This is a genomic window from Halopseudomonas pachastrellae, assembly GCF_900114765.1.
GTDB lineage: Bacteria > Pseudomonadota > Gammaproteobacteria > Pseudomonadales > Pseudomonadaceae > Halopseudomonas > Halopseudomonas pachastrellae.
This window is the reverse complement of record NZ_FOUD01000002.1, coordinates 1-54,277: the sequence shown is the minus strand read 5'-3', so window position 1 is coordinate 54,277 and position 54,277 is coordinate 1. Positions and strand designations below refer to the sequence as shown.

Here is a 54,277-nt window from a genome sequence, read left to right as displayed (position 1 = left end):
CAATACTGGATCAGCGAGAAGCTCGATGGCGTGCGTGGCCGCTGGGACGGCCAACAGTTGCTGACCCGCAGTGGCTACCCGATTCACTCACCCGCCTGGTTTACTCAGGGTTGGCCAACGCAGCCGATGGACGGTGAGCTTTGGCTGGGGCGCGGCCGATTTGAGCAGATCAGCGCGCTGGTACGTACTAGCGATGACCCCGAACAGGATTGGCTGCAGGTGCGGTTTATGGTGTTTGACCTGCCAGCCCATACGGGCGCCTTCAGCGAGCGGGTGGCAGCTATGGCGCGGCTGGGCGAGTACGGCAGTGACTATCTGGCCCCGGTGCCACAGTTCAGGCTTGCCAGCACCGCAGCGCTAGAGCGTGAACTGGAGCAGGTGGTCGCCGCTGGTGGCGAGGGCCTGATGTTGCACCACCAGACCGCGCGTTATCAGGACGGGCGCAACGCCGCGCTGATCAAGTTCAAACCCTATGACGATGCCGAGGCGGTAGTGGTGGGTTACACCGCAGGGCGTGGCAAGTATCAGGGCCTAGTCGGCGCGCTCGTGGTGGAAAACGAGCAGGGGCGACGCTTTCGTCTGGGCAGTGGCCTGAGCGATGCCGAGCGCGAGCAGCCCCCAGCGCTGGGTGCACGGGTCACCTATCGCTATAACGGCCTTACTTCCAGTGGTTTGCCGCGCTTTGCCCGTTACCTGCGACTGCGGCCTGAGTAAGTGTGATCTCTGCTGTTGCAAGGCAAAACCGGTACCCGGCGACTATTCTCAGGTGTCCTGGATCAGTCTGAGCGAGGACGCGGGATGCGCCTGATCGCAGCAGCGGCATTTCTGGTGTGTGGTAGTGCCTGGGTGGAGCTGAGTACGGACTATATTTTTGACCCTGACGATGGACGTTACGAGTCCGAGGGGGCCTGGCCCGTCTGCCGGACGGCTTTATTCCGGTGCTGACCATCATTACTGAGCCGGCGGTGGGCGCCGGGTTGGCAGTGACTGGCCTGTTTTTCCATGAGTCGCCGTAGCAGCGCGGCCAGCTATATCTCGCTGCTCAGCCTGGGCGCAACCAGCAACGGCAGTAAGGGCGCAGGTATCGACCATTTGGGTTTCTGGCTGGATGACCGGCTGCGTTACAAGGGGGCGCTGCTGTTCAGCGATCTGAATCTGGATTTCTACTCGCTTGGACAGGTCAGCCTGAATCGCCGGTAGAGTTCAACCTGTCCGGCCCTGTGCTGTTCCAGCAACTGATGAAGCGCCACGGTGATTCCAACTGGTGTTACGGTGCTCGTCAGTTCTACCGTGAGGTCCATTTGCGTTACGCAGGGTCGCGGCAAATCCGATCTGGGCGCAGTCAGCTCGGTGAGTAACCTGGGAGGCGGCTTTCGCTATCTGGTAGCCGAGCGTTACGGGTTCTGCATGGGGCTGATGTGGCGCGAGGTCCGGAAGAATCTGTGTTTTACATTCAGGCGGGTTCCCGCTAGTAGTGGGCCGTGGGGGCGGTCGACAGGGCGAACCACTGGCGCTGGGCGCGGTCTATCTGGCCATTGCCAGATTGCATGGCGTGACTTGTCCCGAGGTGTACGTGAAGCGAGCCGGTTTGATTTTCCTGATGCTGTGGTTGGTTGGATGCAGCGCGATACCTCAAGGCGCGGGGCAGGCTGGTTACCATGAAACCGGGCAAGCATCTTATTACGCCGATCACCACCAAAACCTGCGCACCGCTAACGGTGAGCGCTACTCCCACGACACGCTCACCGCGGCCCATAAAACGCTGCCGTTTAACACCCTTGTCAAAGTCACAAATCTGGATAACGGCAAGAGCGTGGTCGTGCGTATCAATGACCGTGGCCCCTTTGTACGTGGGCGGGTGATTGATCTGTCCAAGTCGGCTTTCACGCGTATTGGTGAGCTGCGCACAGGATTGCTTCGCGTGGCGTTGGAGGTAGAGCGCCCGGCGCCCGGGCGTTGATCCTGAGACGTCTTAGAGGCTGGGTCGGAAGTTTAGGCCGATGCTGACGTAAGGGCTGTTGCTGACGACAAACTCCGGTTCTTCCCAGTTGCTGCCACGCAAGCTCATGCCGGTCAGTCCGGTGACGCCCACTTCGCCCTCCAGCCAGACGTTGCCATTCAGTCTGCGACCTGCCGAATAGCCGAAGTCCCAGGTGTCCAGCTCATACTGAATGTCGCGGGTGCCGGTGTCGGCAGACCAGCTGGCGCCGGAGGGCGACACGCCCAGCCGATAGAGCGTTTGCTTGTCCGGCGCGTACAGCACAGCGGGTCAGGGCATGACGGCGCTCAGGGGCCAGCGCTCGTCGAGTGCGTACGACGCGCCCAGGTAAGGCAGGTACAGGGCGTTGCGCGGTGACATCAGAAACGGCAGTACCGCACCCTGCGACAGGGTTGTCTGTCTGGCGCTGACCGAGCTGCCATCGCTGCGTTCCAGCGTGCTTTCTCCATAATGCGTGGCATCTACAAAGGCGCGCGGCTGGAAGGGCACGTTGATGCTGCCTCGCTGGAGCACGATCTCACTGTTGGCAAAGTCGGCTACCCTGCGCTGCATGAAGGCAGGATCGGGCTCTGTCGGCAGGCTGTAAAGCAGAGGGGGGAGGGCGACAGCAAGCGCTGTGCGATGATGCAGTGAAGGCGTGCTGTGCATGGGACCGATTCCTCGGCGTCTCTGGCTGAACCCAGCATAGCGTTGGATCGGCCCCGGTGCTGGACCAGAGCCGATTTGTTGCGTGGGTTAGCCGAGCAGCACTGCGTGTCCGTCCTTGGGATCAATCCGTCCGGCTACCAGATCCTCGACCAGGGCTTTCGCCTGTTCCAGCCCGTGGTGTTCATTGACCAGCATCCAGGGTTGCTGCGGGTTCTTGATGCGTTGGGTAAAGGCCAGCTGAGCCTCGTTGAACTTGCGCGTAACCTCGGCGGCGCCCCAGTCGGCGTTGCGCTTTTTGATCTGGTAAGGAGCAAAGTAGGGTTGCGGGGCCGGGCCGTGGGCAGGGGCGTCGGCGGCGCTGAGGTGCTCGTGGTTCTGGGAGGAGCCAGCGAAGCAGCTGTGTACCAGGTTATCCCGGAAGTGCCCATGCACGCGGTTGCGCAGGTCGTTGTTGCCGGAGAAGTCGACGTAGATGGTCGGCACACTGGCATCCAGCTTTTCGACCTCATCGTAGGCCAGCGCCTGGGCGTAGCAGCCCAGTTTTTCGACGAACTCGGTGTTGCCGCTGGAGGTCAGGCCAACCAGCTCGACGCTGGGGTTGTCTTCCAGGCAGAACGCGGTGCCGTAGGCGGTTTTGCTGGAGGCGCTGGAGAAGACGATACGGCGAGCGCCAAAGAAGTCGTTGTCCTCAAGAAAGTCGGCCAGCATGAATGAGGTGATGAACAGCGGACGCAGCAGCATCTGATAGTTCTCGTCTTCGGCGCGGTAGGCTGCGTCGGTGCTGATGCGCTGGTACTGGTTGTAGGCCGAGGTCAGCTCCAGGCGGTGCGGGATACCGTCGTAGAAGCCGCGCTCGGAAATGCGCACCGGGTTCATGATGATGTGCGATGCAATCGGCCAGTAGCCATAGAAGCGTTCACCGATGGCCAGCCCCTCGACGGTGGTTTCGACGACTTCGGCAAAGCCCCAGGCCGGCATGTGGAACCACTCTGCCGCGCCGGTGGGGAAGAAATCCCAGTAGCGCAGGTGCGGTGTTTCGCCAAAGGCTGCATAGGTGATGTTGTTGGTAGTCAGAGCCAGGCGGTCGATGCGCAGCAACGCCTCGCCCGGCTGCAGTGCGGGCAGTGGCTGGGTTGCGATGCGGGTCTGGTTGAGGTCTTTCTTGTTGTTCTGCAACTGACTGATGACGGTCATGGGTGGCTCCGATTGAGGGTGAATCCGTTGTGCAATGACTGTAGCCTGTCTGTCTTGCCATCGGGTTCGGAATTCCATGAGTAGCAAAGCCACACCGCCGCAGCCACGTAACAAGCCGCTCAAGCGCCCAACCCAGGCGCGCGCCAAGGTTACCGTTCAGGCTATTTTTGATACCTATGTTCGGATTTGGCAGCGCGACGGCTGGGAGCGGGTCACCACGCGGGCGGTGGCGCTGGAGGCCGGTGTGGCGGTTGGCACCCTGTATGACTACTTCCCCAGCAAGCAGGCACTGCACTCGGGCTATGTGCGTCATTGCATCGAGCGCTTGCTGGCCGCAGTGCAGGTACAGGCGGTAGAGCCGGCCGGTTTGAGCTGGCAGGCGCGGGTGACACGGCTGGTCCACCTGCTTGGCGGTGTGGCGGAGGAGGCGGCCTGGTTTCACCCGCAAATGCTGGAGCTGGAGCCGGTGATTGCCGAGGCCAAGCATCAGCAACGCGCCTACAACGAGCTGTTGCAGGCCTGGCGCCGGGTGCTGGAGGCGGCTAGTGATTTGCCGGCCATGCCCAGCGACGCGCAGCTAGAAGCACTGCATCTGATGGTCTGGGGCGCGCGCCGCTATGCCCTGCTGGTCGAGCTGCCCCCGCAGCGGCTGCAGGCGGTGGTGGCGGCTCAGCTGGACAGCTGCCTGCGTTTGCTCGCGGGGCCAGGCGAAATCAGCGACGGCTGACGCGCACGTCGAGATAGTCGCGCTGAATGGCGGTTTTCAGCGCGTTTGCGGCGCTGACCAGTTCGTCGTAGGTCTCCCCGCAGGCTCGCAAGCGGGCAATCTGTTCTTCAGCGGGGCGGCTTGCCATCGCTGTGCTCGGCAATATCCAGCAGGCAGCACAGGTAGTCCTTGCGGCATTGCGCGATCATGCTGAGCATGGGCTGGAGTGCGTCGATACTGAGCGCGGGAATGGCCGGGTTGATAACGTTGCGGTTGATTTCTTTCGCAGCTTCTCGAGCTCCAGCAGCAGACGGTTGCTGTCGATGGTCATGGGTGTCTCCTGGCCGGTCATGCGGTTGTTATGCTGTCAGTTTAGCCCGGACTGTAATACGTGCTGGCAGGATAATTGTGGGGGGAGCTGCGAATGTACAAGCTGTGTTTTTACGTGCCGGAGAGTCATCTCGAACAGGTCAAACAGGCAGTGTTTGCTGCCGGGGCAGGGCGCCTTGGCGACTATGACCAGTGTTGCTGGCAGGTGGCGGGGCAGGGCCAGTTCCGCCCGCTGGCCGGCAGCACACCGCACCTGGGTGTACTGGATCAGCTGGAGCAGGTACAGGAGTACCGGGTAGAAATGCTCTGCGCCGAGGACTGTATGGCGCAGGTAATCTGCGCGCTGCGGGCGGCTCACCCCTACGAGGAGCCAGCCTTTGATTACATGCGCACTCACATTGTCTAGGGACTTGACCGGTGCTTACTTCAGCTGGTTGGCAAACCGGCCGACCACGTCTACTACCTGCTGCGCGCCTTTCTTGATCTCACGCATGACCCGGCCCGACTCGTTGGACAGCTCCAGGCCTTGCTGCGCCTTTTCCTGACTCTGGCGTATGGCCGTGACGGTCGACTGGGTCAGGCTCTGGTTCTTCTGCACCACCTCAACGATTTCTACTGTGGCCTTGCTGGTGCGCTGAGCCAACTGGCGCACTTCATCGGCCACCACGGCAAAACCACGGCCTTGCTCGCCTGCGCGTGCCGCCTCGATGGCGGCGTTGAGGGCCAGCAGGTTGGTCTGATCGGCGATGCTGCTGATGCTCTGGACGATACTGGCGATCAGCTGCGACTGCTTGTCCAGAGCCGAAATTTCCTCGCCGGCGCGCTCCATCTGCACGGACAGTTCGCTGATGACTTGCAGGGTGTTCTCGACCACCTGAGCGCCTTCATCGGCGATGCCATCGGTTTGTGTGGAGGTCTCAAAGGCGACGCTGGCAGCGTTGGCGACCGCCTGCTCGCGTTCGATCTCCTTGGTGATCACAGTGGCAAATTTGACGACCTTGTACAGCTCGTTGTCCTGACTGAAGATCGGGTTGTAGGAGGCTTCAAGCCATACGACGTTGCCATAGCGGTCCAGCCGCCGGAAGCGGTCTGACACGCATTCACCGCGGGCTAGGCTGGCCCAGAACTCGGCATAGGCGCTGGAGCTGGCTTCTTCCGGGTCGCAGAAAATACGATGGTGCTTGCCGACGATCTCGTCCTTGCTGTAACCCATGGCCGTCAGAAAACGGTCATTGGCGTGCAGTACGTGGCCCTTGAGATCAAATTCGATCAGTGCCATGGAGCGGTTCAGTGCCTGGATCAGGTCCTCATATTCGCGTGAGGTCTCGATGGTGCGCGTAAGCACGGTGCTGTGCAGGGTAAACTCCTGCAGGCGCTGGTTCTCATCCATTACCGGTTGCAATATGGAGCGCAGCCAGGCCTGTTTGCCATCGGCGCGCTTAAACTGCACCGCACCCACCCAGTGCTCTCTTTTCTCGATGGCTGACTTCAAACTTGAGAAGTGCTTGCTGCCGCGCGCCTTCTCAGGCACGAAGTCGAGCAGCTTCTTGCCCTGGACCTGATCTCGGGAATAGCCAAGCTCGTTGGCGGAGTTGCTGTTTTGCCCGGTGATGACGCCAGCCTCGTTCAGCGTCATCACCAGCATTTCGTTGTTCAGGCTATTTGCGATCTGCTCCATGCGAAGCAGTTTCTTTTCCAGTTGGGCAATCTTTTCGTTGTCTTTTTTGCTGAAAAACATGGTGACTCCTTGAGGCGATATGTTCGCTCATCCGCCCCGGATGCGGCGCACTCGCAAGTGTAGTCAAGCAATATGTAAGCCAGTTTACGTCCGCCACAATCGGCCCAGGCGGCGTCAGGGCACTATTTCTACCAGGGTGCCATCGGGAACCAGCTCCCACAGCTCACGCATTTCAGTGTTGCCCAGCGCGATGCAGCCGTTGGTCCAGTCCAGCCCCTTGAAGTACCACTCCGGGTATTCCTCATCGATTGGGGTGCCGTGGATCATGATCATGCCGCCCGGGTCGTCGATACCGGCCTCGAACGCGGCCTGGCGGTCTTTGAGGTTGGGGTAGTCCAGGTGCAGGCTGAGGTTGTACTGGGCGCTCTCGTGGCGCCAGTCGATGCTGTAGATGCCCTCGGGGGTGCGCTGATCACCTTGCTGGCGCTTGGGGCCAACCGGCTGGCGGCCGAGCGAGATGCGGTATTGGTGCAATACCTCGCCATTGCTGATGATCTGCAGGCGGCGCTCCGACTTGTCGATCAGCAAGCGGTCGATCGGCGGTTGCGCCGCCAGCGCGGACACACTGAGCAGGCAGCAGAACAACAGACTTAACAGCCTCATCGGCGTGTCTGCCCCGGTCGATAGGTAATGTCGCGCATGTGCACCGGATAGTGCTCCTGCTGGCGGTCGATAAAGTACTGTTTCAGCGTTTTGCCGATGGTCGGGAAGGCCAGTTCATCCCAGGGGATATCGGCTTCATGGAACAGGCGCACTTCAAGGCTTTCTTCGCCGGCGCTAAAGTCCAGATCGGCCAGCTCGCCACGGAAGAACATGTACACCTGGTTGATGTGCGGCAGATTGAACAGCATGTACAACTGCTGCGATTGCAGCCGGGCGCGGGCTTCTTCCCAGGTCTCGCGCAGCGCTGCTTCTTCTGTTGTTTCGCCGTTTTCCATGAAACCGGCCGGCAGCGTCCAGTAGCCCATACGCGGCTCAATGGCGCGCTTACACAACAATACCTGCCGTTCATGCACCGCCAGGCAGCCGGCGACGATGCGCGGGTTCTGGTAGTGGATGGTCTCGCAGTGGTCGCAAATGAACCGCGAACGGGTATCTCCATCAGGGACGCGTGCGGTAACCGACTGACCGCACTCGCTACAAAACTTCATGGTGGTATTCCGGCAGGCTGCAATGGTCTGGCCCTATCTTGCTGATGCTGCGCGCAGACGGCAAGCGCCAGCCGCCTATCGGCCGGTATTCACGCCGTGGTGCGGCTGGTTCTGCCCTGGTGATCATGCCATCATTGAGGAAATAAACGAGGATTTTTGCATGCTTGAAGAGATGCGCATGCGGGTGCAGAACCACACCCCTCGACAGGTGGAGGCTCCGGGGCTGCCGGAGGCGGGAGTGCTAATCCCGGTCACCCGCGTAAATGACCGCCCGGAAATCATTCTGACCCTGCGCTCACAGCGCATGTCGACCCATTCCGGTGAGGTGGCCTTTCCCGGTGGTCGCCGTGACCCCGGCGATGTGGATCTGTGTTTTACCGCCCTGCGTGAAGCGCATGAGGAAATTGGCCTGCAGCCGCAGATGGTCGATGTGGTCGGGCCGATGGACTCGCTGGTCTCGCGTTTCGGCATCAAGGTAACCCCCTATGTCGGGCTGGTGCCCGAGCAGTTCGAGATCATTCCCAACGACAGCGAGATTGCCGAGGTTTTCCGCGTGCCGGTGGACTTTTTCATGGAAGACCGCCGCGAGATGACCCACCGGATCGATTACGAAGGGCGCAGCTGGTATGTGCCAAGCTATCGCTTTGAGGGTTTCAAGATCTGGGGCCTGACCGCCCTGATGCTGGTTGAATTCATGAATACCGGCTTTTCGGCCGGCATTCAGTTGCATACCCCCTTTGACGGGCATAACAAAAACTAGGAGCAGCACATGAAGTACAGCCTGGGTGAGGATCGCGTGCAGATGGCGGATGACGCCTGGATTGCAGACACCGCAGCGGTGATCGGCAAGGTGACGCTGGAGGCCGGTGCCAATGTCTGGTTTGGCGCGGTGATCCGTGGTGACGTCGAGCGCATTACCGTGGGTGAGCACAGCAACGTGCAGGACGGCGCCGTGATGCACGCCGACAGCGGAGTGCCGCTGACCCTCGGCAAGGGCATTACCGTAGGCCACAACGCGATGCTGCACGGCTGCACGGTGGGTGATTACAGCCTGATCGGTATCAATGCGGTGGTGCTCAACGGCGCGAAGATTGGCAAACATTGCATCATTGGCGCCAACAGCCTGATCCCCGAAGGCAAGGAAATCCCTGATGGTTCTCTGGTCATGGGCTCGCCGGGCAAGGTGGTGAAAACCCTGAACGATCAGCAGAAGAAAATGCTGGAGCTGAGTGCGGCGCATTATGTACAGAACGCCAAGCGCTTCCGTGACCAGCTCAAGGTACAGGAAGACTGATGAACACCCCGGTTCGCTCCCCGTGCGTGAGTATCTGCGCGCTGGATGACAACGATATCTGCACCGGCTGCCAGCGCAGCGGCATGGAGATCGCTACCTGGGGCCGCATGAACGATGACCAGCGGCGTGAGGTGCTGGCGCGCTGCCAGACCCGCGCGCGCGCTCAAGGGCTGTGGATTGACACGGCCACCCATTCAACTTTGCAAGGTAAACAGGCATGACGGTAATTGGCACTCCCTACGCAGACGACGCAACCCGGGTACTGCTGTTGGGCTCGGGTGAGCTGGGCAAGGAGGTGGCCATCGAGCTGCAGCGGCTCGGTTGTGAGGTTATCGCGGTTGATCGTTATGACAACGCCCCGGCCATGCAGGTGGCGCACCGCAGCCATGTGATCAGCATGCTTGATGGCCAGGCCCTGCGCGAAGTTATCGAGGCCGAGCAGCCTGACTATATCGTGCCGGAAATCGAAGCTATCGCTACGCCGACACTGGTCGAGCTGGAGTCCGAGGGCTACACCGTGGTGCCCACCGCCGAGGCCGCTCGCCTGACCATGGACCGTGAGGGCATTCGCCGCCTGGCCGCCGAAACACTGGAGCTGCCAACCTCGCCATATCGCTTTGCCGACACCCTGGAGGATTACCGCGCTGCAGTCGCTGCCATCGGCACGCCCTGTGTGGTCAAGCCGGTGATGAGTTCGTCCGGCAAGGGCCAGAGTCTGGTACGCGAGAGCGCTGACATTGACGCTGCCTGGGAGTACGCCCAGTCCGGCGGCCGGGCTGGTCAGGGACGCGTCATCGTCGAGGGTTTTGTCGACTTTGATTATGAAATCACGCTGCTGACGGTACGGCACATCGACGGTACGTCGTTCTGTGAGCCCATTGGTCACCGGCAGGAGGCGGGTGACTATCGCGAGTCCTGGCAGCCGCAGGCGATGAGCGAGGCGGCGCTGGCCGAGGCCAAGCGCGTTGCCTCTACCATTACCGAAGCCCTGGGCGGGCATGGGGTATTTGGCGTTGAGCTGTTCGTCAAAGGGGATCAGGTCTGGTTTAGCGAAGTGTCACCGCGCCCCCATGACACCGGTCTGGTGACGCTGATCTCGCAGGACCTGTCGGAGTTCGCCCTGCACGCCCGCGCGATTCTGGGCTTGCCGATCCCGGTGATTCGCCAGCACGGACCCTCGGCCTCGGCGGTGATTCTGGTACAGGGGCAGTCGGCCAATGTCAGCTTCGGCAATCTGGGCGCGGCGCTGGTTGAGCCGGATACCCAGCTGCGCCTGTTCGGCAAGCCGGAGGTGGACGGTCAGCGGCGCATGGGCGTGGCTCTGGCGCTTGACGAGTCAATTGATACGGCGGTGGCCAAGGCGGTGCGTGCCGCAGGCGCTGTTGAGGTCAAGCTCTGAGTAACTGGTGGTACCTGGCAGCACCGGCTCTGCCGCTGCTGCTGCCGCAAGCCATCTGGGTCAAACGCACGGCGCTGCGCCTGCCGGACGCGGCAACGCCCTGGCAGGGGCTGGTGCCGGCGCCCGATGGCTCGGTACAAGCGCCGCTGCGCTTGCTGCTGATCGGTGAGTCCACTGTCGCGGGTGTTGGCGTCGACTGTCAGCAGCAGGCGCTCAGCGGGCAACTGGCCTTGCAACTGGCCCGGCACTTGGGGCGCGCGGTGCGGTGGCAGGCAGCTGGGCGCAATGGCGCCGTGGCGGCCGACTGTATCCGAGACCTGTTGCCGCAGGTGGTTGATCGGCAATGGGATCTGGCGCTGATTGTGCTGGGCGTCAACGACACTACCCACCTGACTTCACGGCCGCGTTGGCGGCGTCATCTGCAGTATCTTGTTGAGCAACTGAAGGACTGTACGGGACAGGTCATGCTGACCGAGGTGCCGCCGCTGGGGCATTTTCGTGCCTTGCCGCAGCCGCTGCGCGGCTGGTTTGGCTTGCGCGCCGGGCTGATGAATCGGGACGTGCAGCAGGTGGCTGCGGGGCAGGGGGCGGGCTACCTGTCACTGGATATGCCGTTTGAGGCGGCGTATCTGGCACGTGACGGTTACCACCCCTCGGCCGAGGGGTATCGCCTGTGGGCGGCGGGTATCGTGCGTCAGCTGGCGCTGTCTGAGCCGGCAGCGTCGTCGGTGTTGGGCGCCGGCTGATTGAGGGTGCGATCCCACACCCGCACGCTCTTCACCATGTTGTCCTTGGTTTGCAGAATCTCCATCCGGTAGCCGCCGGTGGTCAGGCACACGGCAGTTTCCGGGATGTTCTCCAGCTGTTCGGTGATCAGGCCGTTGAGGGTCTTGGGGCCGTCGGCGGGCAGCTTCCAGTGCAGGTGACGGTTGATATCACGGATCGCGGCGCTGCCGTCGATGACGTAGGTGCCGTCGGTCTGCGGGTGGATGTCCTGGCTCAGGTTGAGCATCTCGGTGGTGAAGTCGCCAACGATCTCTTCGAGAATATCTTCCAGCGTGACCAGACCGATCACATCACCATACTCGTCAACCACAATGGCGATGCGGCGCTTCTGCTTCTGAAAATTGAACAGCTGGGTGTGGAGGGGCGTGCTTTCGGGGATGAAATACGGCTCCTTGCAGGCGCCGATCAAGGCTTCGCGGGTTAGCTCGCCGCGGCTCAGAAGGCGGGCGATGGAGCGCATGTGCACGATGCCCGTCACATTGTTGATGTCGCCCTGATAGAGCGGCAGCCGGGTGTAGTGGCAGGTCCGCAGTTGATGGATGATGGCGGTCATGTCGTCATCCAGGTCGATGCCGACAGCCTCGTTGCGCGGGATCATGATGTCGTTGACCGTCATCTTTTCCAGATCGAGGATGCCGAGCAGCATGTTCTGGCGGCTGCGGGTTATGCCCAGGCCCGCTTCGCGCACCACGGTACGCAGCTCCTCGGTGGTCAACTGGTCGCCGTTGGTGTCATTCGGGTTGACGCCCAGCAGGCGCAGCAGCTGATTGCTGATCATGCTGCAAACCCAGACCACCGGGTACAGCAAGCGCTGCAGCGCCGCCAGAATCACGCTGGCAGGGAAGGCGATCAGCTCCGGGCGCAGGGCGGCCAGCGTCTTGGGGGTGATCTCGCCAAAGATCAGCACCACCACGGTCAGGATCATGGTAGCGATGGCAATACCGGCCTCGCCCCACAGATCGACAGCGACCACGGTGGCAATGGAGGCGGCAAGAATATTGACGATGTTGTTGCCGACCAGGATGGTGCCCAGCAGGCGGTCCGGCCGCTCCAGCAGACGCGAGGCGCGGCGGGCGGCGCGGTGGCCCTCTTTACTCAGGTGCTTCAACCGGTAGCGGTTGAGGCTCATCATGCTGGTTTCGGAGCTGGAGAAAAACGCCGACAGCACGATCAGAACCAGCAGCAGAATGAGCAGCAGGCTGGTGTGGGATTCGTTCAAGGGGTGAGCCTCAGGCGGGTCGTGAAAAGGTCAGGCGGCGAGCAGAAATGCGCGCACCAGCTTGCTGCCGAAGTAGGCCAGCATAAGCAGCAGAAAGCCTGCCAGCGTCCAGCGAATGGCGTTGCTGCCGCGCCAGCCGCGGAAGTGACGGCCCCACAGCAGAATGCCGAATACTATCCATGCCAGGCAGGAGAGCAGCGTCTTGTGCGCCAGATGCTGGGCAAACATGTTGTCCAGAAAGACAAAGCCCGACAGCAGCGCCAGCGTGAGCAGTACCTCGCCACACAGCAGAAACTGGAACAGGAGTTGCTCCATGGTCTGCAGTGGCGGAAAGGTACGGATAAAGCGGGTCGGGTGCTTGTGCTTGAGCTGGTAGTCCTGGATGGCCAGCAGCGTCGCCTGAAAGGCGGCGATGGTCAGAATGCCGTAGGCCAGTACCGACAGCAGGATGTGCACCAGCAGACCCTCTTGCCCGGCGGGCAGGGTAGTGGCGTTCTCCGGAAACAGCCCGGCCAGCAGCCCGGTAATCAGGGCCAGCGGGTATAAGCCCAGCAGCAAACTGGTGACCGGCGCCCGGAAGCTGGAGGCCAGCGTCATGGCAACGACCAGCCAGGAAATCAGCGAGGCGATATTGAACAGCCCCAAAGCAAAGCCTTGCGGGGTAGTCAACTGGATGTAAAGGCTAACGGCGTGGGCCAGCAGCGCGACCAGTCCAATGGCGCGCAACAGGCTGGCATTGACGGCCAGGCGTTTGCCGAGGCAATGCAGCTGATAGAGGATGCCGCTGATATAGAAACCAGCAGCCAGCAGACTGGGGGCGAGGGCTGTCATACGTCCTTGCGAGCGATTTTCAACAAAGTCGCAGTGTGGCATAAGCCGCGTCCGGGTGAAAGCGTCTGCAGGCGCTTCCCTATCCTGTGTGGGATGTGCGGGGTATACTGCGCGGCTGAAATCGCGGCGGGGACGGCAAACCGATCCGGCCCCCAGGAGAGAGCATCATGTTCGAGAATCTTACCGAACGCCTGTCACACAGCCTGCGTGGCGTGACCGGACAGGCCAAGCTGACCGAAGAGAACATCAAGGACACCCTGCGCGAAGTGCGCATGGCGCTGCTGGAGGCCGACGTCGCGCTGCCGGTGGTCAAGACCTTTGTTGATCAGGTGCGCGAGCGCGCTGTGGGCACCGAGGTGTCGCGCAGCCTGTCGCCGGGCCAGGTCTTCGTCAAGATCGTCAAGTCCGAGCTCGAAGCGGTCATGGGGCAGTCCGAGGGGCTGAACCTCGCGGTCAGTCCGCCGGCAGTGATTCTGATGGCGGGCCTGCAGGGGGCCGGTAAAACCACCAGTGTGGGCAAGCTGGCCAAGACCCTGCGCGAGCGCGAGAAGAAAAAGGTCATGGTGGTCAGTGCCGACGTTTACCGTCCGGCGGCGATCAAGCAGCTCGAAACCCTGGCGGCAGACGTGCAGGTCGAGTTCTTCCCGTCTTCCGTTGAGCAGAAGCCGGTAGCCATTGTTGAAGCAGCGATGCGTGAGGCGAAGAACCGCTTCATGGATGTGCTGATTGTCGATACCGCCGGTCGTCTGCACGTCGATGACGAGATGATGGCCGAGATCAAGCAGGTGCATGCGGCAGCCAAGCCGGCAGAAACCCTGTTTGTGGTCGATGCCATGACCGGTCAGGATGCGGCCAACACCGCCCAGGCATTTAACGAGGCACTGCCGCTGACCGGTGTGATTCTCACCAAGGTTGATGGTGATGCCCGTGGTGGCGCGGCGCTGTCGGTACGTCATATCACCGGCAAGCCGATCAAGTTTCTCGGTATGGGCGAGAAGATCGACGCCCTCGAAGTCTTCCACCCTGACCGGGTTGCCTCGCGCATTCTGGGTATGGGCGACGTGCTCAGCCTGATCGAGCAGGCCGAGCAGAAGATCGACAAGGACAAGGCCGAGAAGCTGGCCAAGAAGCTCAAGAAGGGTAAGGGCTTCGACCTGGAAGACTTCCGTGATCAGCTGCAGCAGATGAACGCCATGGGCGGTCTCGGCTCGATGATGGAAAAGCTGCCGATGATGGGCGGCAAGATCAACGCGGCCCAGATGGAAACCGCGCAGACCGAGGCGGCCAAGCAGTTCAAGCGCATGGAGGCGATCATCAACTCGATGACCCCGGCCGAGCGCCGCAACCCCGATGTTATCAGCGGCTCACGCAAGCGCCGTATTGCAGCCGGCTCCGGCACCCAGATTCAGGATATCGGTCGTCTGCTCAAGCAGCACAAGCAGATGCAGAAGATGATGAAGAAGGTCAGCGGCAAGGGCGGCATGGCCAAGCTGATGCGCGGTATGGGTGGCATGGGCGGCGGCGGAGGCGGTGGTATGTTGCCGCCGGGCGGCGGAATGCCACGCTTTTGATTTGTAAGGTCTGTCGCCGTTTGGTGCGTTCGCAGGTGGACGCGCGAAATGGTAAGAGCCCCCAGGCGACCGGCGGTGTCGGTCGCTGCTGAAAAAAGAGTTTTCATTGGTCGTTATATTCCGTAGAATACGCGACCTTTCGGGCCCTAGGTGTATGTGCAGTACGCTGCATGCCCGTAACTGATCAAGTAGCGATACTCAAACACAGGAAACGATGTCGACATGGTAACCATTCGTCTTGCTCGTGGTGGCTCCAAGAAGCGCCCCTTCTATCATCTGACCGTTGCCAACAGCCGCAATGCGCGTGATGGCCGTTTTGTTGAGCGCGTAGGTTTCTTCAACCCGATCGCTGCTGGCGCTGAAGTACGCCTGTCGGTCAACGAAGAGCGCGTTCAGTACTGGCTGAGCCAGGGTGCACAACCGTCCGAGCGCGTTGCTGCCCTGCTGAAGGAAGCTGCTCAGGCTGCTGCCTGATATGGCTAATGCTCCAGGGCCGGCCGAGGCCCCTCGGGTTGTCCTCGGCAAGATCGTATCGGTTCATGGAGTGCGTGGGGCGGTAAAGGTGTATTCCCATACCGACCCGCTGGACAATGTGCTGGACTACGCCGAGTGGACCCTGAACCGGGGTTCCGAGCAACGCACAGTGTCTGTCCTCGGTGGCCGCGTCCAAGGGCGCGTGCTGGTGGTCAACCTGAAAGGGATTGACGACCGTAACAAGGCCGAGGAACTGATCAACTTCGAGATCAGCGTTGCAGCCGATACGCTGCCTGAGCTGGACGAAGGTGATTTTTACTGGCATCAGCTTGAGGGCCTGAAGGTCGTCAATCTGCAAGGTCAGGTGCTCGGGGCGGTGGCTCACCTGCTCGAGACCGGCTCCAACGATGTCATGGTGGTCAAGCCCTGTGCGGGCAGTATCGATCAGCGTGAACGTTTGTTGCCTTACCTGCCCGGCCAGTTTGTAGTTCAGGTCGATCTGGAGACCAAGGTCATCCAGGTAGACTGGGATGCGGAGTTCTGACCGGTGTGGGCCGGTGTAGTAACCCTGTTTCCCGAGATGTTCACGGCGCTGACCGAGTCCGGTGTTACCGGCAGGGCGGTCAAGCGGGGACAGCTGGAAGTCGCTTTCAGCAGCCCACGTGATCATGCACATGACCGGCATCGCACGGTGGATGACCGCCCCTTTGGTGGTGGCCCCGGAATGCTGATGAAGGTCGAGCCGCTGTTGGAGGCGATTGACGCCATCCGCCAGCAGGCTCCCTCCACCCCGCGGGTGATTTACCTGTCTCCGCAGGGGCAGCCTCTGACGCAAAAACGCGTCGAACAGCTGGCGCAGCTCGACAGTCTTGTACTGTTATGCGGGCGCTACGAGGGCATCGACGAGCGCATCATCGATCGCTGCGTAGATGAGGAAATCTCCATCGGGGACTATGTCCTGTCCGGTGGCGAGCTAGGAGCTATGGTGCTCCTGGACGCAGTAACCCGCCTGATTCCCGGCGTACTGGGGCATGCGGATTCTGCGGTAGAAGATTCCTTTTCGGCGGGATGGCTCGATTGCCCACATTACACCCGACCGGAAGAATTTGATGGGCAGCGCGTTCCGGAGGTGCTGCTCAGTGGTAACCATGAACGTATCCGGCGCTGGCGCCTCAAACAGTCTTTGGGTCGAACCTGGCAACGTCGGCCAGAGTTGCTTGAAGACCTGGAGTTGAGCAAAGAACAGCAACAGCTGTTGGCGGAATACATCCGCGAGCAGGCAACCGATAACCATTGAAACAGGTCCGACGGCCTGTGCAGGAGAAGCAAGATGTCCAATATTATTGCCCAGCTTGAAGCTGAACAGATGTCCAAGGAAGTACCGGCGTTCGCCCCTGGCGACACCGTTATTGTCCAGGTCAAGGTTAAGGAAGGTGAGCGCTCCCGTCTGCAGGCCTTCGAAGGCGTGGTTATCGGTAAGCGTAACCGTGGTCTGAACTCCGCTTTCACCGTTCGCAAGATCTCCAGCGGTGTTGGCGTTGAGCGTACTTTCCAGACCTACTCTCCGCTGATCGACAGCATCTCTGTCAAGCGTCGCGGTGACGTTCGCAAGGCCAAGCTGTACTACCTGCGTGCTCTGTCTGGTAAGGCAGCTCGCATCAAGGAAAAGCTGTCCTGATCGGATCGCTTGCCAGCAAAAAAGCAGCCTCAGGGCTGCTTTTTTGTGCCCGAGTGTTTTTAATGGGCGCACCTTCTGAAATCACAGGTTAGCTCCATGAGTGATGGTGCACCGCCGGCGCCCAGTGCTGCGCAGCAGCAGTTGATCGACCAGTTTCTCGACAGCCTGTGGCTGGAGAAGGGGCTGTCGCAGCATACCCGCAATGCCTATCGCACCGACTTGCGCAGTCTGGCTGGCTGGCTCGAGGGCCGTGGCGGCGGCTTGCAGCGAGCGAGTCGCGCGGACCTGATGGCCTATCTGGGCTGGCGTCTGGCGGCGGGCTATCAGGCGCGCTCCAGTGCCCGCATGCTGTCCTGTGTGCGCAGTTTCTACCGCTACCTGCTGCGCCAACAGCTGATCAGCGAGGATCCTACGCGTGATGTGGCCATGCCCAAGCTGGGCCGGCCGCTGCCCAAGTCGCTGAGCGAAGCCGATGTCGAACGCCTGCTGGCCGCGCCGGACACCGAGGACAGTCTGGGGCTGCGTGACCGATGCATGCTGGAAGTGCTGTACGCCACCGGGCTGCGGGTCAGCGAGCTGGTCGGCTTGCGGCTGGATCAGCTTAACTTGCGTCAGGGCGTGGTGCGGGTGACCGGCAAGGGCAGCAAGGAGCGCCTGGTGCCGCTTGGCGAGGAGGCGATGAACTGGCTGGAGCAGTACCTGCATTCGGCCCGCGTCCAGTTGCTGGCCGGCAAGCCGGCCGATGTGTTGTTTCCCAGTCGGCTGGGCCAGATGATGACGCGCCAGACCTTCTGGCACCGTATCAAGCAGCATGCCCTGACGGCGGGGATTCGCAGCAACCTCTCGCCGCACACGCTGCGTCACGCCTTCGCCACGCATTTGCTCAACCATGGCGCCGATTTGCGGGTGGTGCAGATGCTGCTGGGGCACAGTGATCTATCGACCACACAGATCTATACCCACATTGCCCGGCAGCGGCTGCACGACCTGCACGCCCAGCACCATCCCCGTGGATGACGGTATTAAGGAAGCACTGATTAATTCCGCATGCCCTCTGGCGTTCAGGCTGGGCTGCAATCAAGGCGTGATTTCGAAGGCATGTCGGGACCTGTCGAGAAATCACAACGCAGAGTGCGGCCCAGCCTGAACGCCCCGCAGGGCGAGCACTCAAGCATGCATCTGCTGCGTTGCGCTGCTTGCCAATAGAACCACTATTGGCTGCACAGCGCGCCTTGCATCTGCACGCTTGAGCACTCGCAGAGGGCGTGTGGAATTGATCAGTGCTTCCTTAATCAGTGCTCGCGTTATTCGTGGTAAGCTTGGCGGTCTTCAAAAGGAGCGGACTATGCGACTGAAACTCGGCCTTGCCGCTATGCTGGCGCTGGCAGCGACACCGGTCATGGCTAACCCCGATCAGGCGATTCGGGATGCCCTCACGCAACTGAATTTCGATGTGCCGGTCAAGGCGGTCAGCGCCTCGCCGATAGAAGGACTGTACATGGTCGAGCTGGAGAGCGGGCGTGTGCTGTATGCCACCGCTGACGGCAAGTATTTCGTCCAGGGCGCACTGATCGAGGTGAACGACGGTCAGCCGCGCAACCTCACCTCCATTGCTGAAGCACGCAATATTGGCGCCGTGATCAACGATCTGCCGCAGCAGGAGCTGATCGTCTTTGCTCCCGAGCAGCCGAAGACGCACATCACTGTATTCACCGACGTGGATTGCGGCTATTGCCGCAAGCTGCACGCCGAGATTGACGAGCTGAACGAGCTGGGCATTGAGGTGCGCTACGCTGCCTTCCCGCGGGGCGGTATGCAGTCACGGGCTGCCAGCGTTATGCAGTCGGTCTGGTGCGCAGAAGACCCGAAGGCCGCGCTCACCGCTGCCAAGCAGGGTAAGGATGTGGACGACGCCAGCTGTACCAACCCGGTCGCACGTCAGTTTGCCCTTGGGCAGCAGGTCGGGGTGCAGGGTACCCCGGCGATCTTTCTGGCCAACGGCGTGATGATCCCTGGCTATCAGCCTGCGGCGCAGCTGGCGGCCATTGCGCTGGAGAATCAGCAGTAAACCCGGTGGTGACGCGCTCGCCACCGTTTTCATGTAATCGATTAACAACCAGGTAGGGACCAAAGTTTGAAACCGGTCAAAGTAGGTATTTGTGGTTTGGGCACCGTTGGCGGTGGCACCTTCAATGTTCTGCAGCGCAACGCGACGGAGATTGCCCGGCGTGCTGGGCGTGGCATTGAGGTAGCCCAGATTGCAACCCGGCACCCCAACCCGGCCTGCAACCTGGGCATGACCCCGGTGACCGACGATGTATTCGAACTGGTCAACAACCCGGAAATCGACATCATCGTCGAGCTGATTGGCGGCTACACCCTGGCCAAGGATGTAGTCCTCAAGGCCATCGAGAACGGCAAGCACGTGGTTACCGCCAACAAGGCGCTGATTGCCGTGCACGGCAACGAGATCTTCTCCGCAGCCAGCGCCAAGGGCGTGATGGTGGCGTTCGAAGCGTCAGTTGCCGGCGGTATCCCGATCATCAAGGCCCTGCGTGAAGGCCTGGCAGCCAACCAGATAGACTGGGTTGCGGGCATCATCAACGGCACCGGCAACTTCATCCTGACCGAGATGCGCGACAAGGGCCGTACCTTTGAAGACGTGCTGGCCGAAGCGCAGGCGCTGGGTTACGCAGAAGCCGATCCGACCTTTGACGTTGAAGGTATCGACGCGGCGCACAAGCTGACCATCCTGGCGTCCATCGCTTTTGGTATTCCGCTGCAATTCGACAAGGCCTACACCGAAGGCATCACCAAGCTGACCACTGCTGACGTGAACTACGCCGAGGCGCTGGGCTACCGCATCAAGCATCTGGGCGTGGCGCGCCGCACCGAGAATGGCGTAGAGCTGCGCGTACACCCGACGCTGATCCCCTCCGACCGCCTGATTGCCAACGTTAACGGTGTGATGAACGCCGTTATGGTGCAGGGCGATGCTGTTGGTCCGACCCTGTATTACGGCGCTGGTGCCGGCTCGGAGCCGACTGCTTCGGCCGTTGTAGCTGATGTTATCGACGTGGTCCGCACTCTGACCACCGACCCGACCAACCGCGTGCCGCACCTGGCCTTCCAGGCTGACGCGCTGTCTGATCTGCCGGTGCTGCCGGTCGACGAGGTCAACACCGCCTATTACCTGCGCCTGCACGCCCAGGATCGCCCCGGCGTGCTGGCCAAGGTTGCCAGCATCCTGTCCGAGCGCGGCATCAACATCGAATCCATCATGCAGAAGGATGTGGAAGAGCAGGACGGCCTGGTGCCGATGATTCTGCTGACCCACCGCGTGCGCGAACAGGACATGAACGACGCCATCGCCGCTCTGGAAGCACTGGACGACATCGCCGGCCCGCTGATGCGGATTCGCGTGGAACAACTGGACTAAAACCGAGCTGAAAGCTGAAAGCTGAAAGCTGAAAGCAGTCCGCTTCAAGCTTCAAGCTTCAAGCTTCAAGCCAAAACCTGAAGGGTTTTGTAATGCGCTATATCAGTACCCGTGGCCAGGCTCCGGCCCTGAATTTTGAAGATGTTCTGCTGGCCGGTCTGGCTTCTGACGGTGGTCTGTACGTCCCTGAGAATCTGCCGCGTTTTACCCAAGAGCAGATTGCGTCCTGGGCCGGTCTGCCGTACCACGAGCTGGCGTTCAACGTCATGCGTCCGTTTGTTACCGGTAGCATTCCGGATGCTGACTTCAAACAGATTCTGCAAGACACCTACGGCGTCTTTGAGCACAAGGCGGTTGCCCCGTTGCGTCAGCTGGACAGCAACGAGTGGGTGATGGAGCTGTTCCACGGCCCGACCCTGGCGTTCAAGGACTTTGCCCTGCAGCTGCTGGGTCGCCTGCTCGACTACTTCCTGGTCAAGCGCGGCGAGCGCGTGGTCATCATGGGCGCGACCTCCGGTGACACCGGCTCGGCGGCTATTGAAGGCTGCAAGGCTTGCGAGAATGTCGACATCTTCATCATGCACCCGCACAACCGGGTGTCCGAGGTGCAGCGTCGCCAGATGACCAGCATCCTTGGCGACAACATCCATAACATTGCCATCGAAGGTAACTTCGACGACTGCCAGGAGATGGTCAAGGCCAGCTTCGCCGATCAGGGCTTCCTCAAGGGCACCCGTCTGGTTGCGGTCAACTCGATCAACTGGGCGCGCATCATGGCGCAGATCGTCTACTACTTCCACGCGGCCCTGCAGCTCGGCGGCCCGGCGCGCTCCATGGCGTTCTCGGTACCCACCGGCAACTTCGGCGACATCTTCGCCGGTTACCTGGCGCGCAACATGGGCCTGCCGATCAGTCAGCTGATTGTTGCCACCAACCGCAACGACATCCTGCACCGCTTCATGAGCGGCAACCAGTACGACAAGGACACCCTGCACCCGTCGCTGTCGCCGTCGATGGACATTATGGTGTCGTCCAACTTCGAGCGTCTGCTGTTTGACCTGCACGGTCGCAACGGTCGTCTGGTGTCCGAGCTGATGGACGCCTTCAAGGTCAGCGGCAAGCTGTCTGTTGAAGACGACCGCTGGACCGAGGCTCGCAAGCTGTTCGATTCGCTGGCCGTTGACGACGAAGGCACCTGCGCGACCATCGCCGAGGTGTTTGAGCAATGTGGCGAAGTACTGGACCCGCACACCGCCATTGGCGTGCGTGCAGCCCGCGAGTGCCGTCGTTCGTTGTCGACTCCGATGATTACCCTGGGCACCGCTCATCCGGTCAAGTTCCCGGATGCGGTTCGCCAGGCGGGCGTGGGTGAGGCGCTGCATCTGCCTGCGCACCTGAGCGATCTGTTTGAGCGCGAAGAGCGTATGACCGTGCTGGCGAACAGCCTGGCTGATGTGCAGGGCTTTGTTGCCGCTCACGGCAATCGTGGCAAGCCGCTCTAAACTGAGCTGCTGACACAACAACGGCGCCCTTGGGCGCCGTTGTTGTTTGTGTTTACTCGACCCGGGTCAGGGTCACATCAATGTTGCCGCGGGTGGCGTTGGAGTAGGGGCAGACCTGGTGGGCGCGCTCGATCAGCTGCTCGGCTTGCTCGTCGTTCATGCCGGGCAGGCTGATGCGCAGTTCGACTTCAATGCCGAAGCCCTGCGGAATCTGGCCAATGCCGACCACACCTTCAACCGACGTGTCAGCCGGCATCGGCAGTTTGTCGCGACCGGCGACGAACTTCATCGCACCAATGAAGCAAGCTGAGTAGCCTGCGGCAAACAGCTGTTCGGGGTTGGTGCCCTGGCCGCCGGCGCCGCCCAGTTCCTTCGGTGTGGTCAATTCAACATCCAGTACACCGTCGGAGGAGATGGCGCGACCGTCACGGCCGCCGGTGGCTTCTGCATAGGCGCGGTACACAACGTTTTCGATGCTCATATTGATTCTCCAGCTTAGAGTTAAGTTGCACACAATCTAGTTGCTAACTGTAGGTGCTAATTAAGTTGTGCGCAATCTATTTTGCAATTCAGGCGGTGAGCGGTGGTCGTTTGGTACGCGAAGCCCCGTGCCGGCATTGGCCAAGGGGTGCCCTCTCCAGCTGCGGCGGCCTTGTTGTGGGCGGTGCATTTCAGTCGGACAGGGGGAGGCAGCTTGTCAGCGATCTCAGCGGTGCTGGCGTGAAGCATGCGGGCAAGCTGTGCGAGGCGACGCTGCACACAACAACAGCGCCGACGGGCGCTGTTGTTGTGTGTCTGATCGGGCCGTCAACGGCGCATAGGTGTTACCGCGGCTGGACTTAGGTGGTGGCGAATCAGTCCCACTGGGATTTGGAATAGCTGAATACCGGTAGCGACAGTTTCCAGCGAATCGCCGCCATTCTCAGCAGTAAGCCCACGCTGAAGGCGGCCAGTAGGGTGACGCTTTCGCTTGCACCCTGATGCAGCAGGGCGAGATAGAGCAGCGCAACAACCAGGGAGACGCTGGCGTAGAGTTCGTGGCGCAACACCTGGGGCATTCGGTTGCACATGATGTCGCGGATAATGCCGCCGAAAATGCCGGTGATGATGCCGGCCATAACCACTACAACCGTGTCGTAGCCCAGCCTGAGCGCGACATTGCAGCCAATGACGGTGAAGGCGACAAGGCCGATGGCATCCAGTACCAGGAAAAGCTGGTGGAGGTGGCGCATGAAGCGCGCCAGCACGATGGTTGCCAGGCCGCCGGTAATGGTGATGTAGATGTAAAGCGGATGTTGAGTCCAGGTGATCGGGAAGTTGCCGAGCAGAATGTCCCGAACGGTGCCACCGCCCAGGGCGGTTAAAAAGGCGATGACGGCGACACCGAAGAAGTCCATGTTGCGTCTGCCCGCGGCAAGTGCTCCGGACATGGCTTCGGCGGTAATGGCAATCATATAGACAGAGGTCAGCACACAGTTCTCCTGCGTTTGCGTAGCCTCTCCCCCTGTCCTTGATACCTGAGAGTTTACAGGGTCATGCCCTGCTTGCCCCTTCGGTGGGCTGCTGTGCAGCCTCTCTCCAGACGGCGTTAATCGTTTCCACAGTGCTTGTGCCTGAGCGTTTATGGGAGTTTGCGCCTTCGGCGGGGCTGAGCCCTCTCTCCTGCGGGGTGGCGATTGTACCTCTGTAATGGCTGCAGGTGTTGTGTCGTTAGCTGATTCTGATCGATGGTCGCTTAACTGGTTGCGCCGGTTGTGTAGGGGAGCACCGGGCGGCGGCTCTCGGGTTATACTCCCGCCGCCGCGCCAGTTTCCCTTGCCGTTCCGTTACTCCGTCTTTGATTGGTGCAATCGAAATGGCCCAGGGCACGCGGGTGAGTGAAACGGGGACAGACCCTAGGAGTCCGAATGCCCTATCTTGTTGCGGTAACGCTGTTATGGGCTGTGTCTTTCAGTCTGATCGGGGAGTATCTGGCAGGGCAGGTCGACAGCTATTTTGCCGTGCTGACGCGCGCCATGCTGGCTGGATTGCTGTTCCTGCCGCTGTTGCGCCTGCGTCTGCTGCCGCGCCCGGTGGTGCCGGGGCTGCTGGTGGTGGGGGCCTTGCAGTTTGGCGTTACCTACATCTGCCTTTATCAATCCTTCGAGTACATCTCTGTGCCCGAGGTGCTACTGTTCACCATTTTTACGCCGCTGCACGTTGCGCTGATTGATGACCTGTTGAACCGGCGTTTCAGTCTGGGCCCGCTGGTGGCGGCCGCGATTGCGGTGGTCGGCGCGGGCATCATTCGGTACGACGGTTTGAGCGACAACTTTATTCGCGGCTTTCTGATTCTGCAGTTGGCCAACTTCACCTTCGCCGCCGGGCAGGTCGGCTACGCCCATCTGGTGCGTCGTTATGAGCTAACCTCGACCCAGCAGTGGCGCGGCTTCGGCTTGTTTTTCATCGGCGCACTGCTGGTGATGCTGCCGGCCTGGCTGCTGCTGGGCAATCCGGAACGGCTGCCGCACACCACGCTGCAGTGGTCGGTGCTGGCCTGGCTCGGGCTGGTCGCCTCTGGATTGGGCTTTCTGTTCTGGAATCGCGGCGCCGCGCAGGTGGACGCCGGCACCCTTGGCATCATGAACAACGCGCTGGTGCCGGCGGGCCTTTTGGTCAACCTGCTGATCTGGAACCGTGAGGCGGACTTGCTGCGTCTGGCTGCCGGCTCGGTGGTGCTTGGCCTGTCTCTCTGGGTCAACGCGCGCTGGCCGCACTGGTTCGCGCGGCCGGCACAGAGCTGATCAGAGCGGCCCGGCGAAGGTGTCGCAGGCGGTGATGTCGCCGCTGTCGAAGCCGCGCTTGAACCACTTCACCCGCTGCGCCGAGGTGCCGTGGGTGAAGCTGTCGGGCACCACATCCTGCCCGGCGCGGCGCTGCAGACGGTCATCACCGATTGCGCTGGCGGCGGTAAGCGCCTCATCCAGATCGTCCGGGTCGAGCATCTGCCGCTGGGTATTGGCGGCGTGGCCCCAGAGCCCGGCAAAGCAGTCTGCCTGCAGTTCCTGGCGTACCGACAGTGCGTTTACCTCGGCCTGGCTGCGGCCGGCGCCGGCCTGACGTACCTTCTGGCTGATACCCAGCAGCGTTTGTACATGGTGGCCGACCTCATGGGCCACCACGTAGGCCTGAGCGAAGTCCCCGGGGGCACCCAGCTGCTGTTTCATGTCATTGAAAAAGGACAGGTCCAGGTAGACCTGCTGGTCGCCCGGGCAGTAGAACGGGCCGACTGCGGAGCTGGCGGTACCACAGGCAGATTGCACGCGGTTGGAGAACAGTACCAGCGTGGGTTCCTGATACTGCCGGCCGATGCTCTGGAATATCTGGTGCCAGGTGGTTTCGGTGTCGGCCAGAACCACGCTGACAAACTCGCTCAGCTCCTGCTCGGCGGGCGACAGTGGGCGCTGACTTTGCTGGCTCACGGTTTGTCCGCCGCCCAGCAGCAACGGCAATAAATCTATCCCGAGCATCTTGCCGCCCAGCACCACGAGCACGCCGATACCCAGTATCCAGCGCCCGGTGCGCGTACCCAGCAGCATGGGAATAAAGCGCAGCAACAGAGCACCGCCTGCGCCGGCACTGGCGATGTTGTCGCCGCGACGATCCTCGATATTGCTGCTGCGCCGTCTGCCTCGCCAGTCCATTTCAATTCCCTTGTTGTGCTGTCAGACGTCCAGGTGGCGTCTGCCGTAGACCTTGATGAACAAGCGTATGATACGCCGCTTGCAGTGACCTTTGCGTTTTTCCAGCCGCTCGGCAAGCGCCTCGCTCTCCTGGTCCGGTGCCAGTGTTTGCAACTGCGCCTCCAGGTTGCACAAGTCCTGCAGCTGGCCCAGCTGTTCGCCCAGCCGGGCCAGCGTCTGCATCTCGCTGCTCGCGGGCAGTCTGCTGTCGTGCAACTGCTCCAGCTGGTAGAGGTAGTACTTGGTCCATTTGCGGCAACGGTGAAAGAGCGCGTCCTGGTCACTATTGCAGGCGCGGCGCGCCAGCGAGCGTGCGCGTTTACGGGTGCGTGCCAGCCCGGCTGCCCAGGCGTCGCGCCTGCCGCTGTCGCAGTGGGGCCAGTCGCTCAGGATAGCCGCAAAGGCGGCGATGATGCGCTCGTTGTCGGCAGCGACGAGGCTGTGGTTGCCTGATGATTGCAGCAGCTGGCTGTTCAGCGCCGGGCTGAGCGGGCGTTCGAGGTCCCGGGCCAGCTGGCTGATCAACTGCTGTTGCACATGCAGGTCGCGGCGCCCGGCCAGTGATTTGGCGATCAGTCTAATCTGCTGATCCAGCTGACGCAGGCGTTGATGGCCAGTGTACGGCCGATAGAGCTGCAGCAGGGCGCGCAGCCGTTTGCAGCACACGCGCAGTTGGTGGATGGTGTCGGCATCGAGCGGGCTGCCGCTGACAACCGGCAGCAGGGCAAGGCGCACGCGTTGGCGGGCGGCCAGATACAGCGGATCAGCGTCGGGTTTTAGTGTCATCAGCCGAGTGTAGGACAGCCACTGCGGCGCGGGAAGAGCCCGGGCTCAGCCAAATGCCGCCATGACGCTGTCCTTGAGTTCGGCCCGGCAGGCGAGGCCCAGGTGGCGATGGCGCAGCGTTTCCGGCACCAGGCCCTTCAGGGAGTGGCTATCAACGGTCGGGCTCAGCAGGTCGATGTCGTCGCTGACGGCCATGACGGTTGCCCCCTGCCGGTGCTGCACCAGACTCAGGGCTAGGTCTTCGGTATCCACCTGAATACTGGCGTGCTCGGCGAGGTCGGGCAGGCGCTCCAGAAAGGCCGCGCGCAGCTCGCAGTCGAGCCGGTCGATCCACGGATAGCGGATGGCCTGCTCCAGCTCAAGGGGCTGGTTGAGCGACCAGCCGCGCGGCAGCAGCAGGCGGTATTCCTGTTCCAGCAGCGCGATAAAGTGATAGCCGTCCGGCACCTGCCGTTCACTCAGCAGCCACAGGTCCGCCGTTTGCGTGGGCTGGGTGCGCACATGCAGGCGATAGTCCTGCAGTCTGCCTGCGGTCAGCTGCAGCAGGTAGCCGCTGTCGCGGCTGGCTAGGCTGGAGTCGATGCCGACCGGCAGCCTTGGGCGCTCCACGCGCTTGAAGCGTTGTTCCATCTCGCCGGCGCTACCGAGCAGGCGCGCTGCTTCCTGGTAGAAGGCTTCGCCCTCGGGCGTCAGAGTGACGCCCTTCTTGCTGCGACCGAACAGGCGCAGGGCAAACTCCTGCTCCAGTTGGGCAACGGCGTTGGAGATGGACGGCTGGGCGACGTGGCAGCGTTCGGCGGCTGCGGTCAGGCTGCCGGCTTCAGCGGCGGCGCAGAAGTAGCGCAGGCTGCGCAGGTCCATGGTTACTCCTCAAAGTGGGGGAAATGCGCCAGACCTGCGGCCACCACTTCATCGTGCGCGGGCACGATCAGCAGGTCCGGGTCTCGCTGGTGCAGCTCGTGGATACGCTTGAGTTGTTCACTGTTGCGCTCACGGTCGCTGTCGACATGGGATATCCACTGCACGAACACCGGGCGCGGTTTGTTCTGCTCAACGCCGCGCTCGGTCCAGCTGGTATCGCCAATCAGGAACAGGCGCTTACCGGAGGGCAGGTTGACGAACATGCCGACTTGCCCGGCGGTGTGGCCGCTCAGATCAACCAGCACCAGCGTGCCGTCAGCGAACAGGTCGAGACTACGATCGAAGCCGTTATAGGACGCGTTGTCGAGTTCTATCTGCCGCCACTCGCGTTCGCCTTCCAGCTGTTCGGCGAGAAAGGCGGGCGGCTCGCCATGGGTTTTGGCTTCCTCCAGTGCGCCGGGCAGGATCAGTACCGGCAAGCCGGGAAAGTCCGGCAGGCCGCCCAGGTGATCCCAGTGCAGGTGGCTGGGGAGGATGAAATCGATATCGCTGGCCTGATAGCCCGCTGCTTCCAGCTGATCACGCGCGGGGTTCAGGTTCTCGTAGGCAAGCAGTGTGCGGTTGAGCCAGTTGTTGCGGGCGAAGGCCTCGGCGGTCTCATGACCCAGGCCGGTGTCGAACAGAAAGCGCCCCTGCGGATGTTCTATCAGTACCGCCGCATGCAGCAGATGACGCTGCGTACCCCAGCGCCCCCCGCTGACCACCATGGCCTCGGCGGCGCCGCTGGAGCTGGCGGTTGGGATCACGGACAGACGCAGCTGGTCGACGGCCGGTGCGGCGCTTAACAGGCTGCTGCAGGCGAGTAGCAGGGGGGCGGCAAACAGGGCAAGGGGCTTCATGGGATGGCTCCGATTGGGTGAGGGCCCACTGTGGCATCCGCTGAAGAATAGATTAAATATTCTTTATTGTTGGCTGTGTGATAAAAAAGTTATGGAAGGGGGCGGCTGTGGCCGCCCCCGGCTGGGTTGCTCAAGCCTCGGCGCTGCTGTTGCCGCGCAGGCGGGCCAGCACGCTGTTGGCGTCGGTTTTGCCGGTAGCGATGCCGGCACGTTGCAGGCGTTGATCCAGGGCGCTGCCGTCGTCTTCATCCTGCAGCTGCTGCAGGGCGGCGCCAACGTCGCTGGCGTTGTCCTGGCGCTGGCGAATGCGCTCCAGTGAGCTGGCCAGGTCGCCCATGTGCGCCTGCAGACCGCGGGTCTGGTGGCCCAGATTGCCCATCAGGCGCTCGGCGCTGCGGTTGGCGCGGGCCAGTTGCAGCTCGCGGCGGTATTGCTGGTGCAGCGCTGCGGCGCGGCGCAGTTGCTCACGCAGCGTTGCCTCCTGGCGCTCCAACTGCGCGGCGTGTTGGCGTTGCTGCTGTAGCTCGTTCTCCTGCGCGGCGATCCATTCGGCCAGTTCGTAAGCCAGCCCGGACTCGTCGCGCTCCAGCGCCTGGCGAGCCTGTTCTTCTCGCTGATGTAACTCGTCGCTGAGCTGCTGGTTGCTGCGCTGCAGCTGCTTGATGGTCGCCATCAGGCCGGCCAGCTCACGCTTGGCCAGCAGCATGGCGTTTTCGGTGTCGCGCAGTTCCTGCTCCATGATGCGCAGGGCGTTGGCGTCGACCAGTTGCTCAAGCGGTTCTTGCGCGCTGGCGCGGAACAGGGTGCCTACCTTTCTCCAGAGTGTCATGGCGGTTACTCCGTATATTCTTTCAGCAGTTGCTGGGCGCGGGCTTCAGACAGACGGTTATGGATGCGCTTTCCTTCGTGTTCGTCCCGCATGGTTTTTGACAGGGTGATGGTGGTGCTGACCAGAAACAGCGCACAAACCGACATGTAGCCTTTGACCAGCAGGTCGGTGGGCGAGAAGATGACGCCCGCGCCGGTCGCCAGCAGGGCAATTGCAAAAGATGCCTTGACGAAGAAAATCCAGCCTGAGGAGTTGCTGTTGATCTCGTTATCCATGGTGTTGCCTCCAGCGTGAGTGGCAGTCGCACAGGGTGTGGCTGCGTCTGGAGCGGACTGTGCACTGGCCTGATTGGCGGCGCCAGCGTTACCGAAAAGGTTGCGCGGAAGGTGGCTTAAGGTATTACATGGCGATACTTTCTGGGGTTGGAAGCCGTCGCATTGGCGGTCGTTTTCGGTAAAGGTATTGTCATATGGCGCAGACCGCTGCGATTGTTTCGGCGCTCAAAAACGCATTGAAGGAGCAGGGCATCACCTATCTTCAGGTCGCCGAGGCGCTGGACTTGTCGGAGGCGAGTGTTAAGCGGCTGTTCTCCGAGCGGCAGTTTTCGCTGCAGCGGCTGGATCAAATCTGCTCATTGCTGGGGTTGGAGATCAGCGACCTGGTGCGGCGGCTGGACCAGGCCCAGCGCATCGACGCCCTGACCGCTGAGCAGGAGCAGGAGCTGGTGGGCGATGACCGGCTGTTGCTGGTGGCAATCTGCGCACTGAACCGCTGGAGCCTGGCGCAGATACTGGAGACCTATCAGCTCAGTGAGGTGGAAGCGGTCGGGCGGCTGGCGCGGCTGGATCGCATGGGGCTGATCGAGCTGCTGCCGGGCAACCGCATCAAACCGCTGATCAGCCATGACTTTCGCTGGCAGCAGCATGGGCCGATTCAGCGCTTTTTCGAGCAGCAGGTGCAGGCCGATTTCTTTCAATGCCATTTCAACTTGCCGGGTGAACTGCGCCTGTTTCTCAGCGGCATGCTCTCGCCGCAGTCTACCGAGCAGATGCATCAGAAGTTGCAGCGCCTGGCCCAGGCATTTCGCCACAGTCATCAGGAGGATCTGGTATTGCCGCTGGAGCAGCGCTTTGGCGTCAGTATGATCCTTGCCATTCGGCCCTGGGAGGTGGCAGCGTTTCAGCAGCTGCGCCGCCCTGAAGCGGCCAAGTACTACCCTGGACACAAACTAACGGGAGAGGTGGGATGAACCTGCTGACTGATATTGCGGCAGCGGCCCTGGCGTCCATTCCGCTGCTGCTGACGCTCGGGCTGGTGACGCTGGTGCTGGCGCTGGCGCATTTTTTGTTGATTCGGCGCAATCGCGACCTGGGCAACGAGCGGCTGTTTTCACGCCAGTTGATCATGCTGGCGCTGACCCTGATTGGCCTGGTTGCCGTGATTCTGGCCTTGCCGGTCAGCGAGGGCGCACGCAATCAGATTATCGCGCTACTGGGGTTGTTGATCTCTGGTGTCTTTGCCTTCTCGTCTTCCAATATCTTCGCCAACCTGGCAGCGGGTGTGCTGATGCGCATGACCCGGCCCTTTGTGCTGGGCGACTTTATCTCCGTGGGTGAGCACTTTGGGCGGGTGGCCGAGCGGGGGCTGTTTGATACCGAGATCCAGTCTGAAAGCGGCGAGCTGATTGCCCTGCCCAACAGCTATCTGACCAGTCGCCCTATTGCCACCCTGCGCAGCGACGGGGCGCTGGTGTCGGCAGAGCTGTCGCTGGGTTACGACGCTCATCACGCCGATATCGAGCCGCTGCTGCTTGCCGCAGCCAAGGCCAGTGGCCTGCAGGATGCCTTTGTGCAATTGCTGGAGTTGGGCAACTTTGCCATCAGCTACCGCGTATCCGGGGTGTTGCCCGAAGCGCGCGGCCTGATTACGGCGCGCTCAACCTTGTACAAGGCGATTCTCGACGGCTTGCACGGCGCCGGTATCGAGATCATGTCGCCCACCATCATGAATCAACGCCCGGTGCCTGCTGAGCAGGTATTTATTCCGGCGGGTGGCGGGTATCGTCAGCGCCGCGCGCAGGCCGCTGAGGCCGAAGCTGTGCTGTTCGACAAGGCCGAGCTGGCGCAGCAACTGGCCGAGCGCAAGGCGCAGCTGTCTGAGCAGGCGCGAGCGCTGGAAGAGGAGGCCAAAGGCGCTGATGCTGAACGCAAGGCGGCTATCAAAGCGCAGTTGGAGCGTATGCGCGAGCAGCGGCGGGAGCTCGATGCGATGACGGAGTCGGGTGGCGAAGCGGCTGGGGCAGGGCAGGCAGGGCGCTCCTGAGGAGCGCCCGCGCAGATCAGAACTCGGCGTTGTGGAAGATGTTCTGCACGTCGTCGAGGTCGTTCAGCATGTCGGTGAACTTCTCGAACATGGCCACATCATCACCGCTGATCTCGGTGGTGGTTTGCGGTACAAACTGGATCAGGTCGGCTTCAAAATCCACCTCGCCAAAGGTATCAATCAACGCCTGCTTGGCCTTGAAGTACTCGGTGTGCGGGGCAAATACGGTGATCAGGCCGTCTTCGTTCTCGATGTCGGTCACGTCGACATCGGCCATCATCAGCGCTTCCAACGTGGCTTCTTCGTCTTCACCCTTGAACGCCAGAATGGCGCAGTGATCGAACATGTGGCTGACGCTGCCCTCGGTGCCGATCTTGCTCTTGGTTTTGGTGAAGCAGTTGCGCACGTCGGCGAAGGTGCGGTTCGGGTTATCGGTCAGGCAGTCAACGATGACCATGCAGTTGCCGGGGCCAAAGCCTTCGTAACGCGCCTTGGAGAAATCCTCACCGCCACCGCCCTTGGCCTTGTCGATGGCCTTGTCGATCACGTGGCCGGGTACCTGGTCTTTCTTGGCACGGTCAATCAGGCCGCGCAGGGCCAGGTTACCATCGGGATCAAAACCACCGGACTTGGCGGTGACGTAGATCTCCCGCGCGTACTTGCTGTACAGCTTGGTTTTGGCGTCGGCCGTTTTGGCCATGGATTCCTTGCGGTTTTGATAAGCGCGACCCATCTGCGAGTGTCCTGTCGATATGTCGAAAAACAGCGATTCTACCCGCACTTGGCGGCGGATATCCACGCCTGAGGCCGGTAAGGCTGACGAACGTACGGCCGCCGGACAGGGGGCTTGCCGTCGGCGTATGATGAGGCTTTTTACCGGGGGAGCCAGCGCGTGATTTCCAGACTGCCATCCTGGGTTGAGGCCGGCGCATTCAGCCTTGCGCTGATGGCCGGTGTGGTTAATGCGGTGGGCCTGTTGGGCTTTAGCCATCAGGCGGTTTCACACCTGACCGGTACCTCGACCCTGCTGGGCGCCGGGCTGACGCAGTTGCCGGCAGCCGAGCTGCTGCACCTGCTGCTGGTGCTGCTGAGCTTTGTCGCCGGGGCTGCCTTCAGCGGTCTGTTTATCGGTAGCAGCGCCTTGCAGCCGGGCCGGCGCTATGGGGTGGCGCTGGTGTTGGAGGCGTTGTTGCTGGTGCTTGCCATGCTGGCATTGCAGGCTGCCAGCCTGAGTGGGCACTACCTTGCGTCCGCGGCCTGCGGGCTGCAGAACGCGATGGTGACCACCTACAGCGGTGCGATCATCCGTACCACCCACGTTTCGGGCATCTTTACGGACTTGGGCGTAATGCTGGGAGCTCGCCTGCGAGGAGTGCCCCTGGATCGGCGCAAAGCCAGGCTGTTTCTGTTGCTGATCAGCGGCTTTATTCTGGGCGGCACCCTGGGGGCGCTTGGCTTTGCCCGTTGGCAGTTTCAGGCACTGTTGCTGCCTGCGTGCATGGCCTTGGCGCTGGCCGGGTTGTATCAGTTGTGGCTGCGACGTCAGGGCGTGTAACGAGTCAGATCTGGCGGTGGTCGTCAGCGTCGGTTGGTGTCCCGATCCATAGCTCGGCCAGACGCTCGTCGCCTGCAAACTGGTTGCTGTAACGCCAGCCAAGGCGTGCGCTGAGCTGCTCAGTCAGCTGCAGGCCCAGTCCAAAGCCAAGGTCTTCATCGCTGCTGCCTGCCGGTGCGCGGGTGTTGCTGATGCGAATGCCGTTGAATTTCTGCACCACCAGTACCCGTCCTTCATCGGTATGTTGAAAGGCGTTGCGAATCAGGTTGCCGAGCACAATACGCGCCGCCGCCTCGGGCAGCTCCAGGGTGTAGGGGCTGGTTTGTACCTTCAGCGTGACGGCCCGCCCGTTGAGCAGGTAACGCATCTGCTCAACCAGCTCCTGCACCAGCGCATCCAGCGCGATGCGCTTGACCGGTAACTGCTGCACATCCTCACGGCCGAGCCAGAGTAGGGTCTCGGTCAGGTGTTGCATGGTCAGACTGGCGCGATTGATGCGGTCGAGCGCCTGCTGCTCCATTGCCGGGTCGATGCGTGACTGGGCACACAGCCGCTCCAGTAGCTCAACGTTGGCGCGGATGACGCTGATGGGCGTGCGCAACTCATGGCTGGTGAAGCGCACAAAGCGCTGCTCGCGCGCCAGGCTCTGCTGCACCGAGGACAGGCTGCTGCGTACCAGGCTGGCGAATTCGTTGAGTTCCGGATAGCTGAAGTCGGGTGCGGGCTGGGACAGGTTTTGCTCGTTCAGGCCGCGGGCCCAGTCGCCCAGGGCGCCCACCGGCCGAGCCACGCGCCGCATCAGCAGCCAGCTGAGCAGTACCAGTAGTAGCGCAGCACCCGCACTGATGCTCAGCAGGGTGCGCAGGCTGTTGTCGGGCCGGCTGGTAACTACCGTAGGGCGATCGCTGGGGCTGATCTTGTGACTGACAAAATGATCGCCGCCAGGGGTGTGAAAACGCATTGCGAAGTACACCGCTTTGGGGCGGCCCAGACCGCTGCGCTCAAGCTCCTTGTACATCACGCCAGCCTGTTCTGGCGCTGCGCCGAAAATCTCACGGATCAGCGCCGGCTGGTCGTTCCAGTCGCGGGTAACCGGGTAGTCCGGGCGGGCTGGTGTCTGGGGCGCCTGCAGATACTGGTCGGCAGCCTGCTCCAGATTGCGCGCCATGACGGTGTCCATACCGTTGATGAAATAGTTGGCTGACAACAGGGTGTAGCCAATCACCAGCATGATGCCAAAGCTGACAAAGGCCAGTGCCAGAAACCATTTAAGGCTGAGTCGGTTTTTCATCGCCACCTTCGTTCAGGGCAAAGCCGTGGCCGGGCACGGTGCGCAGTAGACTGACCGCAAAGCCGCCGTCGACTGCTTTGCGCAGGTGAAACATATGCACTTTGAGGCTGTTGCTGTCAGGGAGTTCATCGCCCCATACAGCCTCCTCCAGTGCCTGCCGCGAGACCACGGCAGGGGCTTGGCGCAACAGGGTTTCCAGTAGGCGCCAGCCGGTTGGCGACAGTTTCAGAGTGTGGCCGGCGCGGCTGACCTGGCGGCGATCGATGTCCATGCTCAGATCAGCGTAGTGCAGCAACCTGACCTGGCCGCTGCGCCGGCGGGCCAGGGCCTGAACCCGCACCAGCAGCTCCTGCAGCTCAAAGGGTTTGACCAGAAAGTCGTCGGTGCCGGCGGAAAAGCCCTCAAGCTTGTCTGCCAGCTGGTCGCGCGCAGTCAGCATCAGCACCGGCGTGTCGTTTCCGGCCTGACGCAGGCGTTGGCACAGGCTGATGCCATCGAGTCGCGGCAGGTTGAGGTCAAGCAAAATCACGTCATAGCGGTGCTGGCTGGCCAGTGTCAGGCCCTGCAGACCGTTGCCTGCGTGGTCACAGCGAATGCCTTCCATGTTTAGAAACTGGATCACGGTGGCGGCCAGGTCCTGGTCATCCTCGATCAGCAGCATGTCCAGCTTCATCAGTGCGTCTCCTGCGTCTGGGCTGCGCGCGCCAGCCGTTGGCGCAGCCAGGTGGCGGCATCTTCCTGAATCAGCAACAGGGTTGGAATCAGCACCAGGGTGATCAGGGTGGCGAACAGAATACCGTAGGCCAATGAGACCGCCGCAGGAATCAGAAATTGTGCCTGCATGGAGGTTTCTCCCAGCAGCGGCACCAGCCCGGCAAAGGTGGTGGCCGAGGTCAGCAGCACGGCGCGCAGACGACTGCGGCATGCCTCGCTGATGGCGGCCGGCAGTGATGACGCCTCACTTTTCAGATCGTTGTAGCGGGCAACCAGTAGCAGGCTGTCGTTCACCACAACACCGCTCAGGGCAATAATACCGTTGAGCGAGAGGATGCCAAGCGAGAGGTCGTTGAACCAGTGGCCGAGGATGGCGCCAACGATGCCAAACGGAATCGCGGTCATGATCAGCAGCGGCTGAATGTAGGAGCGTAGCGGGATCGCCAGCAGCATGTAGATGACCAGCATCGCAAACAGAAACATCTGCTCCATGGATGTCTGGGTTTCAGCCTGCTCCTGTGCTTCGCCGGCAAATTGAATGTCCAGCCCCGGATACTGGCGTTCCAGCTGCGGCACCACGCTGGCCTGCAAACGCGCAACCAGCTCGCTGGCTGAAAGCGCCTCCTTGTCCACGTCGGCTGACAGGTACACCGCGCGCTTGCCGTCAATACGGGTGATGCTGTCGCGGGTAAAACCATAGGTAACGCTAGCCACGCTGGACAGCGGTATCACTGCGCCGTCCGGCGTGCGGATGCGGGCTGCGAGTACGTTCGCGGGGTTCTGTCGATCCTGTTCGGGGTAGCGAACCTTAACCTCTATCTCGTCGCTGTTGCGCTGAAAGCGTTGCACAACCTGTCCGCTGAAAGCCTGGTAGAGCTGGGAGGCCAGGTCGTCGGTGGTCATGCCAAGCGCACGGCCCTGCTGAGTCAGGCGCAGTTGCAGTTGCGGCTGGCCCGGTGTCAGGTTGTCGCTGATACCGCTAACGGCCGCGATGCCCTGCAGGCTGGTCTTGAGCTGATTGCCGGCCTGGGTGAGCAGCTCATCGTCGTTGGCGCGCAGCTCAATACGCAGCGCATCAATCGAGCCCTGCCGGCTTTGCACGCTCAGGGTGCGGACACCCTCGGGGCTGCCCGACAGCGGGCGCCAGGTGCGGGTGAACGTGTTGATGTCATAAGGCGCGTCATCGCGCAGCTCAACGGTTACCTCACCGCTCTGGTCGGCCTCTGACAGCAGCTGCAGGTTGGCTATGCCGCTTGCTAGGGTTTGATCGTCCAGCAGAATGCGATCGGCCGCGCGCGCCTGCGTCTCCAGCTGCGTGAGCGCCGAGTGGGTTTGTCCGTAGCTGGCATCGTTGAGCATGGTGATGCTGGCGCGCACGCTGTCACCCGGCACCTCGGGGAAGAAGCTCATGCGTACCGTGCCGTTAAACGGCATGGCGATAACCAGCATGAACAATCCAATGAACAGCACGACTACGGCGTAGCGGTGCGTCAGGGCAAGGTCGATAAGTGGGCGATAGAGGCGGTCATTGAGCAGATTCAGGCCAGTGTCGCAGCCGTGCTGCAGCCGCTGCCATGCTCGCGCAAAGCGGTTGCTGGATTGGCTTTTGTGGGTCTTCAGGTGCGCCAGGTGGGCGGGCAGAATCAGTTTTGACTCGATGATCGACAGCACCAGGCAAATGGTCACCACAGTGGCAAACTGGGCATACAGCTGACCCAGCCCGCCGCTGATCTGCGACAGCGCGTAGAAGGCTGCGACGGTGGTAAACACGCCAAAGAGGGTTGGTACGGCTACCCGCATGGTGCCCTTGATGGTGTTGGCGAGGGTGTCGCCCTCGGCCTGGCGCACGGCATAAACGCTTTCGCCAACCACCACCGCGTCATCCACGACAATACCCAAGGCCATGATAAAGCCGAAGGTGGTGAACTCGTTGAGGGACAGGCCGGCAAAACCCTCACCCATGAAGAACAAGGTGCCGAAGAAGATGAACGGCAGCCCCATGGCGACCCAGAATGCAACGCGCACGTTGAGAAACAGCGCAAGCAGAACAAACACCAGCAACACACCCATACCGGCGTTGCTGACCAGCAGTTTGAGGCGGTCGGTGATGTTCTGGCTGCTGTCTTGCCAGGCGGCCAGCTCCACACCTTGCGGCAGCTTGCCGTCGGCATGCCACTGGGCGACGATCTCGCGGGTCGCGCTGACGGTGTTGATGATGTCATCCTGGCCGGTGCTGATGACCTGCAGGCCAATGCTGTCATGCCCGGCGAAACGCGATAGCGAGGCACTGGTGTCATCGTAGGTATCGCGAATCTGTGCCACGTCGCCCAATTGCAGATGGCGACCATCGCTACTGGAAATCAGCGGCAGGGCGGCGAAGTCCTCTTTCAGATAAGCCTGCTGGGATGCTTTGAGCTGCAGGTACATGCGGTCATTGCGCAGTACCGCGGTTGCGGTGCTGGAGGAGTTGGCGTTGATCGCCTGTTGCACGTCGGACAGCGTCAGGCCGTAGGCCTGGAGGCGCGCTTCGTCGATCTCGATGGCCATCATCGGGTCCAGCCAGCCGGCGAAGTTGACCTGGCTGATGCTGGCATTGGCAAGCAGTTCAGAACGCAGGCTCTCGGCCAGGCTCTGCAGGCTGTAGCGATCGGTATCGCCATACAGTTGCAGGCGAATGGCGTCGGACTCGCGTTGCGCTTTTTCGATGACCGGTTTGTCGGCGTCGGCCGGGAAGTTGGAGATCGCGTCCACCTTCGCTTTGACGTCGCGCAGCAGGATGTCGAGGTTGTAGTCCGACTGTTTCTGCACCGTAACGGTGGTACCGCTGCCGGTAGAGGTGCTGGTCAGCGTCTTGATACCGATCACGTCCTCCAGCGCGTCCTCGATCTTGATCGTTAGGCCTTCTTCGGACTGGCTGGCCGAGCCGCTGTCGTAACTGACCGAAATGCTGATGCTGTCTGGCTCCATCGCCGGGAAGGCTTCCTTGCGCAGGGAGCTGACGGTGCTTACGCCAAGCAGGATCACCAGCAGCATCAGCAGGTTAGCGGCGACCGGGTTGGCCGCAAACCAGCTGATGACGCTGCCTTTTTGCACGGGCTCACTCATCGCTGGTGTCCTCCACCGGGTTCACTTGCATGCCGTCCAGGTAGCTGCTGAGCGGGTGCGTCAGAATCGCTTGCGGCGCGTTGGCCAGCGCCTCTGGGGCCTCTATGTAGATGGCTTGTGCGTCGCTGAACACCGGCTCTGCAGCGACGCTGGCCAGGGTTTTGTCGGCCGTTACGTACCAGAGATAACCGCGTTGGCTGAGCGCCGAGCTGGGCAGCTTCCAGAGTCCGTCCAGCTCGCGTCCGGGAATGCTTACCTGCACGAAGGTGCCGGGCAGCAGGGCGGGGTTTTGCGACAGCGGTTGGTCGAGCGCAACGACCAGCGCGCGCTGGCGAGTGGTGTCATCCAGATGGTGCTCTGTACGTACGACTACACCTTGCCATTGCTGGTTGTCTTCGGCATTGAGCAGGGTTGCCGTCCAGCTGCCGTCGGTCAGCTGCTGCTCATCCGGCAGGCTTGCCCAGTCGCGGGCTGACAGTGCGACACTCACTTCCACGCGGTCACTGCCCAGCAGCTCGGCCACCTCGCCGCCGCCTTGCAGGTAGCTACCCGGAGCAATGGCGCGGCTGGTGATGATGGCGTCGAAGGGCGCACGAATCTGGGTCTGCTGCAGATCATGGCGCGCGCTGGCCAACGCGGTACGGGCCTGCCGCACCGCTGCGGCGGCGGCGGCCAGCTGCGGTTTGCGCAACACCAGTTCGGAGTCAGGGTCGCCGTCCAGCCCGGACGAGCGCCACTCGGCCAATGCCTGCGCGCCCTCGCGCTGTTCTTCGAGGTAGTCGACCTCGGCGCTGGCCAAGGTTTGTTCCGCGCTGGCAACGGCAGCCTGGTAGCTGGCGTCTTCCAGCTCGGCCAGCAACTGGCCGGCGGTCACCGCGTTGCCAGTGGCAAAGTGCTCGCTCAGGTGGGTAACTCGGCCGGCGACCTCGCTGCTCAGGGTCAGAGAAAAGCGCGAATTGGCTGCGCCAAAGCCGCTGACGCTGGCCTGATAGCGCGCGGGGCTGCGGTAGACCACGGCAACATCCGGGACCAGGCTCGCTTCGGCGCTGATAGGCGCTGTGCGCTGGGCTGCAAAGTCGGCGCTGCGCAGGTGGTTGTAGATCAGGATCAGAACCACGACCAGCAGGCTGCCGGCAATGACCCAGCGGCGGGAAGGGTATTTGCTCATTCGGGTGCTCCCAGGCCCAGCGCCAACCCCAGCGTGATGCGGTTGGTCAGGCGGTTGTAGATAAGGGTGTCGAGCTGGGCTTCCAGGTCGTAGGTCTGCTGCTGCACCTCCAGCAGTTCCAGCAGGGTGGCGCCGCCAGTGCGATAGCGGCGTTGGTATTGCGTCAGGCTGTTGCGCTGGCGCGCCAGCGCCTCGGTGATATGGGCTTGCTGCTGGTCCAGGGCCTGTTCTTGGCCAAGGGCGTCGCTTACCTCATTGACGGCGCCCAGCAGCGTTTCGCGGTAGGCTTGCCAGCGTTCGGCGGCGGTTAGCTCGGCAATATCGGCAGTCGCGCGCAGGGCGCCGCCCTGATACAGCGGCGCGCTCAGCTCACCCAAGAGGCTCCACAGTGGGTCTGTGAGCAGGGCCTGGGCAGGGTTCTCGGCGATGTCCTGCAAGGCCGCTTGCAGGCTGATGCTCGGCAGCATGTCCTTGTAGGCGGCGCGGGTGCGCAGGCTCTCGGCTTCTATGGCGAGCCAGGCCGCGCGCAGGTCGGGACGGCGCTCAAGGGTTTGCGTTGGCAGCTCGGCCAGTGGCGTGATGACGCCGGGGTAATCGGCTGGCATCTGCAGCGCCAGTGGTTGGCTGCTGCCCACCAGCACCTGCAGCGCGCGCTGCTGTTGCGCCAGGGTTTGCGTGTCGGCAGCCAGGGTGGCTCGGCTGCTGGCACTGGCGCTGCGGGCGCTGTCCAGATCGTTCAGGCTGCCAAGTCCGGCACGGTAACGCTGCAGAACCAGTGCCTCGTTTTGCTCCAGGGTCGCCAGGCGGCGTTGTTCAATCTCCAGCGCGCGCTGCTGGGCGATAAGACCAAGCCAGCCCTGCATCACCTCCGCGCTGAGGGTATCTCTGGCCGACTGGTACAGCGCCTGCTGCTGGGCGCTGTCGCTGCCGGCGGCGGCGACCTCATCGCCCACGCGGTGCCAGAGGTCCAGCTCCCAGCTGACGCTGACCGAGCCGGTATAGCTGCTGTCCGTGTCTTCGCTGCGTGAGGCTTGAAATCCGGCGCTGGCGCTGGGCAGGCGACCACCGGCAATGCGCCGCTGCTCGGCCTGGCGTTGGCGCAGTACCAGCCAGGTTTGTTGCAGCCCGGGGTTGTTGTCCAGCGCCTGACTGACCAGCTGGTGCAGTTGGTCACTGTCGATCAATTGAGTCAGATGGCTGACCGCAGCAGCGTCGGCTTGCGCAGGCCAGGCGGTAATTTCGTTGCGTAGCTGCTCGGCCTGGCTGCTGTAGTCGGGGCTGGTGCCCGTCGTGGCGCAACCGTGCACCAGCAGGGCCAAAGGCAATAGCAGGTAGAGCGGGGGGCGCGGCATTGCAGAAGGTCTCCCGTGTAGCAAGGGCAAGACGCCCATCAGGCGGCTTGGCGATCTTGCGGGAGACTAGCGAGCGGGAGGTTAAGCGCGGGTTAAGAACGTGCTGATCAATGCCGCACGGCTTTTGCGAGTGGCATTGACCAGCGCTTGCTTACGCAAGGGCAGGAGCACGGCAGCCCCTGCCGGGGCATCAGTCCATGTCGTCCAGGGTGAAGACAACGTCGTCACGGGCAACGTCGATTTCCCAGACGGTGTAGGTGTCGCCGTCTTCATCCTGGGCACGAATGTCGAAGATGGACGACTTGGCACCGCGCAGGTTCACCCGCACAGTGTGACCGTCAGGCAGGATGTCTTCGTCCAGCACATCTTCTTCCCAGCTCTTGGATTTGGCGTGGCTGACATACAGGTAATAGATGTCGTAGCCGGTATCGTTTGTCACCTCGACATAGCCATCGAAGCCGGCGGCTGCGGAGCCGCTGAACAGGCATAGGACGGCAAACAGCGCTAAGGCTTTTTTGATCATTTTTCTCTCCCTGGGTGCGCCCGTCTGGTAGGCGCGAAAGCTGATCGGACAGACCGAACAACGCATATGGCTAACGGCCACGCCGCGACTGACTCGGCCGCTGCAGCGGCAGATCAGAGCGATGGGGCCTTATGGGTGACCAGTTGCAGGCTGGCCGAGTAGAAGCATATAGCCATATGCGGGGATGGCAAGTACCTAAATCAGGGTATTGTGCAGGCGGGTAGGCGGAACCGCCTGCGGGAGAGTTCAAAGCACCTGTGTCAGTGCGCGATGCGGTTAGCCAGGCGCCTGCCCCAGGGGCTGTCCGCTGCGCTCAGCCAGACCTGCTCATGCAGCCAGCGCAGGGACTGCGCGTCGGCTGCCAGCAGTTGCTTGTGCGCTGGCTCCAGCTGCTCCGGGCCCTGCTCCAGGCAGCGTTGGCGCAGCAGTTGCAGCTCCTGTTGCTGGCGCCGGGCACGGGGCGCATGGGCCAGCCCTGCCTGCAGTTGCTGTGTAGTGGGGTGGATGACGGCTTCGACAAAGGCATCTCGCTCGCACAGATCTGGCAGGCTGGAGGGTTGCTCCAAGGCGTCCAGCAGCGCATTGCCGTTGTGCTCGTCCGGACTTAGCAACAGGCCGCGATCGCGCAGCCAGGTACCGATGCCGATGCGACTGAACAGCACGAACAGCGGCGCAGCCAGTACCAGCGGCACGGCCACCGGCAGTGACCAGAGGAAGAACATGGGTTGCAGCCAGTAGGCAAAGGCGGACCAGCTCAGTGCCAGCAGGCTGCCGATACCCTGGTCGAGCACCGCTGCCAGCCAACTGGTCTCGCCGCTGCGGTTTTGCCCGGCCCAGCGCAGGTTGACGTTGAACAGCGCCTCGACCACATAGCGGCTGTGGGCGAGCATGCGGATGGGGGCCAGCAGCGCCGAGGCCAATGATTCAAGCAGTACGCTGAGGCACAGCCGCAGCGCGCCGCCATAGCGCCGCCGCTGCCCGCTGATCAGCACGTCGGCCAGGGCCAGCAGCTTGGGCACAAACAGCAATATCAGCGTAAAGCCCACCAGAGCCAGCGCGCGGGTGGGGTGCCACTCGGGCCACAGCGGGAACAGCTGGTTGGGCTGCGGAAAGTAATTGATCGGCCACAGCACCAGCCGCGCCACCTCGACGGTGGTCAGCACCAGAAAGCCGAACCACAGCGGTGAGGCCAGATACCCCATGATGCCGTTAAGAAAAGCCAGACGGTGGGCCAGGCGCAGGCGTCGGCTGAACAGCATCAGCCACAGGTGCTGCAGGTTGCCCTTGGCCCAGCGGCGGTCGCGCGTCAGTTCATCACTGAGGGTGGGCGGCGACTCCTCATAGCTGGCGTGCAGTTCCGGCTCCAGCCAGACCTCCTGCCCGGCGCGCCCCATATACGCGGCTTCAACAAAGTCGTGACTCAGTACCGAGCCCTTGAACAGGCCCCAGCCTGGCAGCCGGCGCAGGCCGCAGTGCTGCATGAAGGGGCGAATACGCAAAATCGCGTTATGCCCCCAGAAGGCTGCTTCCCCCAGTTGCACCGCTGCCAGGCCGGTGGTGAACAGGGGGCCGTACAGTTGGTTGGCAAACTGCTGGATACGGGCGAACAGCGACTGCGCGTTGAGCAGGCGTGGGCTCGATTGCAGGATGCCGACCTGCGGGTGGCGCTGCATTAGCTGGACCATTTGCACGATGGTGTCGCCGCCCATCAGGCTGTCGGCATCCAGTACCACCATGTACTGGTAGTCGCGGCCCCAACGCCTGAGAAAGTCGGCGATATTGCCGCTCTTGTGGTTGAGGTTGAGCTTGCGCCGGCGATAAAACAGACGCGACTGGGCGCCCAGTTCCTGGCGCAGGGCCTGCCAGGCCGCCTGTTCCTGCAACCAGACGTCGGCATCACGGCTGTCGGAGAGGATGTAAAAATCAAAGTGCTGCAGTTCGCCGCTGGCCTCCAGGCTTTGGTAGATCGCCTTGAGGCCCAGCAGGCTGCGCGCAACCGGTTCATGGTAGATCGGCATCACCACCGCCGTGCGCCCGAGCGGGGTGCTGGCGAGCGTCGCAGCATCCTGGCGGCGCAGCAGGCTGCGCTGATCACCGCCCAGGCGGCGCAACACAAAGCCAGTCATGGCTATCCAGAAACCCAGCGACAGCCAGGTGAACAACAGAGCAAAAAGCGCGGCAATTCCGACTTCAACCCAGGTGCGGCCGTGATACGGCAGCACCGCGAGTAGCAGCCAGGTAGCGGCCAGCGTCTGGCCAAGCACCAACACCAGCAGCAGGGCGCGTCGACGCCGCGCGCTGGCGCGCCAGTTGTACTGGGCGTGGGTGCTGTCGGGCAACAGGGTGGGTGGCAGGCTGGTCATCAGTAGGCTCCGTAACGCAGACTGCCACGGCGCAGCGGCGGGCCGGCCGAGGGTGCAGGCGGTGCCGGCGGCAGCGCGGCGCGGGCGGCTTGCAGGGCAACCTCGAGCGGCGGCTGCTGATGTTGCTGCAATGCCTGGCGGCTGATCGCCAGGGCCTTCAGTTCGGTGTCTCGGTCCATCGGCATGCCTGACCATTGCCAGTAGGCCAGTATGCGCTGCAGGATGACGTTGCTGTCGCGCGCGTTCATGCCTTACTCCGGCTTGGCCAGCAGGTCGCTGCCGGCGGGTATTTCGTATTGCCAGGTTTCGCTCAGTGTCTGCTCGGCATCACGCAGATGGGCGCTGAGGGCCAGTGCCTCGTTGGCCGCCGGGCGGACCAGCATCGACAGCCGCCAGCGTTGCAAAGCCGGCAGGTACTGCACAAACTGCTCAATCAGCTCGCCGCCGTTCTGCATCTCTACTTCGCCCAGCACCGCCGCGTCCTCGCTCAGCTCATCCAGTGGGCCGCCGGCAAAGTCGACGATCAAGCGCAGAGCGCCTTCCTCGTTGCCGCCGCCAACGCGCATGCCATCACCCACGAAGGTCTCGTGAGCTCTGCCGAGCGGGTTGGCGGTGATGCTATGGTCGCCGAACAGGACGCGGTAGCGGTGTTTGAGCGGCTTGCCACGCTCAACCGGATCGTTGGGTTGCCAGAAGGCGACGATGTTGTCGTTGGTTTCGTTCGGGGTGGGGATTTGTACCAGTACCACCTTGCCTGGTCCCCAGCTGCCATCTGTTTCGACCCAGCTGCTGGGGCGTCCGTCGTAGATGGCTTCCGGGTCCTGGTAGCTGCGAAAGTCGGTGTCGCGTTGCAGCAGCCCGAAGCCACGCAGATTCTGCACGCTGAAGTAGTCCATACGCAGGGTGCTTGGATTGCGCAGTGGGCGCCAGAGCCATTCGCCGGTGCCGCCATCGTGCACCAGCAGGCCGTCGGAGTCGTGCACCTCGGGCCGCCATTCGCCGCGCGGTCGGATGCTGTTCTCTCCGTAGTAAAACATGCTGGTCAGCGGCGCTACGCCCAGCAGCTCGACGTCGTGGCGCGGAAACAGAACCGACTCCACGGCCAGGGCGGTTTGCTCGCCCGGGGTGGCCACAAACCGGTAAGCGCCGGTCATGCTCGGACTGTCGAGCAGGCCATAAAAGGTCATGCTGGTGGCGTCCGGTGCCGGACGTTCCAGCCAGAATTCGACAAAGTCCGGAAACTCCTCGCCGCCGGGCATGCCGGTATCGATGGCCAGGCCGCGGCCGGAGATGCCGAAGTTGTTCTCGCTGCCTACGGCGCGATAGTAGCTGGCACCGGCAAACACCATGAACTGGTTTTGCTGGTCCTCGCCTTTGAGCGGAAAGGTCAGCTTGAAGCCGGCGTAGCCCAGGTCCGCAGGCACCAGTCGCTCGACTTCTGTATTGGGGTAGGTGAACTGGTTCTTGGCAAAGGTTAGCGGCTCGACACCTTGCTCATCGATGACATGAACCTGAACCGGGTTGCGGTAGAACAGTCCGCTGGGTACGGGCATGACTTGAAAGGCTGATTCGCTCTCGTGCCAGAGGCTGTTTTCCGGCTTGAAGCGAATGCCCTGGTAGTCGTCGAAGCTCAGCTCCTGCAAAAAACGCGGCACTTCCTTGGGCGGCTGGTAGCTGCTTTCGGCGCGCTCGCGGGCCTTGGTGATGACCTGTTCAAAGCTGAAGTCGGCCGCCTGTAGGCCAAAGGGTAGGCAGAGGCAGAAAGCGGCACTGGTCAGAACAGTCCCTCGTAGCATGGTGCGAATTCCTTGCGATGGTATCTGAGCGATTAGGCCGCAAACCGGCGTTGCAGTTCCGCACCAAGCTGGCTGTGTATCGCAAACTTACTGCGGGCCGCGTGCAATGAAGTGCAGTGCCTTGATAGCGGCTTAAACGAGCGCTCGCCCCGAACGGTGGTTCAGGGCGAGCGTTGCGAGTGGGATTACTCGACGGTGATGGTGATCTGCTCGGAGGTCACTGAGGGGGACAGCGGAATGTGATGATGATCGCCAACAATCAGCTGCAGCGTATGCTCGCCCGGCGGCAAATCGAGGCTGGTCTGGGTTTGGCCGCCACCAAAGTGCACGTGGTTGTCGTCGGCAGGAATGGGTTGGCCTGCCGGCGGCAGGGTGTCGGTGTCGATCAGCAGGTGGTGGTGGCCGGTGGCTTCGCGCTCAACCCCTGCTGGCGCCACGCCCATGCCCTCAAGGCCAAACTGCACGGTGACCGGGGAGCTGACGGTCGCGCCGTCGCTGGGGGAAATGAAAAACACCTTGGCGTCTTCGGGGGCGGCGGTTTGGGCAAAGGCGAGGCTGGCGCTGCCGGCCAGCAGCAGGCCGGCGAGAGTGTGGGTGATCCGTTGCATGGGGTGCTCCTTATTTGCGTGTTTGGCAGGGTGATACTGCTTCTACGTCGACCCGCCAAACCGGCTCTGGTTCAAACCCCGCTGGCTGTTTGCGTCTGCTGTTTATCCTGCCTACCCTGTGGAGGAGGGTGCTGACCGTGGGGGGAACACGCTGACCGGAGCGCGGTCGACTGAAACAGTGCCCTGCCGGTTATATCTTCGCCACGCCGCTCGCGGGGCGTCTTTTGCGCAGAGCGCTGCGTATCGTTTTTCAGTTGAGCAGGGCCGTCCTGCTCCTAGATCGTCTTGCCCTAGGAGGCCGCTATGTCTGCACCGTCCCGTCTTGCCGAACCCCGCCTGTTTCGCCAGCAATGTCTGGTTGCTGGTAGCTGGATCGACGCCAGCGATGGCGCCTCCATCGAGGTGGATAACCCGGCCAGCGGCGAGATCATCGGCAGCGTGCCCAGCCTGAGCGAAGCTCAGCTTAATGATTGCATTGCCCAGGCCGACAAGGCCTATGCCAGCTGGCGCAAGACCACCGCGCTGGAGCGCGCCGATCTGCTGATGCGCTGGTACGACCTGATGCTCAAGCACCGCGAGGACATTGCCAGCCTGATGACGTTGGAGCAGGGCAAGCCGCTGGTCGAATCACGCGGTGAGGTGGATTACGCCGCCTCCTTTATCCGCTGGTTTGCCGAGGAAGCACGCCGGGTTTACGGCGAGACCATTCCCGGTGCCAAGCCCGGGCAGCATATTGTGGTGACCCGTCAGCCAATTGGGGTGACGGCCGCCATTACCCCCTGGAATTTTCCGGCCGCGATGATTACGCGCAAGGCTGGCGCCGCGCTGGCAGCCGGCTGCTCAATGATTGTCAAACCCGCCAGCGCCACCCCCTTTACCGCGCTGGCGCTGGGCGTACTGGCCGAAGAGGCGGGGATTCCGGCGGGTGTGTTCAATGTGGTCACCGGCAAGGCGTCTCTGATCAGTGATGTGCTGACCAGCAGCGAGACGGTGCGCAAACTGAGCTTTACCGGCTCGACCAGCGTCGGCAGTCAGCTGATGGCTCAATGCGCCGAGCATGTGCAAAAGGTGTCGCTGGAGCTGGGTGGCAACGCGCCTTTTATCGTCTTTGATGATGCTGATCTGGACCGCGCAGTGGAAGGTGCCATGGTCAGCAAGTTCCGCAATACCGGGCAGACCTGCGTGTGCGCCAACCGTTTTCTGGTGCAGAGCGGCGTGCATGACCGCTTTGTCGAGAAGCTGGCCGAGGCCATGGGCAAGCTCAAGTTGGGTGATGGCTTTGAAGAGGGCGTAACCCAGTCTGCGCTGATCAACCGGGCAGCAGTGCAAAAGGTGCAGGAGCACTTTGACGATGCGTTGGCCAAGGGTGCCAAGCATGTTGCCGGCGCCTCACCGGGCGAGGCCAAAGGCAACTACGTGGAGCCGGTGTTGGTAACCGGCGTGACCCCGGACATGCAGGTGTGCGCTGATGAAACCTTCGGTCCGTTGGCGGCGGTAATTCGCTTCGACAGTGAGGAGCAGGCCATCGAGCTGGCCAACGACACGCCCTATGGGCTGGCCGCCTACTTCTACAGCACCAACATTCACCGCGTCTGGCGCGTTGCCGATGCGCTGGAAGCCGGCATTATCGGCGTCAACGAAGGTGCCGTCTCCAATGCGGCCGCCCCCTTCGGCGGGGTCAAGGCCAGCGGTCTGGGCCGCGAGGGCTCACGTCACGGGCTGGATGAGTACACCGAAATCAAGTACCTGTGCATGGGTGGGGAATAAGCTATGGCTGAGCCACGGCGCATCGCCCTGATGCCCGGCGACGGCATCGGCCAGGAGGTGATGGCCGCCGCTGCCGAGGTGCTGCAGGCGCTGGATAAGCAAACGCCATTGGGCCTGACCTGGGATTGGCTGGAGTGGCCCTCGACCGACTGGCACCGGCGGCATGGCGAGATGATGCCGGCCGATGCCATGACCCAGGTGCAAGCCTACGACGCGCTGCTGATGGGCGCGCTGGGCGACCCCGGCCCGCTCAGCGATGCAAACCGCTACTGCCTGCCTGACAGTGTTTCGCTGTCGCCGCTGCTGCAGTTTCGCAAGGGCCTGGGGCTGTGGGCCTGTGAGCGGCCCGCGCGGCTGCTGCCCGGCGCGCCTCAGTATCTGGCCGATGAGCGCGCCGCCGAGGTCGACATGCTGGTGATTCGCGAAAACAGCGAGGGCGAGTACGTTAATCAGGGCGGTCGCCTGCACCGGGGCACGGCCGATGAAGTGGCCACCCAGCTGGAGGTGTTTACCCGGCGCGCCACCGAGCGGCTGATACGCCATGCTTTTGTCCGCGCCCGTGAGCGGCTGGAGGCGCGGGGTGCCGATGCGCGGCACTTTCACTGCGCAGACAAGGGCCGTGCTGGTGCACAGGTATGCCTGATTACCAAGCGCAACGCTCAGCCCTACTGGGGCGATATGTACACCGAGGTGTTTGCCGAGATTGCCGCCGAATTCCCGGAAATAGGCGTGCACCATGAGCTGGTCGATGCGGCTTGCATGAAGTTTGTGCAGTGCCCCTGGACCTTCGACGTGGTGGTGGCGAGCAACTTGCATGGAGACATTCTGACGGATCTGGCCGCCGTGCTCTCGGGTGGACTGGGGCTGGCGCCGTCTTGCAATATCAACCCGGACAGCCGCGCCATGCCCGCGCTGTTCGAACCCACACATGGCAGCGCGCCGGATATCGCCGGCCAGGGGCTTGCAAACCCTGCTGCCATGCTGCTCACCACAGCCCTGATGCTGGACTGGGTGGGCTGCGCACAGGCTGCCGAACGCCTGCGCCAAGCGGTTGCCAAGGATCTGGCGACCACAGCTGGCCAACGGCGGACCTGTCGGGATGTGACTGCTGGCGTGATCGCCGCGCTGCACTGATCCCGCTCGCGTGTCAGGACACGCTCTGCGTGTCGCTGGCCGATCAGACTCGGGCTTCGGCCCGCCGAAAGGACAGGAGAGATGGCTATGCACCATTTGTCACCGCTGCTCAAGCAGGCCAGCCAGGTCTGTGTCGATCACGGCGAAGGCAGCTGGCTGGTTGATACCGACGGTCGGCGCTATCTGGACTTCACCTCAGGCATCGGTGTGACCAGCACCGGCCATTGCCACCCCACCGTGGTCGCCGCCGCCCAAGAGCAGGTTGGCCGCGTCATTCACGCCCAGTACACCACGGTAGCTCACCGGCCCATGCTGGAGCTGACAGATGCGTTGGCCGAACGTATGCCCGAGGGCATCGACTCGGTGGCCTTCGCCAATTCCGGCTCCGAGTCGGTAGAAGCGGCCCTGCGCTTGGCACGGCAGGCCACCGGGCGGGCCAACATCATCGTCTTTGACGGGGGCTTTCATGGCCGCACCATGGCGGCCGCCTCCCTTACCACCTCCGGCACCAAGGTGCGGACCGGTTTTCACCCGATGATGGCCGGGGTTGAGGTGTCGCCCTTTCCGCATGCCTACCGCTACGGCTGGAGCGAGGAGCAGGCCACCGAGTTTGCCCTGCGCGAGCTTGACCACATTCTCAAGACCCGCACCGCGCCCAGTGATACCGCCGCCATGTTGATTGAGCCGGTGCAGGGCGAGTTCGGCTACTACCCGGCCAACACTGCCTTTATGCAGGGGCTGGCCGAGCGCTGCCGGCAGCATGGCATCTTGCTGATCTGCGACGAAATTCAGGCCGGTTACGGCCGCACCGGACGCTTCTGGAGCCACAACCATTTTGACGTTACGCCGGATATCGTGATCACCGCCAAGGGGCTGGCCAGTGGCTTTCCGCTGTCGGCCATTGCCGCCTCGGAATCGCTGATGAGCAAGGGGTTGGCAGGCTCTCAAGGCGGCACCTATGGCGCTAACGCGGTGGCCTGCGCCGCTGCCTTGGCAACGCTCGAAGTCATCGATAAGGAACAACTGGTCGACAACGCTGCGCAGCAAGGCGAGCTGCTTGGCAAGCGCTTGCATGAACTGCAACAGCGCTTCCCGTTGATCGATACCTTGCGCGGCAAGGGGCTGATGCAAGGCATGGAGATCGCCGACGATCACCGCACGCCGCGTGGCGATCTGGCGGCACGTCTGACCAGCGCCGCGGAGGCCGAAGGCTTGCTGCTACTGCGCTGCGGTACCGAGGGGCAAATCGTCCGCTGGTTGCCGCCGCTGACGGTCAGTAGCGCCGAAATTGACGAAGCGGTAGCTCGCTTTGCCCGTGCGGCGCAGCAGGTGGCTGCGTGACACGGATTCTGGTACTGGTCGCCCACGGTGAGGAGCCCTTGCCGGGGCTTGATGACTTGCCCACCACGGTTGAGCTGCGCACTGTCAGCGATGAGGCGGATCTGCGCGAGCACCTGCCGCAGACCGATGTGCTGGTGGTGACCGACTTTCGCACCGGCTTGCTCGAAGGCTGCTGGCCAGCCGAGCACAGCATCCGCTGGGTGCATGCTACCAGCGCCGGAGTCGATGCGCTGATGTTCCCCGCGCTATGGGACAGCGATGTGTTGCTCACCAACGCGCGCGGAGTATTTGACTTAGGGATTGCTGAGTATGTGCTGGGCGCGGTGCTGATGCACGCCAAGGACAGCCTCGGCAACCTGCGGCTGCAGCGCCAGCATCAGTGGCAGCACCGCGAAACCGCGCTGGCCGCGCGTCAGCATGCGCTGGTTATTGGTGCTGGCTCAATCGGCAGCGAAGTGGCGAGGCTGCTGGCGGCACTGGATATCGAGGTGACCGGCATCGCCCGCACGGCGCGCGAGGCGCCGCACTTTACCCGGGTGCTGGCCAACGACCAGCTGGACGCAGTGCTGCCCGAGGCGGATGTGGTGATCATCACCGCACCGCTGACTGAGGGCACACGCGGGCTGATTAACCGTGATCGCCTGGCGCTGATGCGGCGCGACGCGCTGCTGGTGAATGTCGGCCGTGGCGCGATTGTGGTTACCGACGACCTGGTCGATGCCTTACAGCAGCGTCAGCTCGGCGCTGCGGTACTGGATGTTGTTGACCCCGAGCCGCTGCCCGCCGGGCATGCGCTCTGGGATATGCCTAACGTGATGCTGTCGGCGCACATGGCCGGTGATTTTATCGGCTGGCGCCGCGCGCTGGGTGAGCAGTTCATGGCCAATCTGCACCGCTGGCTGGCCGATGAGCCCCTGCACAACCGTGTGAACAGGGGGAAATAGCGCCCGGAAACGAGAAGCAGCCCGGGCACTCTGGCACTGAGGAGACGATTATGTCCGACGAAATTCTGGCAATGACGGCGATGCAGTTGCGGGCACATTTTTCCGACCGTCAGCTCTCGCCAGTCGACGTGGCCAGCGCCATGCTGGACCAGATCGAACGGGTAGATAGCCATACCAATGGCTTCTGTCTGGTGGATCGCGAGACCAGCCTGGCGCTGGCGCGCGAGTCGGAGCAGCGTTATAGCGCTGGCACGCCGCAGGGGTTGCTTGATGGCGTACCGGTGGCGGTCAAGGATGTCTTTCTCACTCCCATGTGGCCAACCCTTAAAGGCTCGCACACGGTTGACCCGCAGAGCACGCTGGGCAAGACCGGCGCGTGCACCGCAGCCTTAGCGCGTCACGGCTACGTGCCCATCGGCAAGACCACCACACCCGAACTGGGTTGGAAGGGCGTGACCGACAACCCGGTCGATGGCGTGACCAACAACCCCTGGAATCCAGAGAAAACCTCGGGCGGCTCGAGCGGCGGTAGCGGTGTGGCAGTCGCTTTGGGCATGGCGCCGATGGCGCTGGGCACCGACGCCGGCGGGTCCATTCGCATCCCCGCTGCCTTCTGCGGCATCGTTGGGCTCAAGCCCTCCTTTGGCGAGGTGCCGCACTGGCCCTCCAGCCCGTTCGGCACGCTGGCCCATGCCGGCCCGATGACCTGGACCGTGGAAGACTGCGCGCTGATGATGAACGTGCTGAGCGAGGCCGATCATCGCGACACCAACGCAGTGCCCCGGCGCAATATCGATTATCTTGCCGAACTGCGCGGCGGCGTGAAGGGGCTGAAGATCGCCTACAGCCCGAATCTCGGCTACGTGGATGTGGACCCTGAAGTAGAGGCGGCGGTAGCCGAGGCAGCCAAGGTGTTCGCCGACCTGGGCGCCGAGGTGGTGCGGGTAGACCCCGGTTTCAGTGATCCGTTGGCCGCCTTTGGTCATCTGTTTTACGGCGGCGCAGCCAATGCCATTCGCGATCTCGGACCCAAAAAACGCGCGCTGATGGACCCTGAGTTGATCAAGGTCTCGGAGAAGGCGGCGCGCCTGAGCATGCTCGATTACATGGGCGCGATGAACGAGTCCATGGCGCTGCGCGAGCGTATGGCGGCGTTCCACCAGAAGTACGACCTGCTGCTCACGCCGACTCTGCCGCTGACCGCTTTCAAGACCGGGCGTGAAGTGCCGGAGGACTGGCCCAGCACCCGCTGGCCGACCTGGACGCCCTTTACCTATCCCTTCAACATGACCGGGCAACCGGGGCTGTCCGTGCCCTGCGGCTTTGACAGCAAGGGGCTGCCGATTGGCCTGCAGCTGGTGGGTGCGCGCTTTAACGATGCTGTAGTGATGCGCGCAGGCCATGCCTATCAGCAGGCGGCGCCGCTGACCGGTCGCCGTCCGGCCCTGTTCACCGCTGCACAGGAGTAAGGCCATGCCACTGGGAAGCTCCGACATTGACCTGTACGAATCGGAAGATCCGATCTGGAACCCGGCGCTGCTGACCATTCCGATTCCGGGTATCCGCAAGATGGTCAATCTGGCGTCCACCATGAACGACGTCATCCATCTGTCCATTGGTCAGCCGGATTTGCCCGCGCCGGACACAGTGGTTGAGGCCTCGGTTGAGGCGCTGCGCGCCGGGCAGACCGGCTACACCATGGACGCCGGGATGCCCGAGCTGCTCGAATCGCTCGCTGAATACTACAGCGAGCGCTATCAGCGGCCGCTCAGCCCAGACAACATCATGATCACCACCGGTGCGACCGAGGCGATCTATCTCGCGCTTACCGCCGTGGCGGCGCCGGGGCGGCACTTTATCGTACCGGACCCGGCGTTCATGCTGTATGCGCCGCTGATTCGCATGAATGGCGGCGAGGTGACCGAGATACCGACGCGGGCCGAGAATCACCACCAGCTCGACCCGCAGGAGGTGATCGACGCCATCGAGCCGCATACCCACGCGATTGTGCTCAACTCGCCCAGCAACCCGACCGGCACGCTGTATCCGCGCAAGACGCTGGAGGCAATTCTGGAGGAAGCAGCCTATCGCGGCATTCATGTGATCAGCGATGAGGTCTACGACCACCTGATCTATGACGGCCGCGAATATCCGTCGGTACTGTCGTGCTGCAGCGATCTGGACCACGTCATGGTGGTCAGCAGTTTCTCCAAGACCTATAGCATGGCGGGCATGCGCATCGGCTGGCTGATCGGCAGCCAAGCGGCGATCAAGAAGCTGCGGCGTTACCACATGTTCACTACCACGGTGGCCAATACGCCATTCCAGTGGGCCGGGGTGGCGGCGCTGCGCAGCGGCGGCCCCTTTATTGAAGAAATGCTCAGTGAGTACACTCGCCGCCGCGACCGGCTGGTGGAACTGGTGGAGCAAACGCCGCATCTGACCGGCTACAAACCCGAGGGTGCCTTCTACCTGTTCCCGGCGCTGCCGGAGGGGGTTAACGGGACTAACGTAGCTCTGCGGCTATTGAAGGAAACGGGTGTTTGCACCATTCCCGGCGAGACGTTTGGCAACAGCTGCAGCAACGCGCTGCGGCTCAGTTACTCGACGTCGCTGGAGAGTATCGAGCGGGCGTTTGAGCGGATTATTCCTTGGATGGAGAAGCAGGATTTTGATTAGGGGCTGGGTTCTAAGTCGGGTAGTCACCGCTTAGGGGAGATTCCGGTTAGCCGTTTTCAGTAGTGTGCCGTTGTCGAATCAGCTTTTCGCCTTCACGGCGAGCTAAGGGGGCCGCTTGCCCGGCCCCCTTAGCGATCCTCGGGGCACCCGACTACGCGGCCCTTCGGGTTCGCTGCGTTGCTCTATTTATCGGGGAAGCGTAAAACTCGTCGCTACGCTCCTCAGACATCCTTGTATCTCGACTACTGCCTCTCCAAGGAGGCATAGTTCCCGACTGATCCTCGGGGGAGGCTGGTAAGCCGTGTCCACCCTTAAGCCGCTGAGCTTGCAGCGTAGATTGGGCTGCCACCTCCATTTCATCCCTTAAGTCCGAACGGTATCTAGAGCCGCAAGAGCTCGCATTGCACAAGGTTGGACGGGATGACGTGATCATCAAAACGACTGCATGGAGGACATCTCATGACACTGGTAGTGGGCATCGATATCGCCAAGCGCACTTTTGATCTGGCCATACTGCAGCCCAACGGCAAGCACCGAACCAAGAGCAAATTAAGCAACG

General features: G+C 62.3%; 57 protein-coding genes and 1 riboswitch (1 of these 58 cut by a window edge). Of the genes, 29 read left to right on the top strand and 28 right to left on the bottom strand.

Features of this window, described 5'->3' with window-relative positions:
- The 3 genes from BM116_RS01935 to BM116_RS01925 all read left to right on the top strand — a co-directional run.
- Window positions 1–714, top strand: partial view of a DNA ligase gene (locus BM116_RS01935; RefSeq protein WP_083727955.1) — the 3' portion only. It extends 114 nt beyond the left edge of the window; 714 of the gene's 828 nt are visible here — the last part of the coding sequence; the start codon falls outside the window, past its left edge; it ends in the stop codon at window positions 712–714.
- A gap of 288 nt (window positions 715–1,002) precedes the next feature.
- The gene (locus BM116_RS01930; RefSeq protein WP_083727956.1) at window positions 1,003–1,200 is read left to right on the top strand and encodes a hypothetical protein; all 198 of its coding nucleotides are present in this window, start codon (window positions 1,003–1,005) and stop codon (window positions 1,198–1,200) included.
- A gap of 400 nt (window positions 1,201–1,600) precedes the next feature.
- Entirely contained in the window at window positions 1,601–1,960 is a 360-nt protein-coding gene (locus BM116_RS01925) for a septal ring lytic transglycosylase RlpA family protein (protein ID WP_083728008.1), read from the top strand.
- Between the two features lie 12 nt (window positions 1,961–1,972).
- On the opposite strand, the gene BM116_RS01920 is transcribed toward BM116_RS01925, so the two are convergent.
- The 3 genes from BM116_RS01920 to BM116_RS01910 form a co-directional block, all read right to left on the bottom strand.
- On the bottom strand, window positions 1,973–2,263 hold the full coding sequence (locus tag BM116_RS01920) for a hypothetical protein (RefSeq protein WP_083727957.1): 291 nt from the start codon (window positions 2,261–2,263) through the stop codon (window positions 1,973–1,975).
- 6 nt (window positions 2,264–2,269) lie between these two features.
- On the bottom strand, window positions 2,270–2,551 hold the full coding sequence (locus tag BM116_RS01915) for a hypothetical protein (RefSeq protein WP_139056985.1): 282 nt from the start codon (window positions 2,549–2,551) through the stop codon (window positions 2,270–2,272).
- Between the two features lie 183 nt (window positions 2,552–2,734).
- On the bottom strand, window positions 2,735–3,841 hold the full coding sequence (locus BM116_RS01910; protein WP_083727959.1) for a DUF2855 family protein: 1,107 nt from the start codon (window positions 3,839–3,841) through the stop codon (window positions 2,735–2,737).
- 76 nt (window positions 3,842–3,917) lie between these two features.
- On the opposite strand from BM116_RS01910, the gene BM116_RS01905 reads away from it, so the two are divergent.
- A complete protein-coding gene (locus BM116_RS01905) occupies window positions 3,918–4,568 on the top strand; it encodes a TetR/AcrR family transcriptional regulator (RefSeq protein WP_083727960.1) in 651 nt (216 codons plus the stop codon).
- Here the strand turns inward: BM116_RS01905 and BM116_RS18930 are convergent.
- Window positions 4,555–4,695 carry a hypothetical protein gene (locus BM116_RS18930; RefSeq protein WP_211276287.1) on the bottom strand — a complete coding sequence of 47 codons (141 nt, stop codon included), beginning with the start codon at window positions 4,693–4,695 and terminating at the stop codon, window positions 4,555–4,557. The genes BM116_RS01905 and BM116_RS18930 overlap by 14 nt on opposite strands.
- Window positions 4,696–4,971: 276 nt before the next feature.
- Here BM116_RS18930 and BM116_RS01895 point away from each other — a divergent pair, with 276 nt between their 5' ends.
- On the top strand, window positions 4,972–5,283 hold the full coding sequence (locus tag BM116_RS01895; RefSeq protein ID WP_083727961.1) for a YqfO family protein: 312 nt from the start codon (window positions 4,972–4,974) through the stop codon (window positions 5,281–5,283).
- 15 nt (window positions 5,284–5,298) lie between these two features.
- Here the strand turns inward: BM116_RS01895 and BM116_RS01890 are convergent, their stop codons facing one another.
- The 3 genes from BM116_RS01890 to BM116_RS01880 form a co-directional block, all read right to left on the bottom strand.
- Window positions 5,299–6,615, bottom strand: a complete 1,317-nt coding sequence (locus BM116_RS01890; RefSeq protein ID WP_083727962.1) for a methyl-accepting chemotaxis protein — start codon at window positions 6,613–6,615, stop codon at window positions 5,299–5,301.
- A 114-nt stretch (window positions 6,616–6,729) separates the two neighbouring features.
- Window positions 6,730–7,218: a L,D-transpeptidase family protein gene (locus BM116_RS01885; protein WP_083727963.1), complete on the bottom strand. Its 489-nt coding sequence runs from the start codon at window positions 7,216–7,218 to the stop codon at window positions 6,730–6,732.
- A complete protein-coding gene (locus tag BM116_RS01880; protein ID WP_083727964.1) occupies window positions 7,215–7,766 on the bottom strand; it encodes an NUDIX hydrolase in 552 nt (183 codons plus the stop codon). The genes BM116_RS01885 and BM116_RS01880 overlap by 4 nt, the downstream gene beginning before the upstream one ends.
- A gap of 160 nt (window positions 7,767–7,926) precedes the next feature.
- Between BM116_RS01880 and BM116_RS01875 the strand changes: the two genes are divergently transcribed.
- The 5 genes from BM116_RS01875 to BM116_RS01855 all read left to right on the top strand — a co-directional run bounded on the left by BM116_RS01875 (window position 7,927) and on the right by BM116_RS01855 (window position 11,205).
- Window positions 7,927–8,526, top strand: a complete 600-nt coding sequence (locus BM116_RS01875; protein WP_083728009.1) for an NUDIX hydrolase — start codon at window positions 7,927–7,929, stop codon at window positions 8,524–8,526.
- A 9-nt stretch (window positions 8,527–8,535) separates the two neighbouring features.
- The gene (locus BM116_RS01870) at window positions 8,536–9,060 is read left to right on the top strand and encodes a gamma carbonic anhydrase family protein (protein ID WP_083727965.1); all 525 of its coding nucleotides are present in this window, start codon (window positions 8,536–8,538) and stop codon (window positions 9,058–9,060) included.
- Complete coding sequence (locus BM116_RS01865; RefSeq protein ID WP_083727966.1) at window positions 9,060–9,281, top strand: DUF1289 domain-containing protein; 222 nt, start codon at window positions 9,060–9,062, stop codon at window positions 9,279–9,281. The genes BM116_RS01870 and BM116_RS01865 overlap by 1 nt, the downstream gene beginning before the upstream one ends.
- Window positions 9,278–10,459 (top strand): formate-dependent phosphoribosylglycinamide formyltransferase, encoded by a 1,182-nt coding sequence (purT, locus tag BM116_RS01860; RefSeq protein ID WP_083727967.1) that lies wholly within the window; start codon window positions 9,278–9,280, stop codon window positions 10,457–10,459. Before BM116_RS01865 ends, purT begins: the two co-directional genes overlap by 4 nt.
- 113 nt (window positions 10,460–10,572) lie before the next feature.
- On the top strand, window positions 10,573–11,205 hold the full coding sequence (locus tag BM116_RS01855; RefSeq protein WP_235846669.1) for an SGNH/GDSL hydrolase family protein: 633 nt from the start codon (window positions 10,573–10,575) through the stop codon (window positions 11,203–11,205).
- On the opposite strand, the gene BM116_RS01850 is transcribed toward BM116_RS01855, so the two are convergent.
- Both BM116_RS01850 and BM116_RS01845 read right to left on the bottom strand, forming a co-directional pair.
- A complete protein-coding gene (locus tag BM116_RS01850) occupies window positions 11,154–12,464 on the bottom strand; it encodes an HlyC/CorC family transporter (protein ID WP_083727969.1) in 1,311 nt (436 codons plus the stop codon). The genes BM116_RS01855 and BM116_RS01850 overlap by 52 nt on opposite strands.
- 30 nt (window positions 12,465–12,494) lie before the next feature.
- Entirely contained in the window at window positions 12,495–13,295 is an 801-nt protein-coding gene (locus tag BM116_RS01845; protein WP_083728010.1) for a cytochrome C assembly family protein, read from the bottom strand.
- A 167-nt stretch (window positions 13,296–13,462) separates the two neighbouring features.
- Here BM116_RS01845 and ffh point away from each other — a divergent pair, with 167 nt between their 5' ends.
- The 9 genes from ffh (at window position 13,463) to thrC (ending at window position 21,959) form a co-directional block, all read left to right on the top strand.
- Entirely contained in the window at window positions 13,463–14,866 is a 1,404-nt protein-coding gene (gene ffh, locus BM116_RS01840) for a signal recognition particle protein (RefSeq protein ID WP_083727970.1), read from the top strand.
- Window positions 14,867–15,088: 222 nt separating this feature from the next.
- On the top strand, window positions 15,089–15,340 hold the full coding sequence (rpsP, locus tag BM116_RS01835) for a 30S ribosomal protein S16 (RefSeq protein ID WP_083727971.1): 252 nt from the start codon (window positions 15,089–15,091) through the stop codon (window positions 15,338–15,340).
- A 1-nt stretch (window position 15,341) separates the two neighbouring features.
- Entirely contained in the window at window positions 15,342–15,884 is a 543-nt protein-coding gene (rimM, locus tag BM116_RS01830) for a ribosome maturation factor RimM (RefSeq protein WP_083727972.1), read from the top strand.
- 3 nt (window positions 15,885–15,887) lie between these two features.
- Window positions 15,888–16,637: a tRNA (guanosine(37)-N1)-methyltransferase TrmD gene (trmD, locus tag BM116_RS01825; RefSeq protein ID WP_083727973.1), complete on the top strand. Its 750-nt coding sequence runs from the start codon at window positions 15,888–15,890 to the stop codon at window positions 16,635–16,637.
- A 33-nt stretch (window positions 16,638–16,670) separates the two neighbouring features.
- Window positions 16,671–17,018 (top strand): 50S ribosomal protein L19, encoded by a 348-nt coding sequence (rplS, locus tag BM116_RS01820; RefSeq protein WP_083727974.1) that lies wholly within the window; start codon window positions 16,671–16,673, stop codon window positions 17,016–17,018.
- Between the two features lie 96 nt (window positions 17,019–17,114).
- Entirely contained in the window at window positions 17,115–18,035 is a 921-nt protein-coding gene (gene xerD, locus BM116_RS01815; protein ID WP_083727975.1) for a site-specific tyrosine recombinase XerD, read from the top strand.
- Window positions 18,036–18,363: 328 nt separating this feature from the next.
- Entirely contained in the window at window positions 18,364–19,086 is a 723-nt protein-coding gene (gene dsbC / locus BM116_RS01810) for a bifunctional protein-disulfide isomerase/oxidoreductase DsbC (protein ID WP_083727976.1), read from the top strand.
- 66 nt (window positions 19,087–19,152) lie between these two features.
- Entirely contained in the window at window positions 19,153–20,457 is a 1,305-nt protein-coding gene (locus tag BM116_RS01805; RefSeq protein ID WP_083727977.1) for a homoserine dehydrogenase, read from the top strand.
- Window positions 20,458–20,549: 92 nt separating this feature from the next.
- Entirely contained in the window at window positions 20,550–21,959 is a 1,410-nt protein-coding gene (gene thrC, locus BM116_RS01800; protein WP_083727978.1) for a threonine synthase, read from the top strand.
- Between the two features lie 52 nt (window positions 21,960–22,011).
- On the opposite strand, the gene BM116_RS01795 is transcribed toward thrC, so the two are convergent.
- Window positions 22,012–22,440 (bottom strand): organic hydroperoxide resistance protein, encoded by a 429-nt coding sequence (locus BM116_RS01795; RefSeq protein ID WP_083727979.1) that lies wholly within the window; start codon window positions 22,438–22,440, stop codon window positions 22,012–22,014.
- Window positions 22,441–22,813: 373 nt separating this feature from the next.
- Complete coding sequence (locus tag BM116_RS01790) at window positions 22,814–23,431, bottom strand: trimeric intracellular cation channel family protein (protein WP_083727980.1); 618 nt, start codon at window positions 23,429–23,431, stop codon at window positions 22,814–22,816.
- A 22-nt stretch (window positions 23,432–23,453) separates the two neighbouring features.
- Window positions 23,454–23,551: riboswitch (glycine riboswitch) on the bottom strand.
- A gap of 315 nt (window positions 23,552–23,866) precedes the next feature.
- Between BM116_RS01790 and BM116_RS01785 the strand changes: the two genes are divergently transcribed.
- Window positions 23,867–24,742 (top strand): carboxylate/amino acid/amine transporter, encoded by an 876-nt coding sequence (locus BM116_RS01785; RefSeq protein ID WP_083727981.1) that lies wholly within the window; start codon window positions 23,867–23,869, stop codon window positions 24,740–24,742.
- Here BM116_RS01785 and ypfJ read toward each other — a convergent pair whose 3' ends face one another.
- The 6 genes from ypfJ to BM116_RS01755 all read right to left on the bottom strand — a co-directional run bounded on the left by ypfJ (window position 24,743) and on the right by BM116_RS01755 (window position 29,331).
- The gene (gene ypfJ / locus BM116_RS01780; protein WP_083727982.1) at window positions 24,743–25,642 is read right to left on the bottom strand and encodes a KPN_02809 family neutral zinc metallopeptidase; all 900 of its coding nucleotides are present in this window, start codon (window positions 25,640–25,642) and stop codon (window positions 24,743–24,745) included.
- A 21-nt stretch (window positions 25,643–25,663) separates the two neighbouring features.
- Window positions 25,664–26,467 carry a CHAD domain-containing protein gene (locus BM116_RS01775; RefSeq protein ID WP_083727983.1) on the bottom strand — a complete coding sequence of 268 codons (804 nt, stop codon included), beginning with the start codon at window positions 26,465–26,467 and terminating at the stop codon, window positions 25,664–25,666.
- Window positions 26,468–26,512: 45 nt separating this feature from the next.
- A complete protein-coding gene (locus tag BM116_RS01770) occupies window positions 26,513–27,328 on the bottom strand; it encodes a LysR family transcriptional regulator (protein WP_083727984.1) in 816 nt (271 codons plus the stop codon).
- Window positions 27,329–27,330: 2 nt separating this feature from the next.
- Window positions 27,331–28,227 (bottom strand): MBL fold metallo-hydrolase, encoded by an 897-nt coding sequence (locus BM116_RS01765; protein ID WP_083727985.1) that lies wholly within the window; start codon window positions 28,225–28,227, stop codon window positions 27,331–27,333.
- Window positions 28,228–28,357: 130 nt separating this feature from the next.
- Window positions 28,358–29,056 (bottom strand): PspA/IM30 family protein, encoded by a 699-nt coding sequence (locus BM116_RS01760; RefSeq protein WP_083727986.1) that lies wholly within the window; start codon window positions 29,054–29,056, stop codon window positions 28,358–28,360.
- Window positions 29,057–29,061: 5 nt separating this feature from the next.
- Window positions 29,062–29,331: a YiaA/YiaB family inner membrane protein gene (locus BM116_RS01755; RefSeq protein WP_083727987.1), complete on the bottom strand. Its 270-nt coding sequence runs from the start codon at window positions 29,329–29,331 to the stop codon at window positions 29,062–29,064.
- A 194-nt stretch (window positions 29,332–29,525) separates the two neighbouring features.
- Between BM116_RS01755 and BM116_RS01750 the strand changes: the two genes are divergently transcribed.
- Window positions 29,526–30,305 (top strand): helix-turn-helix domain-containing protein, encoded by a 780-nt coding sequence (locus BM116_RS01750; protein WP_083727988.1) that lies wholly within the window; start codon window positions 29,526–29,528, stop codon window positions 30,303–30,305.
- A complete protein-coding gene (locus BM116_RS01745) occupies window positions 30,302–31,378 on the top strand; it encodes a mechanosensitive ion channel domain-containing protein (RefSeq protein WP_083727989.1) in 1,077 nt (358 codons plus the stop codon). The genes BM116_RS01750 and BM116_RS01745 overlap by 4 nt, the downstream gene beginning before the upstream one ends.
- Window positions 31,379–31,394: 16 nt before the next feature.
- Here BM116_RS01745 and BM116_RS01740 read toward each other — a convergent pair whose 3' ends face one another.
- Window positions 31,395–32,111, bottom strand: a complete 717-nt coding sequence (locus tag BM116_RS01740; protein ID WP_083727990.1) for a YebC/PmpR family DNA-binding transcriptional regulator — start codon at window positions 32,109–32,111, stop codon at window positions 31,395–31,397.
- Window positions 32,112–32,270: 159 nt separating this feature from the next.
- Here BM116_RS01740 and BM116_RS01735 point away from each other — a divergent pair, with 159 nt between their 5' ends.
- A complete protein-coding gene (locus BM116_RS01735; RefSeq protein ID WP_083727991.1) occupies window positions 32,271–32,933 on the top strand; it encodes a YoaK family protein in 663 nt (220 codons plus the stop codon).
- A gap of 4 nt (window positions 32,934–32,937) precedes the next feature.
- Here BM116_RS01735 and BM116_RS01730 read toward each other — a convergent pair whose 3' ends face one another.
- The 10 genes from BM116_RS01730 to BM116_RS01685 all read right to left on the bottom strand — a co-directional run bounded on the left by BM116_RS01730 (window position 32,938) and on the right by BM116_RS01685 (window position 45,853).
- On the bottom strand, window positions 32,938–34,224 hold the full coding sequence (locus tag BM116_RS01730; RefSeq protein WP_083727992.1) for a sensor histidine kinase: 1,287 nt from the start codon (window positions 34,222–34,224) through the stop codon (window positions 32,938–32,940).
- Complete coding sequence (locus BM116_RS01725) at window positions 34,202–34,897, bottom strand: response regulator transcription factor (protein ID WP_083727993.1); 696 nt, start codon at window positions 34,895–34,897, stop codon at window positions 34,202–34,204. Before BM116_RS01725 ends, BM116_RS01730 begins: the two co-directional genes overlap by 23 nt.
- Window positions 34,897–38,043 (bottom strand): efflux RND transporter permease subunit, encoded by a 3,147-nt coding sequence (locus tag BM116_RS01720; RefSeq protein WP_083727994.1) that lies wholly within the window; start codon window positions 38,041–38,043, stop codon window positions 34,897–34,899. The genes BM116_RS01725 and BM116_RS01720 overlap by 1 nt, the downstream gene beginning before the upstream one ends.
- Window positions 38,036–39,211, bottom strand: coding sequence for an efflux RND transporter periplasmic adaptor subunit (locus BM116_RS01715; RefSeq protein WP_083727995.1), 1,176 nt, complete (start codon window positions 39,209–39,211; stop codon window positions 38,036–38,038). Before BM116_RS01715 ends, BM116_RS01720 begins: the two co-directional genes overlap by 8 nt.
- Window positions 39,208–40,563, bottom strand: a complete 1,356-nt coding sequence (locus tag BM116_RS01710; RefSeq protein WP_083727996.1) for a TolC family protein — start codon at window positions 40,561–40,563, stop codon at window positions 39,208–39,210. The genes BM116_RS01715 and BM116_RS01710 overlap by 4 nt, the downstream gene beginning before the upstream one ends.
- 190 nt (window positions 40,564–40,753) lie before the next feature.
- Complete coding sequence (locus BM116_RS01705) at window positions 40,754–41,086, bottom strand: hypothetical protein (RefSeq protein WP_211276288.1); 333 nt, start codon at window positions 41,084–41,086, stop codon at window positions 40,754–40,756.
- A 260-nt stretch (window positions 41,087–41,346) separates the two neighbouring features.
- Window positions 41,347–43,449: a glucans biosynthesis glucosyltransferase MdoH gene (gene mdoH, locus BM116_RS01700; RefSeq protein WP_083727997.1), complete on the bottom strand. Its 2,103-nt coding sequence runs from the start codon at window positions 43,447–43,449 to the stop codon at window positions 41,347–41,349.
- Window positions 43,449–43,697: a hypothetical protein gene (locus BM116_RS01695; RefSeq protein ID WP_083727998.1), complete on the bottom strand. Its 249-nt coding sequence runs from the start codon at window positions 43,695–43,697 to the stop codon at window positions 43,449–43,451. The genes mdoH and BM116_RS01695 overlap by 1 nt, the downstream gene beginning before the upstream one ends.
- A gap of 3 nt (window positions 43,698–43,700) precedes the next feature.
- Window positions 43,701–45,245 (bottom strand): OpgD/OpgG family glucan biosynthesis protein, encoded by a 1,545-nt coding sequence (locus BM116_RS01690; protein ID WP_083727999.1) that lies wholly within the window; start codon window positions 45,243–45,245, stop codon window positions 43,701–43,703.
- A 185-nt stretch (window positions 45,246–45,430) separates the two neighbouring features.
- Window positions 45,431–45,853 (bottom strand): DUF4399 domain-containing protein, encoded by a 423-nt coding sequence (locus BM116_RS01685; RefSeq protein WP_083728000.1) that lies wholly within the window; start codon window positions 45,851–45,853, stop codon window positions 45,431–45,433.
- A gap of 303 nt (window positions 45,854–46,156) precedes the next feature.
- Here BM116_RS01685 and BM116_RS01680 point away from each other — a divergent pair, with 303 nt between their 5' ends.
- From BM116_RS01680 to BM116_RS01655, 6 genes are all read left to right on the top strand, one after another.
- Window positions 46,157–47,620, top strand: coding sequence for an NAD-dependent succinate-semialdehyde dehydrogenase (locus tag BM116_RS01680; protein ID WP_083728001.1), 1,464 nt, complete (start codon window positions 46,157–46,159; stop codon window positions 47,618–47,620).
- Window positions 47,621–47,623: 3 nt separating this feature from the next.
- Window positions 47,624–48,754, top strand: a complete 1,131-nt coding sequence (locus tag BM116_RS01675) for an isocitrate/isopropylmalate dehydrogenase family protein (protein ID WP_083728002.1) — start codon at window positions 47,624–47,626, stop codon at window positions 48,752–48,754.
- A gap of 87 nt (window positions 48,755–48,841) precedes the next feature.
- Complete coding sequence (locus BM116_RS01670; protein WP_083728003.1) at window positions 48,842–50,095, top strand: aspartate aminotransferase family protein; 1,254 nt, start codon at window positions 48,842–48,844, stop codon at window positions 50,093–50,095.
- Window positions 50,092–51,039 carry a D-2-hydroxyacid dehydrogenase gene (locus tag BM116_RS01665; protein WP_083728004.1) on the top strand — a complete coding sequence of 316 codons (948 nt, stop codon included), beginning with the start codon at window positions 50,092–50,094 and terminating at the stop codon, window positions 51,037–51,039. Before BM116_RS01670 ends, BM116_RS01665 begins: the two co-directional genes overlap by 4 nt.
- Window positions 51,040–51,089: 50 nt before the next feature.
- Complete coding sequence (locus tag BM116_RS01660; RefSeq protein ID WP_083728005.1) at window positions 51,090–52,508, top strand: amidase; 1,419 nt, start codon at window positions 51,090–51,092, stop codon at window positions 52,506–52,508.
- Between the two features lie 4 nt (window positions 52,509–52,512).
- Window positions 52,513–53,718: a pyridoxal phosphate-dependent aminotransferase gene (locus BM116_RS01655; protein WP_083728006.1), complete on the top strand. Its 1,206-nt coding sequence runs from the start codon at window positions 52,513–52,515 to the stop codon at window positions 53,716–53,718.
- Window positions 53,719–54,277 lie beyond the last annotated feature (559 nt).

Excerpts from the sequence above, each read along its gene's own strand:
- BM116_RS01755 (WP_083727987.1), bottom strand. The coding sequence starts at position 29,331 with ATGGATAACGAGATCAACAGCAACTCCTCAGGCTGGATTTTCTTCGTC.
- ypfJ (WP_083727982.1), bottom strand. The coding sequence starts at position 25,642 with ATGGACTGGCGAGGCAGACGGCGCAGCAGCAATATCGAGGATCGTCGC.
- BM116_RS01720 (WP_083727994.1), bottom strand. The coding sequence starts at position 38,043 with ATGAGTGAGCCCGTGCAAAAAGGCAGCGTCATCAGCTGGTTTGCGGCC.
- BM116_RS01760 (WP_083727986.1), bottom strand. The coding sequence starts at position 29,056 with ATGACACTCTGGAGAAAGGTAGGCACCCTGTTCCGCGCCAGCGCGCAA.
- BM116_RS01740 (WP_083727990.1), bottom strand. The coding sequence starts at position 32,111 with ATGGGTCGCGCTTATCAAAACCGCAAGGAATCCATGGCCAAAACGGCC.
- BM116_RS01750 (WP_083727988.1), top strand. The coding sequence starts at position 29,526 with ATGGCGCAGACCGCTGCGATTGTTTCGGCGCTCAAAAACGCATTGAAG.
- rplS (WP_083727974.1), top strand. The coding sequence starts at position 16,671 with ATGTCCAATATTATTGCCCAGCTTGAAGCTGAACAGATGTCCAAGGAA.
- thrC (WP_083727978.1), top strand. The coding sequence starts at position 20,550 with ATGCGCTATATCAGTACCCGTGGCCAGGCTCCGGCCCTGAATTTTGAA.
- BM116_RS01875 (WP_083728009.1), top strand. The coding sequence starts at position 7,927 with ATGCTTGAAGAGATGCGCATGCGGGTGCAGAACCACACCCCTCGACAG.
- BM116_RS01795 (WP_083727979.1), bottom strand. The coding sequence starts at position 22,440 with ATGAGCATCGAAAACGTTGTGTACCGCGCCTATGCAGAAGCCACCGGC.
- BM116_RS01725 (WP_083727993.1), bottom strand. The coding sequence starts at position 34,897 with ATGAAGCTGGACATGCTGCTGATCGAGGATGACCAGGACCTGGCCGCC.
- ffh (WP_083727970.1), top strand. The coding sequence starts at position 13,463 with ATGTTCGAGAATCTTACCGAACGCCTGTCACACAGCCTGCGTGGCGTG.
- BM116_RS01930 (WP_083727956.1), top strand. The coding sequence starts at position 1,003 with ATGAGTCGCCGTAGCAGCGCGGCCAGCTATATCTCGCTGCTCAGCCTG.
- BM116_RS01670 (WP_083728003.1), top strand. The coding sequence starts at position 48,842 with ATGCACCATTTGTCACCGCTGCTCAAGCAGGCCAGCCAGGTCTGTGTC.
- BM116_RS01675 (WP_083728002.1), top strand. The coding sequence starts at position 47,624 with ATGGCTGAGCCACGGCGCATCGCCCTGATGCCCGGCGACGGCATCGGC.
- rpsP (WP_083727971.1), top strand. The coding sequence starts at position 15,089 with ATGGTAACCATTCGTCTTGCTCGTGGTGGCTCCAAGAAGCGCCCCTTC.
- dsbC (WP_083727976.1), top strand. The coding sequence starts at position 18,364 with ATGCGACTGAAACTCGGCCTTGCCGCTATGCTGGCGCTGGCAGCGACA.
- BM116_RS01925 (WP_083728008.1), top strand. The coding sequence starts at position 1,601 with ATGCTGTGGTTGGTTGGATGCAGCGCGATACCTCAAGGCGCGGGGCAG.
- rimM (WP_083727972.1), top strand. The coding sequence starts at position 15,342 with ATGGCTAATGCTCCAGGGCCGGCCGAGGCCCCTCGGGTTGTCCTCGGC.
- BM116_RS01730 (WP_083727992.1), bottom strand. The coding sequence starts at position 34,224 with ATGAAAAACCGACTCAGCCTTAAATGGTTTCTGGCACTGGCCTTTGTC.
- BM116_RS01880 (WP_083727964.1), bottom strand. The coding sequence starts at position 7,766 with ATGAAGTTTTGTAGCGAGTGCGGTCAGTCGGTTACCGCACGCGTCCCT.
- BM116_RS01690 (WP_083727999.1), bottom strand. The coding sequence starts at position 45,245 with ATGCTACGAGGGACTGTTCTGACCAGTGCCGCTTTCTGCCTCTGCCTA.
- BM116_RS01915 (WP_139056985.1), bottom strand. The coding sequence starts at position 2,551 with ATGCAGCGCAGGGTAGCCGACTTTGCCAACAGTGAGATCGTGCTCCAG.
- BM116_RS01775 (WP_083727983.1), bottom strand. The coding sequence starts at position 26,467 with ATGACACTAAAACCCGACGCTGATCCGCTGTATCTGGCCGCCCGCCAA.
- BM116_RS01745 (WP_083727989.1), top strand. The coding sequence starts at position 30,302 with ATGAACCTGCTGACTGATATTGCGGCAGCGGCCCTGGCGTCCATTCCG.
- BM116_RS01870 (WP_083727965.1), top strand. The coding sequence starts at position 8,536 with ATGAAGTACAGCCTGGGTGAGGATCGCGTGCAGATGGCGGATGACGCC.
- xerD (WP_083727975.1), top strand. The coding sequence starts at position 17,115 with ATGAGTGATGGTGCACCGCCGGCGCCCAGTGCTGCGCAGCAGCAGTTG.
- BM116_RS01865 (WP_083727966.1), top strand. The coding sequence starts at position 9,060 with ATGAACACCCCGGTTCGCTCCCCGTGCGTGAGTATCTGCGCGCTGGAT.
- BM116_RS01905 (WP_083727960.1), top strand. The coding sequence starts at position 3,918 with ATGAGTAGCAAAGCCACACCGCCGCAGCCACGTAACAAGCCGCTCAAG.
- BM116_RS01895 (WP_083727961.1), top strand. The coding sequence starts at position 4,972 with ATGTACAAGCTGTGTTTTTACGTGCCGGAGAGTCATCTCGAACAGGTC.
- BM116_RS01680 (WP_083728001.1), top strand. The coding sequence starts at position 46,157 with ATGTCTGCACCGTCCCGTCTTGCCGAACCCCGCCTGTTTCGCCAGCAA.
- BM116_RS01695 (WP_083727998.1), bottom strand. The coding sequence starts at position 43,697 with ATGAACGCGCGCGACAGCAACGTCATCCTGCAGCGCATACTGGCCTAC.
- BM116_RS01685 (WP_083728000.1), bottom strand. The coding sequence starts at position 45,853 with ATGCAACGGATCACCCACACTCTCGCCGGCCTGCTGCTGGCCGGCAGC.
- BM116_RS01785 (WP_083727981.1), top strand. The coding sequence starts at position 23,867 with ATGCCCTATCTTGTTGCGGTAACGCTGTTATGGGCTGTGTCTTTCAGT.
- BM116_RS01660 (WP_083728005.1), top strand. The coding sequence starts at position 51,090 with ATGTCCGACGAAATTCTGGCAATGACGGCGATGCAGTTGCGGGCACAT.
- BM116_RS01890 (WP_083727962.1), bottom strand. The coding sequence starts at position 6,615 with ATGTTTTTCAGCAAAAAAGACAACGAAAAGATTGCCCAACTGGAAAAG.
- purT (WP_083727967.1), top strand. The coding sequence starts at position 9,278 with ATGACGGTAATTGGCACTCCCTACGCAGACGACGCAACCCGGGTACTG.
- BM116_RS01710 (WP_083727996.1), bottom strand. The coding sequence starts at position 40,563 with ATGCCGCGCCCCCCGCTCTACCTGCTATTGCCTTTGGCCCTGCTGGTG.
- BM116_RS01705 (WP_211276288.1), bottom strand. The coding sequence starts at position 41,086 with ATGATCAAAAAAGCCTTAGCGCTGTTTGCCGTCCTATGCCTGTTCAGC.
- mdoH (WP_083727997.1), bottom strand. The coding sequence starts at position 43,449 with ATGACCAGCCTGCCACCCACCCTGTTGCCCGACAGCACCCACGCCCAG.
- BM116_RS01770 (WP_083727984.1), bottom strand. The coding sequence starts at position 27,328 with ATGGACCTGCGCAGCCTGCGCTACTTCTGCGCCGCCGCTGAAGCCGGC.
- BM116_RS01765 (WP_083727985.1), bottom strand. The coding sequence starts at position 28,227 with ATGAAGCCCCTTGCCCTGTTTGCCGCCCCCCTGCTACTCGCCTGCAGC.
- BM116_RS01845 (WP_083728010.1), bottom strand. The coding sequence starts at position 13,295 with ATGACAGCCCTCGCCCCCAGTCTGCTGGCTGCTGGTTTCTATATCAGC.
- BM116_RS01885 (WP_083727963.1), bottom strand. The coding sequence starts at position 7,218 with ATGAGGCTGTTAAGTCTGTTGTTCTGCTGCCTGCTCAGTGTGTCCGCG.
- BM116_RS01715 (WP_083727995.1), bottom strand. The coding sequence starts at position 39,211 with ATGAGCAAATACCCTTCCCGCCGCTGGGTCATTGCCGGCAGCCTGCTG.
- BM116_RS18930 (WP_211276287.1), bottom strand. The coding sequence starts at position 4,695 with ATGGCAAGCCGCCCCGCTGAAGAACAGATTGCCCGCTTGCGAGCCTGC.
- BM116_RS01655 (WP_083728006.1), top strand. The coding sequence starts at position 52,513 with ATGCCACTGGGAAGCTCCGACATTGACCTGTACGAATCGGAAGATCCG.
- BM116_RS01910 (WP_083727959.1), bottom strand. The coding sequence starts at position 3,841 with ATGACCGTCATCAGTCAGTTGCAGAACAACAAGAAAGACCTCAACCAG.